Source organism: Thalassospira sp. (genome assembly GCF_030690045.1).
Lineage (GTDB): Bacteria > Pseudomonadota > Alphaproteobacteria > Rhodospirillales > Thalassospiraceae > Thalassospira.
Window position 1 is genome coordinate 1 of sequence record NZ_JAUYHK010000019.1, and the last position, 57,671, is coordinate 57,671.

The following is a 57,671-nucleotide window of genomic DNA, read 5'->3' on the forward strand; positions in this document are numbered from 1 at the left end:
TGAGGACGTAGCTTCTGTCTCCGATACGATCACGATTGATGTTACCGGTGTGGCTGATGCGCCAACCTTGGAAACTTCCAATGTGTCTGGTAACGAAGACTCAGCCATTGTACTCGACATTGATGCGGCCCTGACAGATGCGTCGGAAGTTCTGAGCATTACGATTGGCAATGTGCCGGACGGTGCAAGCTTGTCTGCCGGGACGAACAACGGTGATGGTTCATGGTCGCTGACGCCGGATCAGATTTCGGGCCTGACGATTACGCCACCGGCTGATTATTCAGGCTCGTTCGATCTGAGCGTTACCGCGATCTCGGTTGATGGTGAGGACGTAGCTTCTGTTTCCGATACGATTACGGTAGATGTTGCCGGTGTTGCCGATGCACCAATTCTTGCAGTTGGCAATGCATCGGGGGCCGAAGATTCTGCGATAATGCTTGATATCGATGCATCGCTGAGTGATTCCAGCGAAGTTCTGTCTGTGACGATCTCTGGCGTTCCTGATGGTGCAACTTTGTCTGCCGGGACGAACAATGGCGATGGCTCATGGTCGCTGACGCCGGATCAGATTTCCGGCCTGACGATCACGCCACCGGCTGATTATTCGGGCTCGTTTGATTTGAGTGTCACCGCGACCTCGGTTGACGGTGAAGATGTTGCGTCGGTGTCGGATACGATCACGGTGGATGTTACCGGTGTCGCCGATGCGCCGGTGCTGGATGTCTCCGGTGCCAGCGGCACGGAAGACAGTGCGATAGCACTCGATATCAATGCTGCCCTGACCGATGCATCGGAAGTTCTGAGCATCACGATAGGCAATGTGCCGGAAGGCGCGGTCTTGTCTGCCGGGACGGACAATGGTGACGGTTCATGGTCACTGACGCCGGATCAGTTGTCCGGCCTGACGATTACGCCACCGGCTGATTATTCAGGCTCGTTTGAATTGAGTGTTAGGGCGACCTCGGTTGATGGGGACGACAGTGCTTCGGCAAACGGGACTGTGACCGTGACAGTCGAAGCCGCGGTGATCCCCGGTCAGACGGTGATTGGGGGGAATGGCAAGGATGTGATTGTCACCGGCGATGGTGATGATGTGATCGATGCGCGCCATGGCAACGACACGGTGAGTGCGGGTGCCGGAAACGATACCGTTTGGGGAGGCAGTGGCCGCGATACCCTGGACGGCGGAACCGGGAGCGACACGCTGTATGGCGGGTCGGGGAATGATATCCTGACCGGGTCGGGGGATGATCTTTTATATGGTGAAAACGGTAATGACCGGATCATCTATACCGTTGAAAGCGATCAGGAACAGGGGCTGGTGGATGGCGGGCGCGGGACCGACACGCTGGAAATCCATCTGAGCGCGGAACAGCTTGCCGATCCCGATATTCTGGCCGATTTGCAGACCCTGCGTGCCCATATGGACGGCAAAAACCAGGAATCACAAATATCACTGTCCGCTTTGGGTGTTGATATTGTCAATGTCGAGAATCTGGACATTTTTGTCGATGGCGTTGCCTATGATCCGTTTGCCGAGCAACCGGAACTGACGGCCGCCAATAGTACCGGGACCGAGGATACAGCCATTGCGCTGGAGATCGGTGCCGTGTTGAGCGATGCTACGGAAACCCTGGATATTACGATTTTGGGTGTGCCTGAGGGGGCGGTTCTGTCTGCCGGGGTCGATAATGGCGATGGCACATGGACGCTTGCGCCGGGCGATCTTGAAGGGCTGACCATCACCCCCCCCGACGATTATAGCGGCAGTTTTGATCTGACCGTCCGCGCTACATCGACCAGCGGTGCCGACAGCACAAGTGTCAGCGAAACCTTGCAGGTTGAGGTCACCGGGGTTGCCGATACGCCAACGCTGGATGTCGCCGATGCCAGCGGTGCCGAAGACAGTGCAATTACGCTGGATGTTGATGCCGGTGCGAGCAGCGATCCTTCAGAAACATTGAGCATCACGATTTCGGGCGTACCGGATGGTGCGATCCTGTCCGCCGGGACCGATAATGGTGATGGGTCATGGTCGTTGGCGCTGGAGGATCTGACGGGGCTGAGCATCACCCCCGTCGGAGATTACAGCGGATCAATGGATTTGACCGTGACGGTGACATCGCGCGACGGCGACGACGTCAACAGTGTGTCGGACATCATCACGGTGGTCGTCACCCCCGTTGCCGATACGCCGGACCTGTCGGTCGAAGATGCAGCGGGAACAACCGGCAGCGCCATTGCGCTGGATATTGATGCTGCCCTGACCGATCCCGACGAGGTTCTGAGCATCACGATTTCCGGTGTGCCCGATGGGGCCACCCTGTCGGCAGGGACGCATAATGGCGATGGCAGTTGGGCCCTGACGCCGCAACAGCTGGCAGGCTTAAGCCTGATTCCGGCGGCCAATTATGTCGGGTCGTTTGAACTGATCGTGGCCGCACAATCACGTGACGGCACGGATACGGCGACCACAACAGCGATTCTGGACGTTACGATTGAACAGATACAGATCGACCCCGATCAGACCTATTGGGGTGGTGAAAGAGACGACACCATCGTCACCGGTTCGGGAAATGATACCGTTTCGGGCAGTGGTGGGGATGATACGATTTATACCAATGCCGGAAATGACATCATCTGGGGCGGAAATGGCGAAGATGTGATTTCTGCCGGGGACGGGAATGATTACATCACCGGCGATGGCGGGGATGACACGATCTGGGCCGGGAACGGCAATGACACCGTGCATGGCGGCGAGGGTGAAAACACGATTTATGCCGGTGAAGGCAATGATTACGTCACGGCTGGTAGCAAGGATGACGAAATTTATGCCAGCGGCGGCGATAATTTGATTTATGCCGGTGAAGGCAAAAACACCATCGCCACTGGCAGCGGCAACGATACGATTTATGCCGGAAGCGGTGACGATACCATCAATGCAGGCGACGGCAACAACTTCATCCATGCCGGTGAAGGCAAGAACAGTGTGATGTCGGGCAGCGGCGATGACAGCATCCATACCGGAAGCAAGGATGATTATATCAATGCCGGAGACGGCAATAACCGCGTCGAGGCCGGAGAAGGTAAAAACATCATCATAACCGGCAGTGGTAATGACACCATCATGGCAGGCAGCGAGAGCGATACGGTGGCCGCCGGAGCGGGGAACGATGTTGTCGATGTCGGGAATGGTAACAATAAGGTTTGGAGCGAAGAGGGCGCAGACTCGATTTCGGGCGGTTATGGTGATGACAGTTTCTTTGGCGGTGCAGGCGATGATTATCTGACCGCGCTGGGGGGCGATAATTATCTGGATGGTGGAACCGGCAATGACAGGCTGAGCGCCGGATGGGGGCGTGACACAATGTCCGGCGGTGACGGTGATGACAGCCTGGTCGGCGGGGGCGGTGATGATACCCTGTATGGAGATGGCGGCAATGACACCCTGAACGGGGGGGCTGGCAACGACAAGCTGTTTGGCGGAGCCGGGGACGACACCCTGTTTGGCGGGGATGGCAATGATACGTTGCAGGGCGGCATCGGCAATGACGAGATTTACGGCGGCGGCGGGTCCGATCTGTTCATTTTCGGCATGGGCGATGGATCGGATTATTTCGATGGCGGCAAGGAAGGCTGGTCAACCGATACCATCGAATTGCGCGGGGCCAATGATTCGCAATTAAATGCCGGGGACTGGACCCTGACGCTGGATGACGGCAGCATTACCAAAACAAACCACAATTATCTGGAACTCAGCAGCGATTCGTCGGGAACAATCGTCTTTTCCGACGGAAGCGAGTTGACTTTTAGCAACGTCGAACGTATCGAATGGTGAGTTGAAAACAGATTTTATGCCGCTGGGCGCAAAACCCGGCGGCATTACTGGTTTTATAGGGTTAAATGCCCGTGCAGCGATTGACAGCACTGGCGGGAGGCCCTATACAGCGGACCTTGAATTTTATCGGATTACCTTCAGTCAGAAAACGGAGTAAGTGCAGTGAAGCGCACCTACCAGCCCAGCAAACTCGTCCGGAAACGTCGTCATGGTTTCCGTTCCCGCAGCGCGACCGTCGGTGGCCGCCGCGTGCTGACCGCACGCCGCGCCAAGGGCCGCAAGCGTCTGTCGGCCTAAGATTGTGACCGTTACGGTGGAGCGCCTGAAAAAACGCGCGGAGTTTCTCCGCGTGGCAGGCACCCGCCGTAAATGGGTTACACCCGGTCTGATCCTTCAGGGCGCTCCGCGCCCTGTTGGTGATTCCGGAACAACAGAATGCGCCGGACAGGATCGATTCGCCCGAATCGGTTTTACCGTTACCAAAAAGGTAGGCAAGGCCGTTGTACGCAATCGCGTTCGACGGCGTTTGCGTGCCGTGGCGGATCAGCTTGTCATCGATCTGGCCGTGCCGGGATGGGATTATGTCGTGATTGGACGGCAGCAAACCATCGAACGCCCGTTTGCCGATTTGATCGATGACATGCGCGCGGCCTTGCAGCGACTCCCCGATGCCAAACCTTCTGCACCCTATATGCCACGCCCCCGAAAGGGTCGTGGTGGTAAAGGATCAGGAAAACCGGCAACAGGGAATCCCGTTTCAAGAGTCCCGTCATGAGTCCTCTGGCGCGTTTGATGCAATTGGCCGTTCGCGGTTACCAGCTTGTTTTGTCACCCTATATCGGGTGGGGATGCCGTTATCAGCCGACCTGTTCGGCCTATATGATGGAAGCCCTGGCCCGGCATGGTGCGATAAAAGGCGGCTGGATGGGGTTTAAGCGGATCATGCGTTGCCATCCATGGGGTGGTCATGGTTATGATCCGGTGCCCGGCTGCAAATGCGGGCAAAAAGAAGCGCCGTCGGACCGGGATGCCGGGTCTTCGGCGCTTTCGTCATGTGGATAAGATCCCGGTAAGGCCATCATGGTCACCGGACGAAAGCGGAAAGAGGCGATGAACGAACAACGTAACCTGTGGATCGCGATTGCAACGTCGGTCGTGATTCTGCTGGGGTTCCAATTCTTTTTCGCACCCGAACCCAGTGATGCGGTTCGCGAGGCGCAGATCAGCGAAGAATTGGGAGTCAATGGCACCGTACCGCAACCGTCGGCGACAACCCCGACAGTGCCGGGCATGCCAGCGGTTCCGACCATTAATCGTGACGCCGCCCTTGCCGGTTCGCCGCGCATCAGCATTGATACGCCGCGGGTCAAGGGATCGATTCGTCTGGTCGGCAGCCTGATTGATGATATTCAGCTTCAGGATTATCGCGAAACCGAAGACGATAACAGCCCGCTGATCCATGTGCTTAATCCGGCTGGCGGGAATGACGCCTATTTCGCCGAATTTGGCTGGGTCGCCTCGGACCGCAATATTGTTGTCCCCAATAGTGAAACCCAATGGCAGGCCGACAGCGAAACCCTGACGCCGGAAAATCCGGTGACCCTGTCATGGGATAATGGCGCGGGGCTGGTTTTTGAACGCACGATTTCAATTGATGAAAACTATATGTTTTCGGTCAAACAAAGCGTCCAAAATGACAGCGGCAGCAATGTTGTCCTGCATCCCTATGGCCTGATTTCGCGCAAAGGCCTGCCGACAACAGCCGGGTTTTACATTCTTCATGAAGGCCCGCTGGGCGTGATTGATGGCACCCTGACGGAAATCGACTATGACGACCTGGTCGATTCCAAAGCTGCGAAAGAATATAAAACCACCGGTGGCTGGCTGGGTCTTACCGACAAATACTGGCTGGTGGCCCTTGCCCCGACGCAGGACGAAGCCCTGACGGCGCGGTTCAGCCATCATCTTGAAAACAATACCGACAAATTCCAGACAGATTATCTGGGCAGCGGGCGCGATATTGCCAGCGGCACATCGGCAACATCGGAAACCCGCCTGTTTGCCGGGGCCAAGGAAGTCACCCTTCTGGACCAATATGCCGAAGAATACGGGATCACCAATTTCGATCTGGCGATTGACTTTGGCTGGTTTTATTTCCTGACCAAGCCGTTCTTCCTGTTTCTGCAATGGCTGAACCATCTGGTCGGGAATTTCGGGGTGTCGATCCTGATCTTTACCGTTCTGGTCAAGGCGGTGCTGTATCCGTTGGCGAACAAATCGTACAAATCCATGAGTGCGATGAAAAAATTGCAGCCGCAGATCGTGAAGCTGCGCGAACAGTTCGCTGATGACCGGCAGCGCCAGCAGCAGGAAATGATGGCGATCTACAAGCGTGAAAAGATCAATCCGGCGTCGGGTTGCTTGCCGATTGTCGTTCAGATTCCGGTGTTCTTTGCGCTGTACAAGGTTCTGTTTGTCAGCATCGAAATGCGTCATGCGCCGTTCTTTGGCTGGATTCAGGATTTGTCGGCACCCGATCCGACATCGCTGTTTAATCTGTTTGGCTTGATTCCGTGGGATCCGCCCCAGATGTTGATGATTGGCGTATGGCCGCTGATCATGGGGGTTACCATGTTCCTGCAACAGAAACTCAATCCGGCGCCTGCCGATCCGACCCAGGCCAAGATCATGATGTTCCTGCCGTTGATTTTCACCGTCATGCTGGCCAGTTTCCCGGCCGGTCTGGTGATTTACTGGGCATGGAACAACCTGCTGTCGATCGCGCAACAGCGCTATATCATGTATAAAATGGGGATGTGATCCCCGTCACGGGGGCAAAATGCAGATGATATGCGTTTTGCCCCCGAGGCTTCCCCGGACGGGGGAAGGAAATCGATGACCGAAGAAAAATTGCCGTCGGTGAGCATGATCCCGACACACAGCAACGCACAACTCGAAGCCGGGCGGTTATTATTTACCCGCCCGATTACCTTTATGCTGGGCGTTGCCAATCTTGATCAGCTTCCGGCAGAAGACAAAACCGAAATTTGTTTTGCCGGGCGGTCCAATGTCGGTAAATCCAGCCTGATCAACGCCGTAACCGGCCGTCGCGATCTGGCGCGGACCTCCAACACGCCGGGCCGGACCCAGCAATTGAACTATTTCGATCTGGACGGTGTGATGAACATCGTCGATCTTCCTGGATATGGTTATGCCCAGGCCCCGAAGGGGATCGTGGAAAGCTGGCAGGACATGATCAAGCAATATCTGCGCGGCAGGGTAACGTTGCGGCGCGTTTTTGTTTTGATCGATTCCCGGCATGGCTTTAAATCGGCCGATCTGGAAATGATGAAGTTGCTCGACAGTTCGGCGGTGTCCTATCAGGTTGTCCTGACCAAGGCGGACAAGCTGAAAACGGGGCAAATGGAAAAACGTATTGTCGAAGTGGTCAATGCCCTGAAAAAGCATCCGGCCGCCCTGACGCAAATTTTCGCCACATCAAGCGAGAAGAATACCGGCATTGCCGAATTGCGTGCTGAAATCTCGCAATTCGCGTAAACGCCGTTACCGGCCAAAATAATGTCTGAATATGGGGAAGCATAATGAATCAGGACAATCTGACCGAAGACGATAATGCGGAATCAAGCGCCTACCGGACGCTGGCCCGTGCCAAGGTTCTGTCGGAAGCCCTGCCCTATATGCGACGTTATAACGGCCAGAAAATCGTCATTAAATATGGCGGTCACGCCATGGGAGACCCGGAACTGGCGCGCCTGTTCGCCCAGGATGTGGTGTTGCTCAAACAGGTCGGGATGAATCCGATTGTTGTGCATGGCGGCGGTCCGCAAATCGGTCAGATGCTGAAGGAACTGGGCATCCAGTCGGAATTTGTCGATGGTTTGCGTGTTACCGACCAGCAGACGATTGATGTTGTTGAAATGGTTCTGGCAGGCAAGATCAACAAGGAAATCGTTTCCAATATCAATGCCGCAGGCGGGGTTGGGGTTGGTCTGTGCGGCAAGGATGCCAATCTGATCCGGGCGCGCAAACTGACCCGCACCAAAAAAGACCCTGAAAGTAATATTGAACGGGTTCTGGATCTGGGATTTGTCGGTGAACCGGTTGAGGTCAACCCGCATGTGCTTGATTGTTTTACCAATACAGACATTATTCCGGTAATTGCCCCGATCGGGGTTGGCGATGACGGCCAGACATACAATATAAATGCTGATACGGCAGCCGGTGCGATTGCAAAGGCCGTTGGGGCTCGTCGTCTTTATATGCTGACCGATGTGAAAGGGATTCTGGACAAGGACAAGAAACTGGTCCGGGATGCCGATCTTGACAGCATTAATGCGATGATCGCCGATGGCACCATTCAGGGTGGGATGATTCCCAAAACCGAAACCTGTATGGATGCGGTTTGCAACGGGGTCGAGGCGGCAGTCATCGTAGATGGACGGGCGCCCCATGCGGTTTTGCTGGAACTGTTCACCGAGCGCGGTGCCGGAACCATGATCCGCGGGAACTGACGTCCGATTCGGTTACATATTTGTCATCCGCTCCGGCCTTCTTTTTGTCGCATATTACCTGCATGTCACTGGATATGCGGACAGGGACAAAAAGAAACGCCGTTATTTGCTGTCGTCTGGCAGCAAATGGCGTCACAGGGTCGGAGCGATGAATGTGAGCACCATGGAAACCGAAGGTGATTCCCGCCATTGGGATTATGCGAATGCCACATTGGACATGTTGCGAACGCACGGATTGCGGCCCTGCCCGGAATTTTATCATGTGTGGTTCGTGTATCACGCCGATGAAAACCCGGAAGTTCTGCGCGCAATAGACGCCGCCCGCGCCAGCGGCGAACCGATCAGTGAAGAAACCCTGTTGCGGCTGTATTACCGGTATATTTTTGATCGGCAGGCCGCCAGTTTCCTGCGGCGCGGTATGGATGACTTTAACGACGTTATCTGTAACAGCGAGGAAACCATCGCGTCGGCCCACAGCGAACTGGGGGCTTATGGCGAGGTTCTGGAGGCCGCCCAAAAGACTTTGCGTAACGACAAAAAAACCGGCGAGATCATAGACCGGATCGTTGTGCATACACGGAAAGTGCGGGGTACGGTCGCAACGCTGGGCGAGCAACTGGCGCACTACCAGCAAAAAATCACCCATTTGCAGCAGGAATTGCAACAAACTCGTGAACGATCCTATACCGACGGCCTGACCGGGGTGTCAAACCGCCTGCATCTTGAAGAAATTCTGGCCGAACAATGCCGGACATATGATGAAGACGGAGATTCTACCGAACCGTTTTGCGTGATGATGGTCGATCTTGATCAGTTCAAGCAGATCAATGACCGGCATGGTCACCGGATTGGCGACGAGGTGCTGGTGCTGATTGCCGGGATGTTGAAAGCGCACACCAAGGGGCGCGATATTGTGGCGCGTTATGGCGGTGATGAATTTGTGGTTTTGTTGCCCGATACCCTTCTGGCCGATGCAGAATTGTTGGCCAGTGATATTTGCAGCCGAATTCGCGCCCGCGATATCCGGGCCAAGGCCAGCGGCACATCTTATGGCAATATGACGATTTCCATCGGGATCGCGCAATATGTGCGGGGCGAAGGACCGTTTTCCCTGATTGACCGCGCCGACGGTGCGCTTTATCGCGCCAAGGATGCCGGTCGGGATCGTTATTGTGCCGCAGTATCGGGGTGATTTGCGTATCTGTCATGGCTGATCCTTGCCGGGAATGCATTGGTGATACGGGCGCAGACTTGCATTCAGGGCATCATCGGCGTATGTAACCAGCGCCCGGCACGGTTTTGACGATGCCGGGCATTGCCGTTTGGCGATACTTGCAATCACTGATCAGAACCAAAGAAAGCCGGGCATGACAGAGCCGCGTGTCATTACATTTGGATGTCGTCTGAACACCTATGAATCCGAGGTGATGCGTGACCATGCCAAAAATGCCGGTATTGAGGATGCCATCATCATCAATACCTGTGCTGTCACGACCGAGGCGGAACGTCAGGCGCGGCAAAGCATTCGCCGCCTGCGTCGCGAAAATCCCAATGCCAAAATCTTTGTGACCGGGTGCGCCGTACAGGTCAATCCCGACAAATTTGCCGGGATGACAGAAATCGACCGGATTTTTGGCAATGACGCCAAGATGAAGGCCGAAACCTTTTTTGACGCCGCCCATGAACGGGTGGTGGTCAATGATATCATGTCGGTTCAGGAAACCGCCAGCCATCTGGTCGCCGGATTTGAAGGCCGCGCCCGCGCCTTTGTCCAGGTGCAGAATGGCTGCGATCATCGCTGCACCTTTTGCATCATCCCCTATGGTCGCGGCAATTCGCGCAGCGTACCGATGGGCGAGATTGTCAGTCAGGTGCGCGAACTGGTTGCCAATGGCTATGGCGAAGTGGTTCTGACCGGGGTGGATATCACATCTTATGGCCATGATTTGCCCGGCAAACCGACATTGGGGCAGATGACACGCCGTTTGCTGGCCCAGGTGCCGGAATTGCCGCGTTTGCGCATTTCATCGGTTGATCCGGTCGAGGTCGATGACGATATTTTCCGCATGATTGCCACCGAACCGCGCCTGATGCCGCATATGCATATCAGTTTGCAGGCGGGTGATGATATGGTGCTCAAACGCATGAAGCGCCGCCATTTGCGTCAGGATGTGGTCGATTTTTGCAACAAGGTCCGCGATTTGCGCGCCGATGTGACCTTTGGTGCCGATATCATTGCCGGGTTCCCGACCGAAACCGATGAAATGGCCGAAAATACCCGCCGTCTGGTCGAGGAATGCGGGCTGATTTATCTGCATGTGTTTCCCTATTCCTCGCGGCCCGGCACCCCGGCGGCCAAAATGCCGCAAGTGGCAAAAGATTTGCGCAAACAGCGTGCCGCCGCCCTGCGTGAAACCGGCGACCGGCAATTAAACGCCTTTTTGGCATCAAGGGTCGGCATGGTGGAAAACGTGCTGATCGAAAAGGAAAACACCGGCCATACGGAGCATTTTGCTCCTGTTATGGTCAACCGCGTGATAGAACCGGGCACAATTGCAAAGGCGAAAGTCACCGGCCTTGAAGATGGTAAACTGATAGCGGAGCTTGTCGGATGAATGAAGAGGTCAAAAAAAGCTGGTTTTCCCGTCTGACTGACGGGTTAAAACGGTCCTCTTCCAAACTGACCACCGGAATCGCCGATATCTTTACCAAGCGCCGTCTGGATGATGAGGCGCTGCAAGAATTTGAAGATTTGCTGATTACATCCGATCTGGGCGTTGCCACGGCGGCAAAACTGGGCGCGGAATTGTCGCGCACCCGGTTCGACAAGCAGGTCGAAGCCGGTGAAATTCAGGAATTTATCGCCGACGAAGTCGCCAAAATCCTTGAACCGGTCGCTATCCCCCTGATGATTGATGCCGGACGCAAACCCCATGTTGTGCTGGTGGTGGGGGTTAATGGATCGGGCAAGACAACAACGATTGGCAAACTTGCCAAAACCTATCGGGATCAGGGCCTGAAAGTCATGATGGCGGCAGGCGATACATTCCGGGCGGCTGCGGTTGAACAGCTTAAGGTCTGGGGCGAACGTACCGGGTGCCCGGTGATTTCACGCGGTGACGGAGCCGATGCTGCCGGATTGGCGTTTGATGCCATCGAACAGGCGCGGCGCGAAGGATATGATCTGTTGCTGATCGATACGGCCGGGCGGTTGCAAAACAAGGCGCATCTGATGGACGAATTGAAAAAAATCGTCCGGGTGATTCGCAAATGCGATGAAACGGCCCCGCATGATACGCTTTTGGTACTGGATGCCACCACCGGCCAGAATGCCCATAATCAGGTGGAAGTTTTTTCCGAAGCCACCAATGTCTCGGGCCTGATTGTCACCAAGCTGGATGGTACTGCCAAGGGCGGGGTTGTTGTGGCGCTGGCCGAAAAATTTGGCAAGCCGGTGCATGCGATTGGCGTTGGCGAAGCCGCCGAGGACCTCCGCCCGTTCGAGGCCCGGGCCTTTGCCCGCAGCCTTGCCGGATTGGCGGATTAATCCCCGGTACTTTTGGTCTCGGCAATCCTGCGCAAATCTGGCAGGATTGAGTCAAACAATACCACCATATCCTGCAAGGCGTTGCGAATATCATCGGGCAATCCGGTCAGGTCACAGGATGCCATCTGGTGTTGCAGGGGCGTGATCTGGGCGATCAGGCCGGTCGCCAGACGCGGGTCCATATTCTCGATCACCCATGACAGGGCACGGTCGCGCAATTCTTCAAGGCTGTGCAAATCCGGGTCGGGGGAGGATGTTGGCAAATCATAGGGCCGCAATCCCAATTCCAGACGTCGGTTGATATTGCGCAGGCTGTCGGCGCAATCATGACACAGCGATTTCAGGGCATTGCCTTGTGCCACATCGCGGATTGCGCCCAGACGAACGGCAAGGTCCTCGGCATCCAGTGTAATGTCATTGATGATATCGGCATGCGCCAACCCGTCGCGGTTGTCCGCCGTGCCGGTAAAGGCCATCGGGGCAAAGACCGGCAATATGCCGGTTTTCAGCATAAACCGGGCAGGCAGATGGGTGATGATTTCGCCATCGGCCAAAACCGGATGGGCGGTGTCACAGTCGATTTTTATGTCGGTGCATTCGCGGGTCAGCGCCAGATTGCTGTTGTCGATCGATCCAAACAACAAATCGGCGGCAATATCCATGCCCGACAAGGTATCGACATCGGCACGGATGGCAAACATGTGCAATTTGCCATCATCCAGACGCTTGCTGTCACGCGGGCGCAGGCCACCACCAAAATACTGACCATTGGTGATGGTCAATTGCCGGACCAAAAGTTTTTCAGTTGTTTCGTGGCACGAGATGTCCAGTGCCAACGGGTCCATCTCGTGCCAGCTTTGCCAGTTTGCGACCGCATAACTCAACGCCCCGGCCCAGCGTTTCAAATCCGGGTTGATGCGATTACGGGCATCGGCAGGAACCCCGATACTGGCGGCGTTGACAAAACTTTTGTCATTCACCCGCCCGATATCCAGATGGGCGATCTGACCATTGATGGCGGCCTGGGCAGCCTGAATAGGGTCATCTGGCAGGCACAGGCTGCGGGCAAAATCATTGGCTGTTCCCATTGGCAGGGCAATCAGAACAACCTTGGCCGTGATCACCGCATCAAGAATGGCATTGATCGTGCCATCGCCGCCGCCCAGGGCGACGATATCGCCCGGTCGGGTTGCGGTGGTGATGTGTGTGATCATTTCGCCCGGATCGTCACAAAACCGCATTTCGGTTTGATATCCGGCATCCTCAAATACGCCACGCAATGCTTGCGCACCATCTTCGCGCCAGCGATCCGGTGTTTTGGTCCGGTTTAACAGTAACAACACTTTGCCGGTTAAATCCGAAGCCTTCACGCGATGATCCTCCGTCAGGGATATCAGAATAAACATAAAACCGTCCAAACCCGGCATGATTGTGACACCGGGTTTGGGCAAGGCAGGGTCAGGAAATGATGGCGCGCAACATCCATGCTGCTTCTTCATGTACGCCGACCCGTTCTGTCAGCATGTCGGCGGTTTTGACATCATCCACTTCGTCGGCGGCACCAACACCGTCACGCAGAAGGCAGGCCATTTTTTCATGATCCTCGACCAGTTCCTGCACCATGTCATTGGCGTTGATCAGGGATGTCTGGTCGGTGATGATGGAATCTTCCATCATGGTGGCAAGGCCGGTCGGTGCGGAAAATCCGATGGCGCGGATGCGTTCGGCCATGTCATCAATCGCCGTATTCAAATCTTCGTATTGTTCTTCGGTCATTTTGTGCAGCGAATAAAACGCCGGACCGACAACATTCCAGTGAACACCACGAATTTTGGCATATAGCACATGGGACGATCCGACAATTTTCGTCAACATCTGCGCCAGTTTCTTGCGGTCCTTGCGGTCCACGCCGGATTTGACCGGAAATTCCCTGGCAATGTTCTGCATGCTGCTCTGTGCCATTTTCGGCTCCTGTTCGTTATTTCGGGGTCAATCAGGCGATGTAACCTGATTTCTTAAGGGTAAAACGTGCGGTATGGGTGAAGGTTCCACAAAATAAACCGCCTTAATGGGAACAAATTTTTCGATCATTCGTTGTGTTATGACAGGCAGTGGCAAAGTAAATGCCATGTCTTAATCAAAAATGGAGGTTGTGATGCTTTATAAGACTGTATTGATGGCTGGTACTGTTGTGATGTCTCTTGCTGTTGCTGTTCCGGCTTATGCCGATTCCCACAGCGGGACCATGCAGACCGATGATGCCATCAAGTCGGATGCGAAAAAGGCAGGCAACGCCGCCGAACGTGAATATGAAGAAGCCAAGGAATATGGCTTTGAGCAGAAAGATGATTTTAGTGCATGGGTTGAGGAAAAAACCGCGGCCCTGGGCCGGAAATATGATGAGGTTTCTGCCGCTGCTGCCGAGCAGAGCGATGAAACTGCTGATGACCTTGCCGAAGCATGGGCCGCGACCAAGGCGAGTGTGAGTGAATCGCTTGATGATGTTCAGGATTCCTCTGCCGAAACATGGGAAAATGTCAAGGCTGGCACGGTGAAAGCCTTGCAGGATGCTGAACGTGCCCTGTCGGACGATCCGGCTGCGCAATAACTTCCTTCGGTATGATGAGATTGACGGCCCGCCCGAAAAGGTCGGGCCGTTTGTTTTGATCGGTCCTGAAGGCTGATTTTATGACGAATAGTGCGCCAGGATTTGGGGGGCGCCTGAAACAGAGATGGCATGGTATCCGTTCCCGGATGGAAAAACTGGCCGCAGGCCGCAAGGGGCTGGGCGGGCTTGCCATTGCTTCGTTCCTTGAAACCACCATCATTCCGATCCCGATTGAAATCATTATCGCCCCGCTGATGGCGGTATCGCGCCGTCGGGGCATGGTGATTGCCAGTGTGACCTTGCTGGGCAGTGTTTTGGGGGCAGTGTTTCTCTATGGGCTGGGGCTGGGCCTGTATGACGAGGTTGTGGCCCCGTTAATGACAATGTGGGGCGCAGAACAGCAATTTTCAGAAATTGAACAGCGGTTTGCAGAAGGCGGCTTCTGGCTGGTTTTTGTCATCAGCCTGACACCCGTGCCGATGCAACTGGCCGCCCTTGCCGCAGGGGTGACATCCTATCCGTTCTGGTTGTTCCTGATCGCCATTACCCTGTCGCGGGCGGTGCGGTATTACGGGCTTTTTGCCTTGATCGCCTTATTTGGTGTCGGCATGGCCCGCATTTTCGAGGGTAAAAAGCTCAAAAAGGCGGATGACAACAGTCATCCTGTCTGATTTCGGCGGCATTTTCGCAAAACAGATTTCAAAAAAAACCGCCCGAACATCACAGTCAGACGGTTTTTGGGTGTTTATTCCGGTTCGATGCGGAAATCAGTGGTTGATTTGCCCTCGGTTTCGGGCTCGTCGATGTCTTCGGCAATCAATCCACGACGGATCAATTCGCGAATGGCCGCAGCGCGGGTTGGCATGCGGTGTTGGAACCGCCAGTCATCAATGAACCTCAGTTCCTCGTCATCGAGCATGATCTGAAGTTTTTCGGTTCTTTTCGGGCTTGCCAACGGGGGCTCCTTGTGACGGTCAATCCACCGTTAAAACGGCCTGTAACCTTTGACAGGCCGGGATTTGGAGGATTTTGGAGTAAGTGACGTTATCGCCATTTCTTCCATAAAACAACCAGATAACGGCAGTTCTGTTCCTTGAGTGAAATTGGCATTTTACTCAAAATAAATATTATATGTTTGTTGATTATAGTAAGTATTTTGAGGGTATTTCGTTGGTTGATCATATTGATGATGTTAATAATGTGGCGGATATTCAATATATTACCAAAGTTAAGTACGATATTTTACTTTTAATGCCTTATTTGTTTGTTATGGTTTTTTCATCCAACAAATGGAGGTTGTGATGTCTGACCAAGTTATGAATGAAATTGAAGGTCATATTCCCGCACTGCGTCGCCATGCCTGCCGTTTGACAGGGGCGATGGATCGGGCTGATGATCTGGTTCAGGATACGCTCGTCAAGGCGCTTAGCAACAGGGACAAGTTCGAGGAAGGCACCAGCCTGAAGGCATGGTTGCACCGGATTTTGTTCAACACCTTTATTTCGCTGGTTCGCCGGGAGAAAACCCGTGGCGTTCACATGGACTGGGACGATATGGGTGATGTTTACGGACATGGCGGCAACCAGATAGCACGCCTGCAATTGCGCGATGCTGACCGGGTGCTGCGCGGTTTGCCTGCCCAGGAAAAACAGGCACTGATGCTGACGGCTGTCAATGATATGTCCTATCAGGATGCCGCCCGCGAAATGAATGTCGAAGTCGGTACGGTCAAATCCCGTGTCGGTCGGGCCCGCCGCAAATTGCGCGCATCGGTTGGCATGATTGAAGCGCGCCAGCAGTTTTCGAAGTTTGTTCCGGAGGCCGCGTAATGCCCTGCACACTTGCCATTTACGGCAAGGAGGACATCCTTGATTATATGTGCGGGGATTTGCCCCCCGAAGAACGGCGCGACATTGAAAATCTTGCGCAAAACGATCCGATGGCGGCCTGCACGATTCGCGAAATCAGGGAACGGCTGCTGCTGAATCGCCAGCCGGTTGATCTGATGGCCTATCGCCGGTGGCAGAAACTGCATGAACTGGCTGAAAATGCCGGGCTGTTTCAAAATATGTCAGGTGTAAGATCGATACGTCCGAAAGAGTATTGACTTTAATGACCAATGGTCAGATAAATTATCTGTCGGGGTCGATTGTCTTTTCCCTCAACGTCTAAGACCCTTCCCCGCCAGTAGGCCGGAGCTTTGGTTCAGCTCCGGCCTTTTTTTGTCCCGACTCCGGCCCGATTGCCTCCCTGTCGGTTTTTATGACCCTTACCGGTTCGGCCTGTCTGCCGGAAACTGTCATTTGGAAAATTTGAAAATCCCGCCATGATCACCAGATATAAGGATGATTATAAAAGGTTCTGATGGCTTTGCGGCATTTTTGCAAAAAGACTGATTTTGTGTCGTGCATGCCGGGGGCGCGCAATTGGGGGTTGCCAGAAGCGGGGCGGGCGGTGATAAATCTCCGGCTCACAACAAACAAAAATAAAAAGGAGCACAATTTATGATTTCAGGAACACACGGATCCGTCCGCGATCTTTTTGAATTTACCGATACCGAAAAGGCTCTGGCCCGCATCCGCGACATTTACGATACGGGTGCCGATGCCGTGCGCGAGGCCTTTGTGCGGTTTGGCAAGGGTCAGCAGACATCGCCTGTGCGCGCCTATTATCCTTATCTGGGGATCGAGGTTCCGCCGGAAAAACTCCATGTCGAAAGCACGCTTTCCTACGGTGCGCCACGCGATCCGGGGGTATTTGGCACGACCCTGACCCGGCCCGATATATTTGAACAATATTACCGCGAACAAATCAGCCTTCTGTTGAAAAACCATGATGTGCCGGTGGTGGTTGGCGTCTCGGACCGACCGATTCCGTTGCCATTCGTTGCCGAAACCGCAACCGACAATATCGGTCCGACCGATATTCGCCAGTTGCAGATGGTGTTCGACATGCCCGATCTGGCGCGCACCGATGATGACATCGCCAATGGCGGGCATGATCGCAGTGGTGATATGCCCAAACCGCTGTCGCTGTTTTCCGGCGAACGGGTGGATTATTCGCTGGCGCGGTTGCGCCATTACACCGCGACAGCACCGGAACATTTCCAGAAATTCGTGCTGTTCACCAATTATCAGCGCTATGTCGATGAATTCATCGAATATGCCAAGGCACAGCTGGATGATCCCAAAAGCCCCTATATCGCCTTTATTGAACCGGGGCCGTGCATTCATGTGGCGAAAAATGCCCCGAAATCATGGAAGGCCGGTGGCGAAGCTGTCCGGCAATTGCCGCAGATGCCGTCTTATCATCTGGTGCGCGAAGACGGCCTTGGGCTCACATTGGTCAATATCGGGGTCGGGCCTTCCAATGCCAAAACCGCAACTGATCATATTGCGGTTCTGCGACCTCATTGCTGGTTGATGCTGGGCCATTGCGCCGGTTTGCGCCGAAGCCAGCTTTTGGGCGATTATGTGCTTGCCCATGGTTATGTGCGCGATGACCATGTTCTGGATCAGGATTTGCCTCTATGGGTTCCGGTGCCGCCGATTGCCGAAATCCAGGTCGCGCTGGCGGGGGCGGTGGCAAATGTTACCGGCCTGACCGGCAAGGAAATGAAAGCCCGGATGCGCACAGGCACGGTGGCAACCACCGATAACCGGAACTGGGAATTGCGATATAGTGAATTGTTTGTCCGCCTCAATCAGGCCCGTGCCATTGCGGTCGATATGGAAAGTGCAACCATCGCTGCCAACGGTTTCCGGTTCCGCGTGCCGTATGGCACATTGCTGTGCGTGTCGGACAAGCCGGTGCATGGCGAATTGAAACTGCCGGGAATGGCGAATACCTTCTATCGTCAACGCATCGGCCAGCATCTTGAAATCGGCCTGCATACGGTCGATACCTTGCGCAATGGTATCAATCAGCTCCATTCCCGCAAATTACGGTCGCTGGACGAACCGGCGTTTCGCTAAACCTGTTGGCGTTTCTGTGATCCGCTTGCCGTTATGGCAGGCGGATCATTTCTTTTTGGGGTCAATTCTGTGATGGATCGGCATCTTGCGGGATGTCGGCGGGCAGGTTTTCATTTTCAACCCGATCAGGCACCGCAGCCGCAATTCCGGTGACAAAATCCCTGAGGACAAAAGATTCGCGATTGCGGGTCAGACCAAGACGGACAATCACCAGGTCCTTTGACGGGATCACCGTCAAGGACTGCCCGTCATGGCCCAGCGCGAAATAGGCATCGTCGGGGATCTGTGGTGTGGCGTCAGCACCGGGCAATTGCAACCACCAATGCGCCCCGTAAACGCCATTGGCGGCGGGGGCAGATGTGGTGGCATGGGCAACCCAGCCTTCGGGTAACAGTCGTTGTCCTTCCCAGATGCCATCTTGCAGGAAAAACTGCCCGATTTTGCCCCATTCCCGCGCGGTGGCGAGCATATAGCTCGACCCGACAAAATAGCCTTCGCTATCGGTTTCGATCACCGCCCGGTTCATGCCAAGTGGCCGAAACAGCAATTCATAGGGCAGACGTTGATAGGCGGCGGTGGAGCCTGTCAGATTGCGCATTGCTGCGGACAGGATATTGGTGGTGCCAGAATTATAGGCCCAGATGGTGCCGGGCGCATGTTCCTGCGGACGGGCTACGGCAAAGGCCGCCGCACTGGGCTGGGTAAACAGCATCTGCACGACATCGGATAACGGGTTCCAGTAACTTTCATCAAAGGCCAGACCGCCGGTCATCGACAAAAGATTGTCATAAGTGATGGCATTGCGCGGATCGGCCGGTTGTCCGCGCCATTCATTGATCAGAACCGGGGTGTCAAGCGAGGGCAGTATGCCTTCATGGCGCATGCGCCCCAACAGAATGTTAAACACGCTTTTGGTCATCGACCAGCCAGGCAGCGGGGTATTGACGGTAATCCCGTCGTCATAACGTTCGGCAATCACCTTGCCCTGATGCAGGACGACAATGGCGCGGCTGCGGCGGCTGGGATGGCTGCCGGGTTCATCCATCGCATCGCTCAGGATGTCATTGAGTTTTTTGCCATCAATGTTTTGTGGCAAGGAGGCTGTCTGCAACGGCTCTGTCGCAATCTGGCGGATCACCGGCACATTGTTTTGCAGGGCATCGGCCTGTTCCCTGGTGCTGAGCGTACAGCCCAGATGCGGGCGATAGACGGCAATCCGGGTGCGAAAGCCAAAGGCATGAGCATGTACGCGCTGATGACGCAAATCGACATTGGCGGTAATCAGCGACAAAACCGGATTGTTATCGGCCAGAACATCTTCGCGCAGGGCGCGTTCTGATGACAGGCGGCTGACGAAAATTGCCGAACACATCATCTTGGCGGTATAGGCGGCCCCGACCGGTGCCAGCCAGATAAAAAACGCGGAAATAGCCAGCATGCAAAGCAAGATCAATCCGATGAAGATGCCTTTTATCCAGCCCATTCGATATCCCTTGCCCCGCGAAGCGACAAAGGTCGCCCGCTTTGCCAGACAGGTCAAGAGACCGTATGTATAGTTTCATATGCGCGAAGATATGAAAGCAGGATTCACGTGATACGCCGTTGCCGTATCAGGATCACCGCCATGCCGGTCAGATAAAATCCCGACAGAATAAATGCCGCCCCGCGCCACCCACTGGCATCGGCCATCGCCCCGGTAACGGGCGGCAGCAACACCACAAAAATCTCGGCAAATTGTGCCAGCATCCCTTGCAGGGCGGGCATGGATAAATGACGTCCGGCAATACCCGGCAACAAGGCAAAACAGGTGCCGGCCACCACCCCTTGCGCCAGGTTGAAAAACCCGAGGGTGGCAATAATCCCCATAAGGGAACCGGTCAGAAAAATCGTGGCAATCGATGCCGCCATCACGATCAACCCGACCATGATCATGGGGCGTCCGGAACGCCCGTGCGCCAGCATTATGCCCGCCCCGATACTGCCCGCAATATTCCCCAGAATGGTTGTCACCCCGATGAGGGTGGCGGCAGTTGTCGTGCTGATCGCAAGCCTTTCCACCAGCATGACAGGCATAAAGGTAATGGCGGCCGATGTTGCCCCGGCAAAAACGCCAAAGGTCAGGGCGACCTGAAGGGCGGCACGCGATGTCAGAACGCCCAGAATGCCCGACATCATCGACCGGTCAAACTGCAAGGACGGATTGGGAAACAACAGCAGGCCGGGCAACAGGACAATGACCGGCACACCGGATGCCATCACGGCCACCCGCCAGCCCAGTGTTTCAACAAGACCGGCACTCAGCCACAATCCCAGCGCAATACCGACCGGCACAAAAGTGCCCCAGATGCTCATGGCGAAGGCAACGATGCGGGCATCACCCAGACGGGTCATCCAACTGGGTGCAGCCACCACGATCAATAAATAGCCGATACTGGTGATCAGGCGACCGACATAAAGCTGTGCGGTGATATCGGCATTGGAAAACACGATGCTGCCGATTATCATCATGCTGCCACCCAGCAGGACCGACTGTTTCAGACCTAGCCGCGATGCCCAGATGCCTGCCGGAATCGCAAACAGTGCCCCGGCAGCCGTGATCAGGGATGCCACCAGACCGAATTGCGCCTGGTTAAGATCAAAGCCCGCACGTAACGACAGGGCAATCGGCCCCATCAGCCCGACCTGCATCGAGGCCGTCAGGCCCATGCCATATAATAACAGGATCGCAAAAAAGGGATTCATCACAAAGACGCCCGGCACATCAACTGGACGCCGTTTTTAACCGGAAACCCCGCCTTCGTGCCACGTATGATTTATACGGGCGAGGACACGGGCATAGTGTCATAGCCGGTGGTCAGGCGCACCGCCGTGCCATCGGACAGGAAAAACCGTTCCCACAAAATATAACGATCCATGATTGGCATGGGCGGGCCATCGCGACCCGATGTGGCGAAAACAATATGATCGGCCTGATCATCGTGCCAACCCATATCATGCAGGCTTTTTTCGGCGGCGGCAATTTCAGGGGTGGCAAACCGCCACAGCGATTGCCCCAAAAGATCGTCATCGGGACGTTGCCATTCTTCCTGCCGGGGCAGGGAAGAACATAACAGGCGATGGCTGCGATCCTCGATCAGATGAACCCGCTGGCGCGACTGGCAGACAAGACGTTTGATCGCCTGATCCAGCCGGAAATTTCGATTGCGCGTCATCATGTCCTGCAACAGTTTGTGGTGCAGCGGGGCCGGGTTTTGCTGCCCCTGTTCCCAGCGCGAGACGGTGGCCTGCGTCACGCCCAGAATATCGGCAAGGCGATCCTGTTTGATCTCGGATGCGCGGCGCCATTGCCGCAACTGGCGGCCAAATTCGGCATCGGCATCAAGGGGCGGCAGGCGTTCCATATCCTTTTCCCGGAAAGGTCATCACACTGTATCGTAAAACCGCATCATTTCAATCTGGCACCGGCCATATTTGCGACTGTCGAGAATTTCCAACCCCGGCAGGGTGGGGGCCGTGTCCCGCTGGTCGCGTTCGGCCACAATCAGGGTTTCCGCATTGATCCATCCTGCCGCCTTCAGGGCGGCGATGGTGGGCGACAGCAAATCCTGACCATAGGGGGGGTCCAGAAACACAAGGCTTGCCGGTTGGCTGGCGTGGGGCGGTTTGGTGGCATCGGCCCGACGGGCCTTGGCCTGATCGCCCAGTTTCAGATCGGCAATATTGCGGCTGATGGTGGCAAGGGCGGCTTCGTCGCGTTCAAAAAATACGGCATGGGTGGCACCACGTGACAAAGCCTCGATCCCCAGCGCACCGGATCCGGCAAAGGCATCGAGCACCAGCCCGTCATAGACCGGATTGCGCCCGGTATCGTACCAGCGCCCGGCATGGTTCAGAATGTTGAACAGCGATTCCCTCACCCGGTCAAGGGTCGGACGAATATCCTTCCCGACCGGAGACGTCAGTACCCGTCCGCGATGGACGCCGCCGACAATACGCATGACCGCCTAATCCTTTTTGCCGCGAGAAAATCCACCCCGTCCGGCTGCCGGTTTGGCGGCTCCGCCGGACCGGTTGCCCGCCGGGCGATTGCCTTGCGGTTTGCCGCCTGCGGGTTTGGACGATTCCGGTTTGTTACTTGCGGGTTTATTGCCAGCCGGTTTGCTGCCAAGGGGGCGGTTTCCAGCGGGCTTGCTGCCCAGTGGTTTGTTACCGAGTGGCTTGTTTCCATCGGGTTTACGCCCATCCGATTTTCGTCCGTCCGGTTTGCTGCCGGGTCGGGCGGGTCGGTTTGAGAAATCCGGTCGGCTCCGGTTTTCGTCTCGTGTCGACCGGTCAGGTGCATCGCCGCGCCCCTGACGGATGACGCGGTCATTCCGGTCGCCGCGTTCGGGACGTTCGGCCCGTTCTGCGCCATAGCGGCCCCGGCCTTTGTTGGTCGGGCGCTCGCCGCTGCTTCTGTCCGCATCGCGGTCGTCATTGCCGCGCCACGGTGTGGACCGGACGATGCGTTCACCTGATGATACCGGGGCGGTCGGGCGGGTTTTGCCATCCCGGCGGTCGCGCGGGGTACGGTCGTCGCGGCCACCGCGCATATCCTGACTGTGATACCCTTCGTTGCGGCTGTTGTTGTCGCGATAATCGCGGTTGTCACGATGATTATCGTCTTCCGGGCGATCCCGATCCCGTGCTTCGTCACGGTCGCGTTGATAGTCGCGTTGTTGCCGGGCTTCACGGGCTTCGCGCGCTTCGGGGCCCCCGCGATTATCCTGCTTGTGTTTGCTTTCGTCGTGCCAGTTTGACGAACGCGGCAACATCTTGCGTTTCGGCTTGGCGCGGGCGGTGCCGATTTTGGCCCCGGATTGCTTTTCCGATACCTTGCCGGTATCGCCCTTGAAAAACGATGACAGTTGTTCCTTCATCACCTTGCCGGTAATTTCATCGACATCGCCCGGTGCCAGATTACCCAGATGGAACGGGCCATAAGACAGCCGCATCAGGCGTGTGACCGGCCATCCCAGATGTTCCATCACCTTGCGGATTTCGCGGTTTTTGCCTTCGCGCAGCGTGATCGTCATCCAGGCGTTGGAATCTTTTTGCACATCGATTTCGGCCTGAATCGATCCATAATGAATGCCGTCAACCGTAATGCCCTTGGCCAGTTCGGCCAGTTTTGATTCGTCAATCCGCCCATGCACCCGCACCCGATACCGCCGCGCCCAGCCGGTGGCAGGCAGTTCAAGATACCGCGCCAGTTCGCCGTCATTGGTCAGCAGCAACAAGCCTTCGGAATTCAGGTCAAGCCGTCCGACCGAAATCACACGGGGCATATAGGGCGGCAAATGTTCAAATACCGTTTCACGGCCCTGTTCGTCGCGATGGCTGGTGACCAATCCGCGTTTTTTAAACAGACGCCACAAACGCGGCTGTTCTTTTTTCGGCAGGGGTTTGCCATCAATCAGGATGATATCGGCATCGGTGACGGTGGTGGCCGGGCTGTCAAGCCTGCGGCCATTAAGCCGCACCCGGCCTTCGGAAATCATGCGTTCGGCATCGCGCCGCGAACAGACCCCGGACCGCGCAATGCGTTTGGCAATGCGTTCGGATTCCAGTTCTTCGGCTTCTGCGTCTTCGTCGATGGCCTCGGGCTCTTCTGCGGCGCTATCAGTATCGGTAAACAGCGCCTCATCGGTTTCCGAGTCGAAATCGGAATCCGGGGCCGGATCAAGGGCGTCATCGGGGGTTTTGGGGGTGTCGTTCATTTCGCGGCCTCTGCAATCAGCATATCAAAAATTCTGGAATCCCCGCTGCTGATATGGAATTCCGGGTGCCACTGCACGCCCAGACAATAACGATAACCGGGGTGTTCGATGCCTTCGATCACACCGTCAGATGCGCGTGAATTGATAATCACCCCCGGCCCGACCGTTCCGACCGCCTGATGATGGGCGGAATTGACCGACAAATGCCTGACATCGCCCACAATCCGTGCCAGCAACGTACCCGGTTCGACACTGACATCATGGCCCGGTTCATTGCGCGGATTGGGCTGTTCATGGGGCAGGCAATCTTCCACGCTATCGGGGATATGCTGGATCAAAGACCCGCCCAGAATAACGTTCAACAATTGCTGCCCGCCACAAATACCCAAAACCGGCATGTCGCGTTTCAGCGCGCCTTCGGCCATCGCCCATTCAAACCGGGTGCGGCGGTCTTTGGTGACGACTGTGCTGTGGCGTTCCTGTGCGCCAAACAATGACGGATCAACATCAAACGCCCCGCCGGTCACCACCAGACCGTCAATCAGATCCAGTAAATCAGGCACCAGATCAATTTCGTGGGGCAGGGGCATTGGAATACCGCCTGCGGCGGTAACGGCACCGGCATAATTTTCGCGCAGCGCATACCACGGGAATTTGGAATATCCGCCGGGTTGCTCGGAATCAAGGGTAATGCCGATGACCGGCTTTTTGTGTGTTGTGTTCATGGTGGCTGTTTATCCCGCGGTCGCGCTGCCCGCAACGGCTTAATCTGTGTTATCGTCTGATCGCTTGACCCGACAGGGTCCAGATTGCAATCTTTGTCGGCAAAAGAAAACAGTAACCTTGGGCACGCCCAGCCAGACCGGGATGGAATCAGCAATGAGTGCAGACAGTTTCATGGATATGGCACTGGAAGAGGCGCGTGCGGCGGCCCGGCGTGGCGAGGTGCCGGTGGGGGCTGTTCTGGTCGATTCCGATAGCGGTGAAGTTCTGGCACGGGCTGGAAACCTGACCGAGGAATTGAACGACCCGACGGCGCACGCCGAAATTCTGGTGATCCGGGCGGCGGCCGGGGCCAAAGGTGAACCGCGTCTGCCCAATTGCGATCTGTATGTGACGCTTGAGCCCTGCCCGATGTGTGCAGCCGCGATTTCCTTTGCCCGTTTGCGTCGGGTTTATTTCGGGGCCTATGACCCCAAAAGCGGCGGCATCGACCACGGCCCGCGCATTTTTGAAAGCACAAGCTGCCATCACAGGCCCGATGTTTATGGCGGGATTGGCGAGGTGGAAGCCAGCCGGTTGCTGCGGGAATTTTTCGGGTCTTTACGGTAGGGCTGGATTCTTCCTGTGACGGCAATGTCGATAAAAAATAGAATCGACATGGTCGTTTTATCATCCGTCGGAACGATAGACTTTAGTTTGCCGTTTTTGCGCCAGATCATATAACGGCTTGATCTTGCAAGGTAAGGTTGCCTTGCGATCACCGCCCATCAGGGCTGGTGGCACTTATAAGATCAAGCCAAGACCAGACAGGACGGCACCATGCCCTGTCGGCGTATGATGGTGACCCAAATGACCAATGATGCCCCTCCGCGCGGGACGGATTTGTCTACCGCGCCGAAAAAATCCGGGCCGTTCAAACCGGGCCTGCTAATTGCAATCATTTCCCTTTTTGCCATCATGGCGCTGCCAACTCCGGAAGGTCTTCCGCTGGCCGGGCAGCGCATGTTGGCAATTTTTGTTTTTGCTGTGGTGATATGGATCACCGAGGCGCTTGATTATGCGATCAGCGCGGTGGTAATTGCCGCCCTGATGGCGGTGTTGCTTGGCCTGTCACCTGATGTGGCCGATCCGGCAACGCTGATGGGAACACCCAAGGGACTTTCCGCTGCCATCAACGGGTTTAGCAGCCGTGCCTTGACACTGGTGGCCGCGGCCTTGTTCCTTTCTGCCGCGATGACGCTGACCGGGCTGGACCGGCGCATTGCGTTAAATGTGTTGTCGCGTGTCGGATCGAAAACCAGCCATGTGTTGATTGGTGGTATTGTCGTGGCCACTTTGCTGGCCTTTCTGGTGCCCAGTGCGACGGCCCGTGCGGCGGCGGTGATTCCGATCATGATGGGGATCATTGTTGCCTTTGGGGCGGGTAAGCAAAGCCGTTTTGCCGGTCTGTTGATCATTACGACGGTTCAGGCCGTCAGCATCTGGAATGTGGGTATCAAGACGGCGGCGGCCCAGAATATGGTCGCCATCGGATTTCTACAGCGTGAATTCGGTCTGGATATCACCTGGCTGGACTGGTTCATTGCCGCCGCCCCGTTTTCGCTGGTGATGTCGGTCGGGCTGTATTTCATCATGATGTGGATGATGCCCCCCGAACATGATGAATTGCCAGGTGGCAAGGAATCGATCACCAAATCCCTGTCGGAAATCGGGCCGATGAGTGCCCCGGAAAAACGTCTGCTGGCGATTTCGCTGACATTGGTATTTTGCTGGGCAACCGAAGGCATTTTGCACAGTTTTGACAGTTCCACCATCACGGTGATTGCCGTGGCGTTGCTGTTCCTGCCGGGGATCGGTGTGATGAACTGGAAGGCCGCGAACCCGCAAATTCCGTGGGGCACGATTGTGCTGTTCGGGGTGGGGATCAGTCTTGGCTCCGCCTTGCTGATGACCGGGGCGGCACCGTGGCTCGCACGGTTCGCGGTGGATCTGTTCGGCCTGTCGGCCTTGGGGCCGCTGACGATTCTGGCAGTGCTGGGGGTGTTTCTGATCATCATTCATCTGGGCTTTGCCAGTGCCACTGCCTTGGCATCGGCAATGATTCCAATTGTGATGTCGGTGTTGCAACAGGTGGAAACGGCGGGCATCAATGCCTTTGGCATGACGATCCTGCTGCAATTCGTCGTTAGTTTCGGCTTTATCCTGCCGGTCAATTCACCGCAAGGCATGGTGGCGCATGGCACCGGTACCTTTATGGTGCGCGATTTTATCCGCACCGGTCTGGCTCTGACGGTTCTGGCCTATGTGCTGACCCTGATTTTCGGGGCGACCTACTGGAAATGGTTGGGCCTGATCTGAGGATTGCGACGATCACGACATAAGGAAAAGCCCGCCAGTTCAGTTTTTCTGGCGGGCTTTCTTCTACTGGCCTTTCAGGTACTTTCTTCTATTGGCCTTTCAGGCCCGGCAGATGCTGATACATCCATGTTTCGGTCATCGGTTCGCCTGTGCTTTCACGGCGCAGATACATCCGCATATCGACCGGATCGGCACCATCAACCGTCAGATCAAAAATCGCCCGCCATATCCGCGTGTCGGGGATTGGCTCCGCCTTGATCAGTGACAATTCACCGCGTGATGCCGATACCTCGACAATCGGATATTCGCCATAGGCAAGGCCGCCCAGAATATCGCCTTCAAAATCGACGACAAATTTGGTCACCCCTTCCGGGCGCGGTTTGCCGGCTTCGCCCCCCCGACCCAGACGGGTGGCGATGGTCTGTGCCAGTTCCGTCATCGGAAAAGGATGATCGGCCTGCCAATAGAGCCGGTAATGATAATGGTGGCGCTGCCCGGCTTTGGCCGGTTCGGACGGGACCCAGAAGGCGGCGATATTGTCGTGGATTTCATCATCGGTCGGGATTTCGATCAGTTGTACCGATCCGGAACCCCATTCGCCCAGTGGCTCCACCCACAAATCGGGGCGGCGGTGATACATCACGCCATCAAGATAATGGTCAACATCGCGGTCGCGCTGCATCAGGCCAAAGCCCCGCGGATTGGTATCGCCAAAGGCCGAGGCGCGGGTGACTTCCGGGTTGTTCAACTGCCGCCAGATGCGTTCACCATTACCGGTCCAAAGCGCCAAACCGTCGCTGTCATGCACTTCTGGCCGCCAGTCAAACCGGAACGACCGGTTTTGTTCGGAATACCAGAACATGCTGGTCAGCGGTGCAACGCCCAGCCGTTCAATATCCTTGCGCAGGAACAGGAATTTTTCGACCTCCATCGTCACCCCTTCGCCGCGCGTCAGGTAAAAACGATAGGCCCCCGTGATGCTGGGGCCATCCAGCAGGGCATAAACCGTTACCGGGTTGGTGTCGTTACGGGCCGGTTCGATGTAAAATTCGGTAAAATCGGGGAATTCCTCGCCTGTCGGGGTGGCGGTATTGACGGCAACACCCCGTGCCGACAGTCCATACTGGTTAAGCGACCCGATAGCGCGGAAATAGGATGCACCCAGAAACGCCACCCAGTCCTGGGTTTTCCAATCGTCGCGTTTGCGCGATTCGTGTAAACGGAACCCGGCAAAACCGATATTTTCCGACAATTTCCGGGCGACGGCATCTTCGGGCATATCGAAATAATCGGGTTTGTAAATCACCTCGCGGGCAACGCTTTTATCAAGCAAATGCATATGCACCGGTTTCTGAAAATATCGGCCCAGATGGAAAAACGTCACCGGATAGATGCCCGATCCATCGGCAAAGGGGGAATGATCGCGTTTGTAATGCAGCTTGCCATGCGCATCATAATCGATCTGTTGCAGAATTTCCGGGTCGGGGGCCTTGGGCGCGGCGTAGGGGGCCGCAGCCAGCGTCTCGGCGCGTTTGATCAGGGTTTGGAAATTAAACGGTTTTGCATCGCCCAGTTCCAGACCGCTTTGCGCGGCAAAGGCCTGTTGCCAAAAGGACAGACCCGGCAGCATGGCACCGGCAACACCGGCGGCGGTGTATTTAAGGAAATCTCTGCGTTCCACAGAAGTCGTCATAAAACAGGTTCCGATCAATTTGGAATGTTCGTTATCTTACCCGATAGTGTGGGGGTATTTGGGATAAAACATGGCGAATTCAAGGCTGTAATCTCTGCGTTTTGCAGCTTGACGAAAAGCTGATTAAATACAAGCGCAATTGAAAAATACGGCAAGGTCAGGAAGGGAAACAGGCATGAAGATGTATGATGCCATTGCAGGTCAACCTGATCAGGTCACCATTTTTTCCGAGGCAGAACAAACCGGTTTGCGACTGGCGATCAAGGGGCGGCTAATTGCCTTGGTGCTGATGGGGGGCTGGCTGATTGCGACACGGTCGGGGAATCTGGAACTCACCCTTCAATATAGCGGTGCGGTCGCGTTTTTTGCGATTTTGGGCGTTCTGCATTCCCGAATCATCGGAACCCCACGGGATCGTTACTGGATCAAATATCTGTTTATTGCACTCGATATCGGGATTCTTTCCGTACTGATTGCCACCCGGCCGATTTATGAAAATGTTGATTTGCCCCAGGCAGTGATTTTCAGAACACCGATTTTTCCGTTCTATTTCGTTATTCTTGGTATTGCGGCGTTCAGTTTTTCACCCGGGCTTGTGTTGTGGGCAGGCATTTGTGGTGTTGTCGGCTGGCTTGGTGCATTTGGCTATGCCATTCGCGACATGACCCGGACCTTTGACTGGGGTGATATTGGCAGCAATCCGGATACCGAAACGTTCAAGACTTATTTCTTTAGCCCGGATTTTATAGGAGCCTGGAGCAGGATACAGGAAAGCGTTATCTTTCTGATTGTTGCCATCCTGATCGCACTGGTAATGTGGCGGGCACGTGTCACGGTCCACCGCCAGATCGCAGCAGAACAGGACCGCCGAACCATATCCGACATTTTCGGCCAATATGTACCGCCGGCAGTGGCGGAAGTTCTGATTTCGGAACGCGGGGCACTTGCTCCGGTTGAACGTGAGGCGACCGTTTTGTTCGCCGATCTGGCAGATTTCACCAAACTGACCGAAAAGATCGGTCCAAAAGGCATTGTCGAGGTTCTCAACACCTATTTCGATGCCGTGTCACAGATCATCACCCGCCATAATGGCGTGATTACCCAGTTTCAGGGCGATGCTGTTCTGGCGACATTCAATGTCCCGGTCGAAGATTCCGATCATGCCGGTTGCGCTTTGCGTGCGGGGCGCGATATCTGCGATCTGGTCGCACAACGTGATTTTGCCGGAATACAAATCCGGACGAGGGTTGGCATTTGTACCGGCATGGTGATCGCGGGCAGTGTCGGGGGCGGTGGTCGCCAGAATTATACCGTGCATGGTGATACCGTGAACCTTGCTGCCCGGCTTGAAGGAATGAACAAGGAACTGGGGACCGATATTCTGGTTGCCGCGACCACGGCAGACCGCATTGCCCATCACGGGCTGAAACAAATCGGACAGGTTGATGTGCGCGGGCTTTCAGCGCCGATTGATCTGTTCACCTTTGCCCGCACACCGGATGCACAGCCATAACACAAGAACGATAAGGCTGTGCGGATCTTAGGACCGTTCCCGCGCCACTGCGCGCCAGCCAATATCACGGCGGCAAAACCCGTCGGGCCAGTCGATGGCATCCACCCCCTGATAGGCGCGCTGTTGCGCCTCGGTCACGGTTTTCCCTCGTGCCGTCACGCCCAGAACCCGTCCGCCAATTGCGGTCAGGTCGTCGCCTTGCATTTTGGTTCCGGCATGCAGGACGCGCACGCCGTCAATCGCATTGGCGACCGCAACGTGTTTGATCACGGTGCCCTTTTGATAGGCTCCCGGATAACCGCGTGCCGCCATTACCACCACCATCGCGGTGTCGTCATGCCATTCCGGCGTCACCTGATCAAGGGTACCGGTAGCGGCCCCATCCAGAATATCCAGCACATCGGATTTCAGGCGCATCATCAGAACCTGACATTCCGGGTCGCCAAATCGGATGTTGTATTCAATCAGTTTCGGGTTGCCATCGGCATCAATCATCAGACCGGCAAACAGCACCCCCTTGAACGGGCAACCTTCGGCGGCCATTCCGGCAACCGTGGGGGCGATGATGTCGCGCATGACTTTGGCTTCGACGTCTTTGGTAAAAACCGGGGCGGGGGAATAGGCCCCCATGCCACCGGTATTGGGGCCGGTATCACCGTCGCCCACCGCCTTGTGATCCTGTGCCGCGACCAGCGGGATGAAATTCTTGCCATCGCACACGGCAAAAAACGATGCTTCTTCGCCGGTCAGAAATTCTTCGATCACCAGTTCTGCCCCGGCGGCACCAAATTTGCCATCCAGCATCGCATCATCAATGGCGGCAAAGGCTTCATCCATCGTCTGGCAAATGGTGACACCCTTGCCCGCGGCCAGACCATCGGTCTTGACGACAATCGGCGCACCGTGGGTTTGCACAAAATCACGGGCGGCATCGCGGTTGGTAAATCGGCCATAGGCAGCAGTGGGTACGCCAAATTTGGCGACCATATCTTTCATGAATCCCTTGGAACCCTCAAGACGGGCCGCATCGGCGCGACAGCCAAAGGATTTGATCCCGGCATCATCCAGCGCATCGACCAGTCCCGCCACCAGCGGTGCTTCGGGGCCGACTACCACCAGATCGATTTTGTGATCGCGGGCAAAGGCAACCAGCCCGTCAGTATCGGTATCGGATATGGCAACGCATTCTGCGCTGTCGCCAATGCCTGCATTGCCCGGCGCACACCACAATTTTGTCAGTCGCGGGCTTTTGGCAATCGCCCAGCACAGCGCATGTTCCCGTCCGCCGCCGCCAACAACCAAAACCTTCATGATGTCTCCTTCGATAACAAACAGTCTGCCTGATAACCTTGATGGTCCAGATGCGATGAACTAGGCTTGGAAAAGATGATTTCCCCGGCCCGGTTTTTTAGTCCGGATTTTCTGGCGGGCTTGTAACATAAAGTGGACTTGATGGCGCAAGATTTGTTCGACCCCTTTGCCCCCATGCCGCCAAAATCCGGCAACACACCGGAATTTTCAGTATCCGGTCTTTCGGATGCGCTCAAACGCACCGTCGAGGATGCCTTTTCCTTTGTCCGGGTGCGGGGTGAAATATCGGGTTTCAAACGTGCCAGCAGCGGGCATTTGTATCTGGCCCTGAAAGACGACAAGGCGGTTCTGGACGGGGTCTGCTGGCGCGGGGCGGCGGCAAATCTGGGCATTTCACCCGAAGACGGCATGGAAGTCATCGTGACGGGCCGTTTGACGACTTTTCCGGGTCGCTCGAAATATCAGATCGTGATCGAGACGATGGAAGTGGCGGGCGAAGGCGCGTTGTTGAAATTGCTTGAAGACCGCAAAAAGAAACTTGCCGCCGAAGGATTGTTCGAGGCGGACCGCAAAAAGCCGATCCCGTTCCTGCCCGATGTGATCGGGATTGTCACCTCGCCAACCGGGGCGGTGATTCGCGATATCATGCACCGCCTGCGTGAACGGTTTCCGCGCCGGGTATTGTTATGGCCGGTTCTGGTGCAGGGGCAGGGTGCTGCGGAACAGGTCGCAACGGCGGTGCGCGGATTTAATGATTTGCTGCCCTATGGGGCCATTCCGCGTCCCGATGTGTTGATTGTGGCACGCGGTGGCGGGTCGCTGGAAGATTTGTGGGCCTTCAACGAGGAAATCGTCGCCCGTGCCGTTGCCGAATCGGTCATTCCGGTGATTTCGGCAGTTGGCCATGAAACCGATACCACCCTGATTGATTTTGTGTCCGATTTGCGTGCCCCGACACCGACCGGGGCGGCGGAAAAAGTCGTGCCGGTACGGCTGGATCTGGTCACGCAGATCGATGAAAACGGCATGCGCCTGACCCGTGCGGTGCGCAGGCTGGGTGGGGAAAAACGTCTGGCGCTGGATGGTTTGATCCGGGGCCTTGGCGATCCGCGCCGTCTGCTGGAAGATCGCGCCCAGATGTTGGACAATTGGGCCGAACGCCTGCCGCGCGCCAGCGAAGGCCGCCTGCAACAGGCCCGCGCCCGTTTGAACGAAGCCGCCGCCCGCCTGACCAGCCCGCGTCAGCAACTTGCCGAAAAACGCGCCCGCCTGGAACAGGCAGGGTTGCGTCTGAATGGCGCGATCCGCACGGTTTTGCAGAAACAGCAATCCCGTTTTGATCGTGCCTCTGCCGGATTGCGCCCGGCGGATGCCACGCGCAATCTGACCCGTGACAAACGCCAGATCGATGATTTTGGTCTGCGGATGCAGGCGGCGGTGCAAAATGTGTTGCAGCGGGAGCAGCAAAATTTGCAACGTTATGACCGGCTGTTGGAAAGTTATTCCTATCGCAATGTCCTGAAACGCGGTTTTGCCGTGGTGCGCGATGCCGATGGCGGCCTGATTGCCCAGACCAGTGACCTGATTGATCAGCAGACCTATATTCTGGAAATGCAGGATGGTCGGGCGGATATCATTGCCGGGGCAGGGCGCAGGGGTGATATGCCACCGTCCGGCGATACCGGCGCAAAAAAGACGCCGGACCCCGTGAATATTCCGCGCAAGAAAAAAGCCAGACCGCAGGATGATCAAAGGCAGGGGAGTTTGTTGTGAGACGCCAAAATTTCGGATCAATCTGCGCCTGTCTTGTCCTGCTGTTGCTGCCGAATATATCGCAGGCGGCAGAGCCGGTGTTTGAAGGCCAGTTCATTCAGGGCGGCATTGTCTTCGGGCAAGCCGAACCGGGTTCGTCCATTTTGCTGGATGGGACGGCGATCAACACCGCCCTTGCCGATGGCAGTTTTATTTTGGGGTTTGCCCGCGATTATAATGGCCCGGCGCAGATCACCGTGCGGGCGGCAAATGGCGGGCAGGAACAGTTCAGCTATGACATTGCTACCCGCGAATTTGATATTCAGCGCATTGACGGTCTGCCGCCCAAAATGGTCACGCCGGGCCCGGCGGTGCAGGCCCGCATTGCCGACGATGCCCGGCAGGCCCGCGAGGCGCGTGTGGCAAGGTTCGATCAGAAATATTTCAAATCGGGGTTTGTCTGGCCAGCTTTGGGCCGCATCAGTGGCGTTTACGGGTCGCAACGGATTTTAAATGGCGAACCGCGTGCCCCGCATTGGGGCATTGATATTGCGGTGCCGACCGGAACGCCGGTTTTGGCCCCTGCCGACGGGGTGGTCACACTGGCCCATCCCGATATGTATTTTTCCGGGGCGACCTTGTTTGTCGATCATGGTTTGGGCATGGTGTCGGCCTTTTTGCATCTGGATCGCATCGATGTTACGGTGGGCGATGTTGTGCGGCAGGGCGATGTGATTGCGCATAGCGGGTCTAGTGGCCGTTCGACCGGGCCGCATCTGGACTGGCGGGTCAATGTCGGGGATGTCCGGGTCGATGCCGGGTTGTTGGTGCCACCCATGCCGGAACCTGCGCCAGATCAAACAGGGGCAACACAATGACAGCCAAGGGGGCGATTGCCGCCGGACATCCGGTTACCGCACAGGCCGCCGCCGATATTCTGGCGGCGGGCGGCAATGCCTTTGACGCGGTGATTGCCGCCTTGTGGGCGGCGACAGTGGCCGAACCGGTTCTGGCATCCCTGGGTGGGGGCGGGTTTTTGATGGCGCGTCCGGCCGGGCAGCCGCCACGTCTTTATGATTTTTTTGCCGAAACGCCGCTGGCCAAAAAACCGGCAGAGGTTCTGGAATTTTCCAGTTGCATGGCAACATTTTCGGGCGGGGTAACACAGGAATTTCACGGTGGTTATGGTGCGGTGGCAACACCGGGCATGGTGGCGGGGATGTTTGCCATTCATCGCGATCTGGGCCGGATGCCAATGTTCGATCTGGCACAACCGGCCATTCTGGCGGCACGGCACGGTGTTACGATTGATGCCTTCCAGGCCTATGTAATGACAATCATTCAGCCGCTTTTGGCCTTGTCGGACGAAAGCCGGGCGGCATTCGGTGCGCCGGGTAAACAGGACAAAGACAGTTTTTCAACCCTTGCCGAAGGGGTGCTGCATCAACAGCCGCAACTGGCCGAAACGATCACTGTTTTGGCGCAATCGGGTGCGGACGGGTTTTATCATGGTGATATCGGCAAGGAACTGGTCCATGCCTGCCGCGAACAGGGCGGCTATCTGACGGCCGATGATCTGGCGGCCTATCGGGTTTTGGTCCGCGATCCGGTTCTGGTGGCAGGACGGAGCGGGCGGTTTGTGTTGAATGCGCCGCCTGCGGCGGGCGGCGTTCTGGTAGGGTTCGGCCTGAAACTGGCGCGTGAAATGGATATTGGCGATTTTGGCAGTCTGCGCCATATCGACCGTCTGTCGCAAATCCTTGATGCCACCGGTATTGTCCGGCAGCAATATGGGGCCAGCCCGACAATCCTGTCCGATGATGTGTGCGAATCCTGGCGCAGCCTGATTGGCGAACGCCCGCTCAGTCAGGATGGCACCACCCATATTTCGGTGGTCGATCATGACGGCAATCTGGCTGCGGCAACGGTTTCCAACGGGTCCACATCGGGCCGCATGATTCCCGGTACGGGGATTATGCTCAATAACATGTTGGGCGAACAAGATTTGTCGCCGCAAGGCTTCCATAACTGGCCTTGTGGTGTGCGCATGAGTTCGATGATGTCACCGTCGCTGTATCTGGCATCCGATGGCCGGGCGGTGGCGCTGGGATCGGGCGGGTCGAACCGCATTCGATCCACCATGTTGCAGGTTTTGCTTAATCTGGATGTGTTTGGCATGTCCCTTGAAGATGCGATTGCCGCCCCACGTATTCATGCCGAAGGCGGGATATTGTCGATTGAACCGGGGTTTGATCAGGCAATTCTGGATCGGGTGACAATGGAAAACCAGCAGCGCTGGCAGGAAACCGACATGTTCTTTGGTGGGGTGCATGCGGCGATGGTGTCTGATGGCCGCAAATCGTTCGGTGCGGCGGGGGATTCCCGGCGTAATGGCTGTCACATGATTGTCGGTTAAAAATTCCGGTTTATTCGACGTTACGGTCAATCGCACCAATATCAAGCAATGGGGCCGCGTCAATTTTTTCGGCATCCATCATCGCGGCCACCCGTTGTAGCGATGACAGGATTTGTGTTTTTTCCCAATTCGGCAGGCCGTCAAACTGGCGGATGAATTCTTCGTGCAACAAGGTGGGCGCACTTGCCAGAATCGTCCGCCCGGCATCGGTCAGAACCGTATTGACCACCCGTTTGTCGCTTGTACTGCGGCGGCGTTCGGCAAGGCCGCGTTCCTCAAGGCGATTAAGGATGATGGTCACCGTCGCCTGACTAAGCGACACATGATCGGAAATGCGCCGCACCGTAACATTCGACAATCCGTCAATGGCGCGTAACACCATGACTTGCGGAATGGTCAGGCCGCAGGCCTTCATCATGCGTTTGGAATGCAGGTCGGTGGCGCGAATGATCTGGCGCAAGGTTACCAATACGTCCTGCCAGTAAGGCTGTTGTTCCATATCCGTCCGGTTCCCGATTATCGGCGCAATGCCCGTGTGGCGATGAAAATCATGGCAAAAATAACCAGCAATGCCAGTGCGATCCCGCCAATCATAATGGCCTGCTGGGTCCGCAGGTCCCGCTGCGGCTGTTGCCCGACATACACCACGGTCATGCGGCGCAGGCGATCCATGTCGGCGGTGATATCGTCTTCTTCGGGCATGAAAAGCGACGCTCCGGCCTTTGATAACAAATCGTTGGTCCGGTTCATGCGCGTCACATACAGAACATAGCGTTCCTCGGTCGCGGCCAGATCGTTTAACGGATTTTGCGTGTTGTCGGGGCGGGAGATGCTGATTTCAACGTCCAGCAAACCAGGTTCTTCAGCATTGACGCAATCGGCAAGGGATTTTAGATCGCCATTGCACTCAATTTCGCGCCCCCTGGTTCGGGTCATTGCCTTGCGCAAATGGGCACGCAATTCGGCATCCAGTTCGGCAATCTTCAGTCGCAATTCACCGGCATCGTCCCGGATTGTTTCATAATCTGCGGCCAATCCCGTTGCCGGGACGATGGCCATCAGCACGAGCCCGGCAAGCATGATGAAACGGCAGATGGCAAGGGAACGACACAAAGACAGATATCCTTTTTCGCCAGAAAGGCCCACCGTTCAGTAAACGCCAACAGCGTTTCTTTTCGATTAATTCGGCCAGCGTTTATGCAGCCACAGCCATTGTGCCGGGCGTTCGCGAATCCAGTTTTCCAGCCTCTGATTGACCATCGTCATGATGGTCAGGATGTCATCATGACGGTTTTCGGTCTGTGGCAGGACAAGCGGCGGTTCAATGGTCATGCGAAATTGCGTGCCCTTGATACGTTCGACGCGCACCGGCACCACCGGACAGTCATATTTGATGGCAAATTGCGCCAATGCCGGGGCGGTCATGGCATCGCGGCCAAAAAACGGCACGGCAATGCCGTTGGACATTTTCTGATCAACCAGCATGGCGATATGGCCGCCTTTACGCAAAAATGCCGTCATTTTGCGCGCCCCCGGCGCGCCCTTGGGTACCATTTCCCCCTTGAATGCCTTGCGTGCCTTGACGAAAAGCTGATCGACCCACGGATTGTCGGGGGCGCGATAAACCGCCATCATCGGCAGATCAAGGATGCGGGCGATCAGCATGCTGATTTCCCAATTGGCAAGGTGACCGGTAAAGAAAATTCCGGCCTTGCCATCCTCTTTCAAAGCCATGCCATGTTCCAGCCCGACAATCTCAAGATGCGGCCCCGGACAGGCAATATTGCGGACATGCGGAATTTCGGCGGCACTGCGGCCCAGATTTTCCCACATATCGCGCATGATCATCTCGATCTCGGCGGCGGATTTTTCCGGAAAGGCCCGGATCAGGTTGTTCCGCGCCTTTTTACTTTGACCCAGACGGGGGCCAATCATGCGGGCCATTGCCCCGCCCAGACCCGATGCCGCATCAAGTGGCAAGATGCGAAACAGCCCATAGGCGCAATAAGCCGCCAGCCCCTGCAAGGGATGGGAAACATATTTTTGCAGTTTTATGCGAAAGATACTGCGTTCAGCCATGCGTGATTACCGTTTCCATCAAATGCAAAACCGCGGCGCGATCCTGAAATTCAAGACGGACGCGCAACGGGCTTATGCCGTGCCGGTCCGCAACAGGCAAGCGCATGAAATCTTTTTCCGTCGTCACCAGTATCGCCCTTTGGCTATCTGCATCATGGCGCAATTGCGTCAGTTCGGATGAACTGAAAACATGATGGTCTGCAAAATCACGCGTGGCAATCATATCGGCCCCGCACGCCCGCAGACTGTCATAAAATTTTGCCGGGCGGCCAATTCCGGCAAAGGCGACAACACGCTTGCGGGTAAATTCATCGCCATTTTGCGGGGTGATCCTGGCTTTGAAAACCGGCATTTCGGTCGGAAGTTTCGGGCAAAAACCGGTCTGGTCATCCCCGATCAGAATAACCGCCCGGACTTTGGCAATACCCTGCTTCAGGGGTTCGCGCATCGGTCCGGCAGGAATCACCTTGCCATTGCCAATGCCATAGGCCCCGTCAATCACCGCAAGACTGCAATCCTTGATCAGGGTCGGATTTTGCAAACCATCATCCAGCAAAATCACCCCGGCCCCGGCATCCCGCGCTGCTTGCGCTCCGTCTGCGCGATTGCGCGCCACCCATGCCGGACCATATTGCGACAGCAATAACGGCTCATCCCCGACATCGGTCGCCGTATCGTGCTTTGGATCAATCCGGTGCGGGCCGGTTTGGGTCCCGCCATATCCCCGGCTGAGGAAATGGGGATGAATGCCCAGATCGCGCAAAATGTCATAAAGCGCCAGAACGGTCGGTGTTTTTCCCGCCCCGCCAATGGTGAAATTGCCAACACAAATCACCTTGCCACCGGGATGCCGGGCGGTACTGGTGGCCGTGCGCCAACATGCCCCGGCCCGCCACAAGAATGACAGGGGCGATAAAAATGTCGCCAACCCGCCATTGGTTTTCCAGAAATCAGGTGCTTGCATGACGATGCCCTGCCTGCAAGATCGGGGTGATGGCGGACATGGTTCGGTCCAGAACCTCGGCCTTGCTGTTGGCATAGGCCAAGGCCGCATCGGCCAGTTTCTGGCGGGTGGCGGTGTCGGTCAGCAACCGGTCCAGTTGCCGGGCAAGGTCATCGGCATCGCTGACCGGGCGGCAGGCATGGGCGGCAAACAATTCGCGGCTGATATCGTTGAAATTGCTCATATCCGGGCCATGCAAAATCGCACAGCCCAGCCGGGCCGGTTCCAGCGGATTTTGCCCGCCTCCGACGGTCAGGGTTTTGCCGATAAAGCAAATCGGGGCCAGCCGGTAAAACAGCCCCATTTCGCCCATCGTATCGGCCAGATAAATATCGGTCTTATCTGTCACCATTTGATCCAGGCTGCGCCGGGTCACCCGCAATCCTGTGGTGGCCAGTCCGGCATGGATGTCGGCCCCGCGCCGGGAATGGCGTGGCACGATGATTGTCAAAAGGCCGGGATGTTTGGCGCGTAATTGCTGATGGACGGTTGCGGCAATGCGTTCCTCGCCGTCAAAGGTGCTGGACGCCAGCCAGCAGGGTCGGGCACCAATCTGATTGCGCAAGGCCTTCAGGGCGGACGCATCAACCGGCAGCGGCAAGGCCGCAAATTTCAGATTGCCGACATTTTCGGCATGGGGCGCACCCAGTTGCGCGAACCGGTCAGTTTCTTCGGCACTTTGCGCCAGAATAATGTCAAAACAGGCCAGAACCGGGCGGATAAAGGATGAAAACCGCAAATAACTTTTGAAGCTTCCGGCCGAAATCCGGCCATTCAGCAAGATAATGCGGGTTCCTGCCTTATGCGCACGGGTCAGGATATTGGGCCAGAAATCGCTTTCCAGCCACAGGGCAACATCCGGGTGCCAGTGGTGCAAAAACCGCGCAACACACACCTGCCGGTCAATCGGGATGAATTGGTGAATGACGCCATCGGGCAGGCGGTCCTGCATCAATTGCGCCGATGTCACCGTTCCGGTCGTGACCAGAATGGCATAATCGGGGAAATCGCGCCGGATGCGGTCAATCAGTGGCAGGGCGGCAAGGGATTCACCAACACTGGCCCCGTGAATCCACACAAGCCGTCCCTGCGGGCGCAAGGCACTGGCATGGCCGAAACGCTCGCCAATCCGGCCGGGGTCTTCCTTGCCGCGATTTTTGCGGCGATGCAGGTAAAGATTGACCAGCGGCCCCAGCAGCCGTGTCGCCATGCGATAGGCATAAAACAGGCTCATATCCCGCCATCCGTGCCTGTTGCGCCGGCTGTTTGGGCGGAACGTTTCTGTTTGGGTTTTTCATCGGGGCTGGCCGGATCAATGATGGGCATACCCAGTTCCCGGTCGCCCTTCTGCCCCAATTGAGTCAGGGCATTTTCAATTTCCTGCCGCTTGGCTTCCAGCCCGGCATCGTCAAGGCCGCGATCGACATAAATCGGATCGCCCCACAAAAAGACGCCGCGTGAAAATGGAAACGGCAAAATAAACCGGTCCCAGCTTTTAAACACCTTGCGCCGGGATACGGCATAGCTCAGCGGTATAACGGGCGCCCCCGACATCCGGGCGGCCTGCACCACCCCGTCGGATGCCCGCATGCGCGGCCCGCGCGGGCCATCGGGGGTAAAGCCGATCACATCGCCGGATTTCAGGGCCTTCAGCATACTGCGCAGGGCCGCCGACCCGCCTTTGCCGGTCGAACCGGCAATGCTGTCGATGTCGAAATGTTTGACGGTACGCGAAATGATTTCGCCGTCGCGATGGGCGGAAATCAGCATGTAAAATTTGCGACCCTTGCGGATATCCATCCACGGAAAGGGCATCATCAATAATCGTTGATGCCAGAAGGCCAGAATGAATGGGCGACCGCTTGCCAGAATGTCAGACGGGATATGCGCGCCGCGTGTTTCCCAGCGCCCGGTGATGCGCACAAAACGCATATATCCCGACGCCAGCCAGCACAGGCCGTTGCGCAGTTCACTGCTTTTGAGAAACCGTTTGTACCACCGCAAATCTGTCAGCCCCGGATATCGGTTGCATCCGTAATGTATGAATTTTGTTCCGAGAATTGCAAATTATAGAGATTGGCATAAGCCCCTCCAAGGGCGAGCAATTCATCGTGGCGACCTTCCTCGATCACCCGGCCATTGTGAATGACACAAATCTTGTCGGCATCAATAATCGTCGAAAGGCGATGCGCAATCACCAATGTCGTGCGGTTTTTCATCAATTCGGCAAGGGCGGTCTGGATATGGCGTTCAGATTCGGTATCAAGCGCCGATGTTGCTTCATCCAGCAACAGGATCGGGGCGTTTTTCAAAATCGCCCTTGCAATGGCAATGCGTTGACGCTGCCCACCTGACAATTTGACACCATGTTCACCCACTACCGTGTCATAACCATGTTCCAGCAGGCCGATAAAATCATGGGCGGCGGCATTGCGGGCCGCTTCCTCGATCTCGGCATCGGTCGCTCCGGCGCGGCCATAGGCGATATTGGCCCGCACCGTATCGTCAAACAGGCTGATTTCCTGGCTGACAAGGGCGGTGGCGTGACGAAGGCTTTCCTGCGTGACATCGGCAATATTCTGGCCGTCAATTTCAATGCGTCCGGCATCAATATCATAAAAACGCGGAATCAAATTCAGGATCGTCGATTTCCCGGCCCCAGATGGCCCGACAAGGGCAACCGTCTGCCCGGCCTTGATATCAATTGTGATATCGTGCAGGGCGGTAATTTCGGGATTATAGGAAAAACCGACATGATCAAAGCGGATGGCGCCACCCTGAATTTTCAAAGGCTTGGCATCGGGCTTGTCGGTAATTTCCGGTTCAATATCCAGAATGGTAAAGACGCGCTGCGATGCGGCCAGACCGGCCTGTAAATTCATATTGATATTGGCAAGACGCTTGACCGGCTCGTAGGCCAGCAAAAGGGCCGTAATAAAGGAAAAGAAACTGCCCGGATCACTCGCACCATCAATCACCCGGCTTCCGCCATAGATGATGATTGTCGTGATGGCCAAACCGCCCAGCGTTTCCATGATGGGGGATGAACGCGCACTGACGGTTTGTGCCTTGAAGCTGAGACTGAAAACAGTCTCAACGAGTTTTTCCATACGGGAACATTCGTATGGCTCCATGCCATAGGCTTTTACGTGTCGCACCCCCTGAAATGTCTGTTCCAGCAGGGTGGCAAATTCACCAATCTGTTCCTGTGTATTGGCCGACACCTTGCGCATGCGTTTGCCCAAACGGGCAATCGGCAAAATGGCCGCCGGAAAGACCGTGAATGCGATGATGGCCAGTTGCCATTCCTGATAAAACATGACGCCGATCAGAACGAGGGCGGTCAGAAGATCCTTGCCAAAACCGGTCAGGGCCACAGAAACAGCCGCCCGCATCGAAGTAATGTCGCTGGTAAATCGCGTGATCAGCTTTCCGGTGTTTGTGCCGTGAAAGAAACCAATATCAAGACGGATGACATGGGCATAAAGTTTGTTCTGAATGTCGGCAAGAATACGATCGCCCACATAACTCATCAAAACCGATTGCCCGTAATTGGCAAAGCCTTTCAAGGCAAAGGCGGCAAGAACGGCAATCCCGACGGGGATCAGCATTTCCCGGTTTTGTTTGACAAAGACCTCGTTAATGACGGGGTCCATCAGATAGGCATATCCCCCCGTTGCCGCCGCTGTCAGAGCCATGCAAATCAGGGCGAGAACAATCTTGCCGAAATAGGGCACCACTGCATCTTGCACAATGCGTTTGACCATGGGCCATGTGGCCCAGTGTTCGGATGTATGGTCGATATTCTGTCTGGACAAGGAACGGCTTCCGATATGGTTGCGATCAGGCAGGGCAGATATGCCAGATTGTCTGGCAGTTTGCTAGCATGGTCGCCCTGATACAGCAAGTCAGACGCGCCAGAGACGTTGACATCATTGTCGCCAAATCTCTACAAGCAACCGGTAAAGGGACCGGGGAAATTTCATCCATGACCGCAGAATTGCGCCAGCTTGTCGAAGATACGATTGCCAGGGGGGTCGGCGCACGGGTATTTCCGTTGCGCTGGCAGGGGCAGCGTGTCTGGGTCAAACAGGCGGTACCCAACAAGGTCAAAGGATGGCACCGGCTGCAACGCCTGATCGCGACCCTGACCGGCCTTCCGATGTTGCGCCCCACCGTGTCACCCGGCGGTGCCGCCGGATTGCAGTCCGAAGGGCGTGTCTTGGGCAGTCTTGCTTTGGCCGGGGTGCCGGTGCCGGATGTTATCCTGCAAACCGATGTTTGGCTGGTGATGGGCGATAATGGTGCGATCTTGCAAAATGTGATCGAGGATGCGGTGCGCGATGGCGACGAGGCGCTTGTCACCGGCCTGATCGAACGGGCAGCGCAGGCATTGGCCGGGTTGCATGCAAGGGCGGCGGCACATGGCGCACCTTTGCTTCGCAACATCACGCTACGCGATGCTGGCGATATCGGCTTTATCGATTTTGAAGAAGACCCCAATGCGCGTATGCCGTTGCCCGATGCACAGGCACGGGATGTCTTGCTGTTTTTGTTTTCGATCCAGCGCGGGTTTAAACGCCGTGCCGATCTGGTGCGTGCCGGATGGCAGGCCTATCTGACCGCCGCAGGACGCGATGCGCCACAACTCAAACCGGTTGGCAAAGTGGTCCGGTTTCTGGGCCCGGTTTATTGGCTGTTGCGGCCTTTTCGGCGCTGGCTGGGGACGGATGCCCTGAATGGCATGCTGGCCTATCGCATCCTGCATCATGGCATCCGTCGCCAATCCTGATTATTCAGCGATGCCGACTGCGGTTTCCAGCGGAACACGTGTGGCCTGTTCGCCCTGATATCCGCCGGAAAACGGGGCCAGATTATGTAGAAACTGGTTGGCGGAATGACGCCAGCTATAGGTCTCTGCCAGTGCCCGTGCATCCTTGCGATCCAGTTTCAGGGCCTCAAGGGCGGCCTGCCGCAAATCGGCATTGATCGCACCGGCCTTGCTGCCACGCACGATATCGGCCGGGCCCTGCACCGGAAACACCGCAACCGGTGTGCCCGATGCCATGGCTTCAAGAATCACAAGGCCAAAGGTGTCGGTCTTGCTGGGAAACACGAAAACATCCGCACTGGCAAAGGCGACTGCCAGATCCTCGCCGGTTTTTTTGCCCAGAAACTGCGCCTTTGGATATTTTTGTTTCAACTCGTTCAGTTGCGGGCCATCACCGACCACAAATTTGGTGCCGGGCAAATCAAGATCCAGAAAATGGCCGATATTCTTTTCCACGGCCACCCGGCCAACAAACAGCCAGTGCGGTTTGGGGAAATCGCCAAAACTGGCATCGGGGCGCGGGCGAAACAGGTCCAGATCGACCCCGCGTGACCAGATGTGCAAATTGCCAAATCCGCGGGCGGCCAGTTCGTCACGCAGGCTTTCGGTTGCGACCATCACCGATTGCGATTGCGCATGAAATTTGCGCATCCCGCGATAGGATATTGCCAAGGGCAACCGGGTCCGGGCATGCAGATATTCCGGGAAACGGGTGTGATAGGCAGTGGAAAACGGCAAATTGTTTTTCAGGCAATAGGCCCGTGCCGCCCGGCCCAGCGGCCCTTCGGTTGAAATATGAATGGCGACGGGCTGCATGGCATCAATCATCCGTGCGAGTTTGCGTTTGGCAAACAGCGCAAGACGAATTTCCGGATAGGTCGGGCAGGGGATGGTGGTGAACTGATCGGGTGAAATTACCCGGACATCATGGCCCTGTTCGGAAAGTTCGGTAAGAATGGTTTCAAGGGTCCGGACCACGCCATTGACTTGCGGCAACCAGGCATCGGTAACGATCAGAATTCTCATGCGGTTTTTCCAAGCGGGGGCTGACGGCTTTTTCCGGAATTTTGCCGGATGTCCGGGGTTCGGACAGAACTGCGAAACAGGGACGCCAGACGGCTGATACCCGGAAATGGCAAGGACGGCGGTGTGATGCTGTCGCGGTCACGGCTTTCACTGCTGTGCGACATTGCCATTTGGCGGATTTCGGCCCAATACAGCAATTCCAGCTTGCCGCTGGCATCTTCGACCAGGGCGGTGCAACTTTCGACCCAGTCGCCGTCATTGCAGTATAAAACATCGCCAATCATGCGTTTTTCGGCATGATGGATATGTCCGCATACCACGCCATCCACCTTGCGTTTGGCGGCTTCGTGGGCGACGGCAGTTTCAAAATCGCAGATAAACTGAACGGCGTTTTTGACCCGGTTTTTCAGATAGGCCGACAAAGACCAATACCCATAGCCAAGACGACGGCGCAGGGCGTTGAAATAGCGGTTCAGCATGATCGCCAGATTATAGGCGGTATCGCCCAGATAGGCGAGCCATCGGGCATATTTGACCACCCCGTCAAATTCATCCCCGTGGATCACCAGCAACCGTTTGCCATCCGCAGTGACATGGATGTCGTTCATTTTGACCTCGACATCGCCAAAGGTCATATCGACAAATTCGCGGGCAAATTCATCGTGATTGCCCGGCACAAAAATAACTTTGGCCCCGTTCCGGGCCTTGTCCATGATGGTGGTAATAACGGCGTGATGGCTTTCGGGCCAGTACCAGCTTTTTTTCAATCGCCAGCCATCAATGATATCGCCGACCAGATAATAGGTGTCGGCCTGCGTTTCGTTTAAAAAATCGATTAAAAGATCGGCCTGACATCCACGGGTGCCAAGATGCACATCCGAGATCCACACCGTCCGGTAACGCGGTTTCAGCATCATCGCTGTCATGGCCGCTTCTCCGTCTCCTGTCACAGGGATGGTTCGGAGACCTGATATTTACCCCCGACCAGTATCTTGATAAAACAAAACGCGCGAATATATAAGTCGTTCACATAAATTTATTGGTTGTGAAATGATTTTGTTACATATTTACTTTTGTATTGATCCAGTTAACCAAAGAATTATTTCATTTTTATGACAGTTAACGGCGGGTAATGTGGATAGTAATATTACGATTATTTTCAATCCTCGGGCGGGGGGTAACAAACAACGCCTGTTATCCGCCATATTGCAGCGTGCCGGACTGCATGTTGATTTGTTGCAAACCACCCATCCCGGCCATGCCCGCGAACTGGCGCGCCAGGTTCGTGCCCGGCAAAAACTGTTTGTGGCAGGCGGGGACGGGTCGCTGAACGAGGCCCTGAACGGTCTTCTTGATGCGAAACTGGACGGGCATGACATACCGCCGCTGGGCATCATTCCGCTGGGCACGGCCAATGTTCTGGCGGTCGAGGTCGGGCTGGGCACCGGGGCGGCGGCGGTTGCTGCCTATCTGAATGATCCGGTGCCGGTCTGGGTACGGCCGGGCATGGTCAATGGCCGGGCATTTTTTCTGATGGTCGGGGTGGGCACCGATGCCGATACGGTCGCCGGGGTGTCCCTGAAACTCAAACGCATGATCGGCAAGGGGGCCTATGTCTGGGAAGGGTTGCGCAATATCATTTTCCCCCATCACCGCGATTTCGAGGTCAATATTGGCCGCGATCAGTACCGGGTATCGGGCATGGTGGCGACCCGGGCGGCGCATTATGGCGGCAAATTCATCATCGCGCCGGATGCCAGCCTGACCGAAAACAGCCTGCATATTGTCCTGATGCCGGGCAACAGCATTGGTGCTTTGGCACGCTACGGGCTGGCGCTTACCCTTAACCGGCTGCATGAACAATCCGACGTGACCGTCACCACGACCCAGCATCTGACCATCACCAGCCATTGTGGCCCGGCCCCGATGCAGATTGACGGCGAAAGTGCGGGGATGCTGCCCTGTGAAATCAGCCTGTCCCCGTGGCCGGTGCAATTGATGGTGCCGCGCGCCTATGCAAAGGCCGCCGGAATGGTCGATACCATTCCGGCGGGGACAATGTTGCAGATTGCAGCAGATTAGATACCGATACCGTCAGATGCAGGCACCATCAGGCGGCGCGGACACGGGCGATGAAACTGTCAACCTCGTTACGCAGGGTGGTCGAGGATTTCGACAACTCCCGTGCGCTTGACAGAACCTGTGTGGCCGCCGACCCGCCATCGGTTGCCGCTTCGCTGACCTGAACAATGGCGCTGCTGACTTCGGCGGTGCCTGCCGATGCCTGCGAGACATTGCGGGCAATTTCCTGGGTCGCAGCGTCTTGCTGTTCTACTGCGGATGAAATCGAAGCCGCTGTTTCACGGCTTTCGGAAATAACCGCCGCAATATCGCGGATCGCACTGGCTGTATTGTGGGTAACGTTCTGGACTTCGTTGATTTGCTCGGTAATGCCTTCGGTTGCCTTGGCGGTCTGATTGGCAAGGTTTTTGACCTCGGATGCGACAACGGCAAAACCCTTGCCCGCTTCACCGGCACGCGCGGCCTCAATGGTGGCATTCAGTGCCAGCAAATTGGTCTGCGCGGCGATATCCTGAATCAGATTGACCACTTCGCCGATTTTTTGAACGGACAGGACCAGACCTTCGGCTGTTTTTTGTGTTTGTTCGGCATTCTGAACAGCCCGGCTTGAGATATCGGAAGAATGATGGACCTGCTCGCCGATCTCACGCACGGAGGCAGCCAGTTCTTCGCAGGCGGTGGCGACGGTTTCAACGTTGGTGCTGGCCTGTGTCGCGGCAGCGGCCACCGTGCTGGCCTGTGCGTTGGTTTCTTCAAGGGTGACGTTCAGCGTTTGGGCGGCGGCTTCCAGTTCGGTGGCTGCCGACGATACGATGGTGACAATCGAACCGATATTTTCCTCAAACTGGTCGGCCAGCATGTTCATGTTGCGCTTTTTTTCTTCTTCGGCCCGGCGTTCGGCTTCTTCTGCTTCGGCTTCCATCTGTTTGGTGCGGATCATGTTGTCTTTGAAGACCTGCATGGTCTGGGCGATGGTGCCGATTTCATCCTTGCGTTCCAGTCCGAAAACCTCGGCGGCAAGATTGCCGGTGGCAAGTTCCCGCAGGGCGGCAACAATGCGCCGGATCGGATCGACAATGCCAAAACGCGCAATCATCACACCCAGAAAAGCACCCAATGACAATCCGATGATCGACACAATGATCATCAGGGTGCTGATGCTGTCATACAGGTCGCTGGCATCCGACAGCAGATTGGTTTGGCGCTGTTCGGCATAAGAGACATAATCGCGGATCGTGTCATTCAGCGAACGGGCTTCTTCGCGATTTTCCCTTACGGCGGTGACAATTTGTTGCTGGGCGCTGTTCAGGGTGACATCCGCGCCCATCCGGTCCGCCATATCAAGGGCACCCTGCAAGCCATCAAGATAGCTGTCATAAACCGTTTCGATACGGGTAATCATGGCCAGGCGTTGTGCGCCGGCTGTTGATTTCGTCCCGGCCAGCAGGGTTTCAAATTCAGCGCGTTCATGGCTGACGGTGGTTTTCAGATCTGTGATATTTTCCGGGCTGGGATCGGCGGCAATCCGGAATTCCGCACGGTTAAGGGCCGTCACAAGCTGGGTCAGGCGGATGCCGTCCATTGCCTCGGTCGCGGCAGTGTTCTGTTCTGCCGCGATATCATGGATTGTTTTTAAGGCATAGATTCCGGTTCCGGCGACGGTGATGATGACAAGGCCCAATACGGTGATAATGCTGAAGACTTTTGTTGAAATTCCAAATCGGCCAAGATTCATAATATTAATTTCCTGTGTTTTGCTATGGACCGCAATCATGGACGGCACGGGTTGAGGAAGGGTCGGGCGTACAGAAAGACGGTATCAATCACAAAAAACCGGAGGCCGATGTTGCGTGACTCAAGACCGCAAGCTTTCGCTGCGGGTTGAAATTTGGACACCGGGTAGGGAAAAATGATATGATTCATTGTGTTGGGGCATGTCTTGCCCGGATATGAACATGCCGTGAACGGCAACAGCTGGTTTTCGGTTTTTGTGGGTTTGTAAAGAACATCCCGGTCAGGGATGCTTTTTGCGTTGTCTGAAAGTCAGTCTTTGACGGGGCCTGCATAAGGTTCTGTTCCGGAGATGTTTAAGCATTTCGCACCAGTTTGCAGAACGTGACCATTTTTACGGTCTTTTGTATGAGCACTGCCAGAATTGTGACCTAATTATTATCCAGATTCAAGGTGAAAATACGAACAAAAGCACATTCAGGGATAATTTTTAGGGCATAGGGACGGTTATAGACGGTTGGGATACAAAATTGAAAAGGCTGTGTGTTTTTGTGGAATTGCTCACTTTGTGTGGGGGCACCTGTCATGAATGATCTTGCTGGCAGATTGAAATCTGTTCGGGTGCATCTCCATTTGTCATCCGCGGAAATGGCTAAAAAAGTGGGCTTGCAAAACAGAAAATCGTGGGAGGGATATGAAAAGGGAAGCAATTCACCAAAGGCAGAAGTGCTGTGCAACCTTGCCCGTTCGGGTATCGATGCCGAATGGTTGCTGACAGGCGAAGGGGAAATGTTGCGATTATTGGCGCAACAACCCGATGATCGGGATGCTGTCTGTCAGGTCGATGAGGGAATTTTGCGTCTGGTGATTACCGAGGCCGAGAAATTTTATCGGATGCACCATTTGCGCATCCCCCCCGATCAATTCGCCAAGGTGATCAGTCTTGGTTATGCAATGATGGCGGGCGAAAAAATCAAGGGTAATGATATCAGCACGGATGCCCTGCATTTTATCATGCGGGCGGGTCTTCCGGGGCACTGACCGGGGCTGGTTTCATATTGTGAACCGGACGGACGGACGGCACACGCCGTCCGTCCGGTTTTCCGGTCATGGTGTTTTACCGAATCCTGTTACTGACCGGCCACCGTCATGCCATCAATACGCAGGGTCGGGGCATTGGTGCCGTATTTGAAGGTCAGATCATTGGCGACTGTGATCGCCCTGAACATGTCTTTCAGGTTCCCGGCCACGGTGATTTCGGAAACCGGATAGGCGAGTTCGCCATTTTCAATCCAGTATCCCGACGCCCCGCGTGAATAATCCCCGGTGACGCCATTCACACTGCTGCCCATCATTTCGGTGATGTAAAGTCCCTGTTTGATATCACCAATCAGGTCTTTGGGGGCAATCGTGCCCGGTTCCATATACAGATTGGTGGTCGATGGCCCAGGCAGGCTGCCGGCACCCCGCGCCGCATGGCCGGTTGATTTCAGGCCCAACTGCCGGGCGGATCGCAAATCCATGATCCAGCTTTGCAAAACACCGTTTTCCACCAGATTGCGTTTGCCATTGGCAACACCTTCGGCGTCAAACGGTTTGGACCGCATGCCCCGGCGGCGATGCGGATCGTCAACAATGGTAATTTCCGGGGCAAAAATTTCGGTCCCCATCGCCTTTAACAGGAAACTGGTGCCGCGTGCGATGGCGGCACCATTGATGGCCGATGACAAATGCCCGGCGATGGAGCCGGAAACGCGCGGATCAAAAATCAGGGGCAATTGCGCACTTTTGACCTTGCGCGGATTGAGGCGGCGCAGGGTTTTGGCGGCGGCCGAACGGCCAATTTCGGCCGGATCGCGCAAATCGGTGGAAAAGACCGCGCTGTCATAATCATAATCGCGTTCCATTCCCGTGCCGGTCCCGGCCAGAACCGCCACCGAAATATGACAGCCGCTGCTTTGATAGGTGCTGACAAAACCGTTGGTTGCGGCCAGCGTGATCTGATGACGGCCCCATCCGGCGTCCGATCCTTCGGAATTGGTGATACCCTCAACAGACCGCGCTGCATCTTCGCAGGCGCTGGCCCAGGCAATCATCTGATCCTGGGTGACTTCGCCCGGTTCGCATAATTCAAGGGCATCAATGTCAAACCCGGTGGCAAGTTCCGACGAATCGGCAATGCCGCAAAACGGGTCTTCCGGCGCATTTTGCGCCATGGCAACGGCCCGTTCGACCAGTTCATTCAGGGCATCGTCGCTGGTGTCCGATGACGAAACAACCGCCTGCTGCTTGCCGATCAGAACCCGTAACCCCAGATCGGCCCCTTCGGACCGTTCGAGCTTTTCCAGCTTGCCCAGTCGCTGCGATATTGAAAGCGACGTTCCTTCGACATAAACGGCATCGGCGTCATCGGCCCCAGCCTTTTTGGCGCGGGCCAGCAAATCAAGAATACGGTCAGGCGACATGTCGGTTTTGGGCATGAAAATTCCTTTTGTGCAAAAATGCCTTTCCCCGTTATAGGCAGACCGGACCGGTTTCGCAAAGGGCAAGCAGATAAAACCCCAACATTGAACCCGTTGAGCGACTATAATCTGTTTGGAACCACTATCAGGAGACGCAAGAGATGCGAGGCATAACAGGGGTGGCGATTATTGCAGGCGGCATGGCGCTTGCCGGTCCGGTTATTGCCAGTGATGCCCTTGAACCAGAGATTCAGGAATCGGTTGCGCCGGAATCAGCCCAACCGGCAACATCGGGCGATCTGTATCGTGAAATGCGGATTCAGGGCGGGCAAAACGCGGCGCGCAACCGTCATCAGGTGCTGGTGGGGGATTTTACCTGTGATGGCGTCAATGATCAGGTTGCAGGCTGGGTGGATCGCGACAATCCCGAAGGCCCCTTTTTCGCCCTGCTGTTTGTGACCGGCCATAAGGGGAAGATGCAATCGGAAATGAAACTGATCCCGTTTGCGCAATCCGAACAATATGCCCTGTGCGTCGATGATGAAACGGCCCCGCCGGTGCTGAGCTGGCAAATCGTGCCGACCGAATATGTGGCCGATGTGCTGGGCGATCCGGGGTTATGCAACATTGCCGTCCGGGTTGATGATTTCATGTGCGATGCGCCACAATTTTTCTGGTCAAACGATGCAACGCAAGATGGCGAGCATTGGGCTTTCTACCGGAATTAAAACAGAGCCTGTCTGATGCTATTCTGCGCATAAATTTTGCGTATTTTTTATGGAGGTTATTGTGGGCATTGTGCATGCTGTATCATCCCGAAAGGCAACAAATGTCAGTCTGGACAGCGACCTTCTGAAAGAGGCACGTGCACTTGGCATCAATATCTCACGCAGTGCCGAAACCGGTTTGCGCGAAGCCGTTGCAAGGCGACGTGCCGAAATCTGGAAAGAACAAAATCGAGCGGGAATAGAGGCGAGCAATGCCTATCTGGAAAAACATGGCATTCCGCTGTCGTCGCATCGGAAATTCGATGATGGGTTCGCTGGATGAATGTGCGCGATATGGGTATTCAGAGCGTCTGGACGGCATCCTGAGCAGTCAGGATGCCTCCTATCGTTCTCCCAATCATTCCCGCCAAATCTTCTTGCCGCTGCCCGGCAGGCCATAGCGATCCCATTTCTGATCGACGCGATCCACAATCCCCTCATCCATGCGGATTTTCTCGCCCCATTCGCGGTGGGTTTCGGGCGGCAGCTTGTTGGTGGCATCAAGGCCCAGTTTGCCGCCAAGTCCGCTTTCGGGCGATGCGAAATCCAGATAGTCAATCGGGGTATCGGTGACGGTGGTAATGTCGCGCACCGGGTCCATGCGGGTTGAAATCGCCCACATTACGTCTTTCCAGTCGCGCACATCAATATCGTCATCCACCACAATGACAAATTTGGTATACATGAATTGCCGCAAAAACGACCAGACCCCCATCATCACGCGCTTGGCATGGCCCGGATAGGCTTTCTTCATCGATACCACGGCAATGCGATAGGAACATCCTTCGGGTGGTAGCCAGAAATCGGTGATTTCGGGGAATTGTTGCTGCAAAAGTGGCACAAATACATCATTCAACGCCTCGCCCAGAACCGAAGGTTCATCTGGCGGTCGGCCGGTAAAGGTCGAAAGATAGATCGGGTTTTTGCGCATGGTGATGGCGGTGATGGTAAAAATCGGGAATTCCTCGACCGAATTGTAATAACCGGTATGGTCGCCATAAGGGCCTTCGGGGCCATATTCATCCAGCGAAACATAGCCTTCCAGCACGATCTCCGCCGTGGCAGGCACCTTGAGCGGCACGGTCTTGCAATCCACCAGTTCGACCTTTTCCCCGCGCAGCAATCCGGCAAACTGATATTCCGACAGCGTATCGGGAACCGGGGTGACGGCGGCCAGAATGGTGCCGGGATCGGCCCCCAGAACCACTGCGGCCGGAAGCGGTTCGCGCTTTTTGTCTTTCCAGCGCGCATGATGTTGCGCCCCGCCGCGATGTTTGAGCCAGCGCATCAGGGTGGTGTTTTTGCCCGTCACCTGCATGCGGTAAATGCCAAGGTTAAAAACATCGCGCTTGTCGCCGTCTTTTTCCCCGGCGCTGGGGCCTTGTGTCACCACCAGCGGCCAGGTGATCAGCGGGGCCGGTTCGCCGGGCCAGCAGGTCTGGATCGGCAATTTGCCAAGGTCGATGTCATCGCCCTGAAGGACGATTTCCTGACAGGGGGCCTTTGTCACCGTTTTGGGTTTCATCGCCATCACGGTTTTCGCCAGCGGCAGCATCGAAAAGGCTTCGCGCAAGGACCCAGGCGGTTCGGGCTGTTTGAGAAACGCCAAAGTTTCGCCGACTTCGCGCAATTCTTCGGGTTTGCGGTTCATCCCGGCGGCCACCCGGTCCACCGTGCCAAACAGATTGACCAGAACCGGCATGTCGTATTTGCGGCCATCCTCGCCAATGACATTTTCAAAAATCACCGCCGGGCCGCCTTCGGCCAGCAGGCGCGTCTGGATTTCGGTCATTTCCAGAACCGGCGATACCGGTTCGGTAACGCGGACCAGCCGCCCGGTTTTTTCCAGTTCATCAATGAAATCGCGCAAGGATTGGTAAGACATGGCACCTGACGGGTCTGGGACAATTGAAATACATTTGTTGTCTTTCATACGCCGACGGCCTGCAATCGACAACCGGGCAGGATGCTGCAATGCATAATTTATCGGTTTTGGTTGGCCGCGCATTTCTGTATACAGGGGGCATCATGAGTCACACAGGCCCACAATGTCTGGCTCGCAGAATTCACATCAGGAACGAAGGACGCACAGATGGCCAAATACTGGGTTATCGGGGGCACCTATCAGGATACCGGGTTTGACAAACCGGTTGGCGACGAAGCCCGCATCGGCCCGTTTGACAGCTTTGAAGATGCGGAAAAGCATTGGTCGAAAATGGCATGGCAGTCGGTGGACGATGCCAATTCCCGTTACCGGATCGAACGCGACGAGGAATACTGGGTGGTTGGCGGTGAATATGAAAACACCGATTTCGACAAGCCGGTCGGCGGTGCCGAAGAACGCCACGGCCCCTTCGCCAGTTTCGCCGAGGCCGAAAAGGAATGGTCGCGACTGGCATGGCAGAATGTTGATAACTGCAATTGCCGCTATCGCGTTACCGAAGGCTGAGCAGGTCAGATAATCTGAAAATATGAATGGCGGCATCACATGGTGCCGCCATTTTGCATGATATTGGATGGTGTTGCTGTTACTGGCCGTTTACCGGAGTCGGAATCATCATCTCACCTCCCTGATATGGGTCAACCCGATAAGGGTGACAGGCAGTGGTGGGCTTGTAAAGCCTTGCGGATCAGGCATCCCGATCGGGCAAAAGCTGCCAGACGCGGGTAAATTTGGTATCGACATCCTCAACCGCAATATCAACCGGCACGTCATAGGTTTCCAACTCGTCAATATTGCGGGTCGGGGCATAGGTCCGGCCCGGATCGGCAAGGATGACGGTGGTGCCAAGGCGAGCTTCGTCCATTAACCAGGTCAGAATCGCATTCGCCATGGTTTGCTGGTAACAGACATCCCCGGCAAAAATCACGTCCCAGCGCCGGGTGGTGCCGGTGGTGCCGACCAGATCATCGGTCAGGGTGTCAAAGGCCACCTTGTTGCGCGTCGCATTCAGGCGCGTTGCCGCAATCGCCACCGGATCAATGTCATTGGCGGTGACATGGCCCGCCCCGGCCATCACGCACGCAATCGCCTGCATGCCGCCGCCGCACGCGAAATCCAGCACATTCTTGCCGCGCACCAGTTCGGGATGATCCAGAATATAGCGCGCAATCGCCTGCCCACCGGGCCAGGCAAAGGCCCAATAGGGCGGCGGGATATCCATCACGCCCAGCATATCCTCGGTCGCCTGCCACAGCGGGGTGATATGGGTCGCCAGATACATGTCGATTTCCGGGGTCAACGGCACCCGTGCGGGAATGGTGAAAACATCAATCAGATCGGTAAAGCGCGGATCATCAATTGCGGGCGCGAACGCATCGGCAAAGACATTGTCATTCATTCACAGCCACCCATCACCTTTTCGGCATTGCGTCAGCATCTCCTGACTGCCGGGGCTTACGGCCTTTAGGGGCGGCTGGCAAGCGGGATTGCTGCGTTTACCTCGCCAGACCGGCAATCACAATCGCGGCCAGCACCAGCAACCCGAAATCCCGGTTCGATTTGAATCGTTTCAGGCAATTGGCAGCATTGTCAATTTGCACGGTGCGGACCTGCCAGACCAGATGCAGGCAGGCCACCGCCAGCAACGGGAAATAAACCCAATGCATCCCCGCCAACCCGCCCGAAATTGCCAAAAGCGCGGTGGTGACGCAATAAAATCCCATCACCCATTGCGGGGTGGCATCGCCAAGGCGCAGGGCCAGCGATTTAAGACCGATCTTGCGGTCATCTTCCTTGTCCTGATGGGCATAAATCGTGTCATAGCCCAGCGTCCAGAAAAAGCCCGCGACATACATCACAATCGCGGCCGGGGCGACGTCACCGGTCACGGCGGCCCAACCGACCAGCGCCCCCCAGTTAAAGGTCAGGCCCAACACAGCTTGCGGCCAGTATGTGATACGCTTCATAAACGGATAGGTGATGACCAGTGGCAATGAACAAATGCCGACAATGATCGCCTCGATCCGGAATTGCACCAGTACCAGCAACCCGATCAGCAGCAATACCCCCAGAAAGACCATCGCCTGCCAGACATTGACCTGACCGGATGGTAACGGGCGGGTGGCGGTGCGTTCAACCCGGCCATCGAAATTGCGATCCGCCAGATCATTGACCACGCATCCGGCCCCGCGCATGATGATTGCGCCAATCGCAAACCACACCATCATCAGAATGTCGGGCGCACCATTCGCGGCCATGGCGGTCGCCCACCAGCAGGGCAGCAACAAAAGCCATGTGCCAATCGGCCGGTCCAGCCGGGCGAGTTTCAAATAAGGGCGCACCGATGCGGGCGCAAAGCGGTCGATCCAGCCATCTTGCGGCATGTCGTTTTTCGGAGTGTGTAAAGGCTGGTTGACCTGTGCCATAATGACCTTATGTAACGCCTTGCAAATATCTGCTTTTTTCCCAGGGACCGTCATGACCGAAGAATTACCCCGCGCCCGGCAGCGACTGTTTGTTCATCACGCCATTTTGCCCGGCGGCGAGATTGCGCTCAGCCCTGAACAATCTCATTACCTTGAACATGTCATGCGGCTCAAGCCCGGAACGGCAATTAAAATATTTAACGGGCTGGACGGCGAATGGCGGGCGACCATTACCGAACTGCGCAAAAAGACCGGCATCGTCACCGCCGAAACCCGGTTGCGAGAACAGGTGTTTGAAAACGGGCCGATTTTGGCCTTTGCACCGATCAAAAAACAACGTCTGGATTTTCTGATTGAAAAGGCGGTTGAAATGGGGGCCAGCAGTTTGCAGCCGATCCTGACCGCCCATACGATCACGGGCAAGGTGCGGCTGGATCGGCTGCATGCGCAGGTGATCGAGGCCGCCGAACAGTGCGAACGCCTGACCATTCCCGAAATTCATCATCCGGTGAAATTGTCTGACTGGTTGGCAAACTGGCCGGAAAACAGCCATTTATTGTTCTGCGATGAAACCGGCGGCGGCTCACCAATTGGTGATGTGCTGTCTCGGCTCTTGGCAAAGGACGCTGGCTCGGCTATCGACAATGTTAATGTTGTCAACCATGCACTCGTGATTGGACCCGAAGGCGGATTCGCCCCTGATGAGATCGACCGGATAAAACGCCAGCCCTTTGCCACGCCGATCAGCCTTGGCCCCCGTATCTTGCGGGCGGAAACCGCGGCGATTGCGGCTTTGGCGGTGTATCAGGATCGCATCGGCGACTGGACCGCACGCCCCGTCACGAGAGATTAGGGAATATCTGTATGTCAGTTAGTGCCGCCACGGGCGATGCGCCGATCATTGAAGGCCGCCGCCAGCTTGTCGAATGGTTCGAATCCGGTAACAAACCCAAACGCGATTGGGCGATTGGCACCGAACACGAAAAATTCGCTTTTACCAAAGAAGATCTGCGCCCGATCCCTTATGAAGGGCCGCGTGGCGTCAAGGCACTGCTGACCGGATTGCAGGCCCGGTTTGACTGGGAACCGATCATTGAAAACGGCAATGTCATTGCGCTTGCCAAGGATAAATGTTCGGTGTCGCTGGAACCGGGCGGGCAGATTGAATTGTCCGGTGCGCCGCTGAAAAATATTCACCAGACCTGCGGCGAAGTGCATCAACATCTGTTTGAAATCCGCGAAATCTGCGCCGATCTTGACATCGACATGATCGGCATCGGCCATCAACCGAAATGGTC

The 57,671-nt window shown here is 55.9% G+C and carries 53 protein-coding genes and 1 pseudogene (1 of these 54 running past the window's edge); 29 read left to right on the plus strand and 25 right to left on the minus strand.

Going from position 1 to position 57,671, the window contains the following annotated elements; genetic code table 11:
* From Q8O73_RS15915 to ftsY, 10 genes and pseudogenes are all read left to right on the plus strand, one after another.
* Positions 1-3,838 (plus strand): annotated as a pseudogene (locus Q8O73_RS15915) (hypothetical protein); the annotation flags it as partial.
* Positions 3,839-4,000: 162 nt separating this feature from the next.
* Positions 4,001-4,135 carry a 50S ribosomal protein L34 gene (gene rpmH / locus Q8O73_RS15920; RefSeq protein WP_007091264.1) on the plus strand — a complete coding sequence of 45 codons (135 nt, stop codon included), beginning with the start codon at positions 4,001-4,003 and terminating at the stop codon, positions 4,133-4,135.
* A 16-nt stretch (positions 4,136-4,151) separates the two neighbouring features.
* Complete coding sequence (gene rnpA / locus Q8O73_RS15925; protein ID WP_371135098.1) at positions 4,152-4,613, plus strand: ribonuclease P protein component; 462 nt, start codon at positions 4,152-4,154, stop codon at positions 4,611-4,613.
* The gene (gene yidD / locus Q8O73_RS15930; RefSeq protein ID WP_305559181.1) at positions 4,610-4,900 is read left to right on the plus strand and encodes a membrane protein insertion efficiency factor YidD; all 291 of its coding nucleotides are present in this window, start codon (positions 4,610-4,612) and stop codon (positions 4,898-4,900) included. Before rnpA ends, yidD begins: the two co-directional genes overlap by 4 nt.
* 48 nt (positions 4,901-4,948) lie before the next feature.
* Positions 4,949-6,658 carry a membrane protein insertase YidC gene (gene yidC / locus Q8O73_RS15935; RefSeq protein ID WP_305559182.1) on the plus strand — a complete coding sequence of 570 codons (1,710 nt, stop codon included), beginning with the start codon at positions 4,949-4,951 and terminating at the stop codon, positions 6,656-6,658.
* A 75-nt stretch (positions 6,659-6,733) separates the two neighbouring features.
* Positions 6,734-7,396 (plus strand): ribosome biogenesis GTP-binding protein YihA/YsxC, encoded by a 663-nt coding sequence (gene yihA / locus Q8O73_RS15940; RefSeq protein WP_305559183.1) that lies wholly within the window; start codon positions 6,734-6,736, stop codon positions 7,394-7,396.
* Positions 7,397-7,440: 44 nt separating this feature from the next.
* Positions 7,441-8,370 (plus strand): acetylglutamate kinase, encoded by a 930-nt coding sequence (gene argB / locus Q8O73_RS15945; protein WP_305559184.1) that lies wholly within the window; start codon positions 7,441-7,443, stop codon positions 8,368-8,370.
* Positions 8,371-8,518: 148 nt separating this feature from the next.
* Positions 8,519-9,562: a GGDEF domain-containing protein gene (locus tag Q8O73_RS15950; protein ID WP_305559185.1), complete on the plus strand. Its 1,044-nt coding sequence runs from the start codon at positions 8,519-8,521 to the stop codon at positions 9,560-9,562.
* A gap of 175 nt (positions 9,563-9,737) precedes the next feature.
* Entirely contained in the window at positions 9,738-10,985 is a 1,248-nt protein-coding gene (mtaB, locus tag Q8O73_RS15955) for a tRNA (N(6)-L-threonylcarbamoyladenosine(37)-C(2))-methylthiotransferase MtaB (protein WP_305559186.1), read from the plus strand.
* A complete protein-coding gene (ftsY, locus tag Q8O73_RS15960; protein WP_305559187.1) occupies positions 10,982-11,917 on the plus strand; it encodes a signal recognition particle-docking protein FtsY in 936 nt (311 codons plus the stop codon). The genes mtaB and ftsY overlap by 4 nt, the downstream gene beginning before the upstream one ends.
* Here the strand turns inward: ftsY and Q8O73_RS15965 are convergent.
* Together Q8O73_RS15965 and Q8O73_RS15970 are read right to left on the minus strand one after the other, a co-directional pair.
* Complete coding sequence (locus Q8O73_RS15965; RefSeq protein ID WP_305559188.1) at positions 11,914-13,287, minus strand: diacylglycerol kinase family protein; 1,374 nt, start codon at positions 13,285-13,287, stop codon at positions 11,914-11,916. The genes ftsY and Q8O73_RS15965 overlap by 4 nt on opposite strands.
* An 88-nt stretch (positions 13,288-13,375) precedes the next feature.
* Positions 13,376-13,879: a Dps family protein gene (locus Q8O73_RS15970; protein ID WP_305559189.1), complete on the minus strand. Its 504-nt coding sequence runs from the start codon at positions 13,877-13,879 to the stop codon at positions 13,376-13,378.
* 214 nt (positions 13,880-14,093) lie between these two features.
* On the opposite strand from Q8O73_RS15970, the gene Q8O73_RS15975 reads away from it, so the two are divergent.
* A complete protein-coding gene (locus Q8O73_RS15975) occupies positions 14,094-14,525 on the plus strand; it encodes a hypothetical protein (protein WP_305559190.1) in 432 nt (143 codons plus the stop codon).
* Positions 14,526-14,671: 146 nt separating this feature from the next.
* Positions 14,672-15,196 carry a YqaA family protein gene (locus Q8O73_RS15980; protein WP_305559191.1) on the plus strand — a complete coding sequence of 175 codons (525 nt, stop codon included), beginning with the start codon at positions 14,672-14,674 and terminating at the stop codon, positions 15,194-15,196.
* 74 nt (positions 15,197-15,270) lie between these two features.
* On the opposite strand, the gene Q8O73_RS15985 is transcribed toward Q8O73_RS15980, so the two are convergent.
* Positions 15,271-15,480, minus strand: coding sequence for a hypothetical protein (locus Q8O73_RS15985; protein WP_305559192.1), 210 nt, complete (start codon positions 15,478-15,480; stop codon positions 15,271-15,273).
* A 346-nt stretch (positions 15,481-15,826) separates the two neighbouring features.
* Between Q8O73_RS15985 and Q8O73_RS15990 the strand changes: the two genes are divergently transcribed.
* From Q8O73_RS15990 to Q8O73_RS16000, 3 genes are all read left to right on the plus strand, one after another.
* Positions 15,827-16,354, plus strand: coding sequence for a sigma-70 family RNA polymerase sigma factor (locus tag Q8O73_RS15990; protein WP_305559193.1), 528 nt, complete (start codon positions 15,827-15,829; stop codon positions 16,352-16,354).
* The gene (locus Q8O73_RS15995; protein ID WP_305559194.1) at positions 16,354-16,632 is read left to right on the plus strand and encodes a hypothetical protein; all 279 of its coding nucleotides are present in this window, start codon (positions 16,354-16,356) and stop codon (positions 16,630-16,632) included. The genes Q8O73_RS15990 and Q8O73_RS15995 overlap by 1 nt, the downstream gene beginning before the upstream one ends.
* A gap of 397 nt (positions 16,633-17,029) precedes the next feature.
* The gene (locus tag Q8O73_RS16000) at positions 17,030-18,499 is read left to right on the plus strand and encodes an AMP nucleosidase (protein ID WP_305559195.1); all 1,470 of its coding nucleotides are present in this window, start codon (positions 17,030-17,032) and stop codon (positions 18,497-18,499) included.
* A gap of 61 nt (positions 18,500-18,560) precedes the next feature.
* On the opposite strand, the gene Q8O73_RS16005 is transcribed toward Q8O73_RS16000, so the two are convergent.
* From Q8O73_RS16005 to Q8O73_RS16030, 6 genes are all read right to left on the minus strand, one after another.
* Positions 18,561-19,937 (minus strand): serine hydrolase, encoded by a 1,377-nt coding sequence (locus Q8O73_RS16005; protein WP_305559196.1) that lies wholly within the window; start codon positions 19,935-19,937, stop codon positions 18,561-18,563.
* A gap of 149 nt (positions 19,938-20,086) precedes the next feature.
* A complete protein-coding gene (locus tag Q8O73_RS16010; RefSeq protein WP_305559197.1) occupies positions 20,087-21,241 on the minus strand; it encodes a CynX/NimT family MFS transporter in 1,155 nt (384 codons plus the stop codon).
* Positions 21,242-21,312: 71 nt separating this feature from the next.
* Positions 21,313-21,900 (minus strand): helix-turn-helix domain-containing protein, encoded by a 588-nt coding sequence (locus Q8O73_RS16015; protein WP_305559198.1) that lies wholly within the window; start codon positions 21,898-21,900, stop codon positions 21,313-21,315.
* Between the two features lie 21 nt (positions 21,901-21,921).
* Positions 21,922-22,497, minus strand: a complete 576-nt coding sequence (gene rsmD, locus Q8O73_RS16020; RefSeq protein WP_305559199.1) for a 16S rRNA (guanine(966)-N(2))-methyltransferase RsmD — start codon at positions 22,495-22,497, stop codon at positions 21,922-21,924.
* 6 nt (positions 22,498-22,503) lie between these two features.
* A complete protein-coding gene (locus tag Q8O73_RS16025) occupies positions 22,504-24,258 on the minus strand; it encodes a pseudouridine synthase (protein WP_305559200.1) in 1,755 nt (584 codons plus the stop codon).
* On the minus strand, positions 24,255-24,983 hold the full coding sequence (locus tag Q8O73_RS16030) for a gamma-glutamyl-gamma-aminobutyrate hydrolase family protein (RefSeq protein ID WP_305559201.1): 729 nt from the start codon (positions 24,981-24,983) through the stop codon (positions 24,255-24,257). The genes Q8O73_RS16025 and Q8O73_RS16030 overlap by 4 nt, the downstream gene beginning before the upstream one ends.
* 154 nt (positions 24,984-25,137) lie before the next feature.
* On the opposite strand from Q8O73_RS16030, the gene Q8O73_RS16035 reads away from it, so the two are divergent.
* Positions 25,138-25,590, plus strand: a complete 453-nt coding sequence (locus tag Q8O73_RS16035) for a nucleoside deaminase (RefSeq protein WP_305559202.1) — start codon at positions 25,138-25,140, stop codon at positions 25,588-25,590.
* Between the two features lie 210 nt (positions 25,591-25,800).
* Positions 25,801-27,339, plus strand: coding sequence for a DASS family sodium-coupled anion symporter (locus Q8O73_RS16040; RefSeq protein ID WP_305559203.1), 1,539 nt, complete (start codon positions 25,801-25,803; stop codon positions 27,337-27,339).
* 88 nt (positions 27,340-27,427) lie between these two features.
* Here the strand turns inward: Q8O73_RS16040 and Q8O73_RS16045 are convergent, their stop codons facing one another.
* Complete coding sequence (locus tag Q8O73_RS16045; RefSeq protein ID WP_305559204.1) at positions 27,428-29,032, minus strand: glucan biosynthesis protein; 1,605 nt, start codon at positions 29,030-29,032, stop codon at positions 27,428-27,430.
* A 175-nt stretch (positions 29,033-29,207) separates the two neighbouring features.
* Here Q8O73_RS16045 and Q8O73_RS16050 point away from each other — a divergent pair, with 175 nt between their 5' ends.
* Positions 29,208-30,545 (plus strand): adenylate/guanylate cyclase domain-containing protein, encoded by a 1,338-nt coding sequence (locus tag Q8O73_RS16050; RefSeq protein WP_305559205.1) that lies wholly within the window; start codon positions 29,208-29,210, stop codon positions 30,543-30,545.
* A 27-nt stretch (positions 30,546-30,572) separates the two neighbouring features.
* Here Q8O73_RS16050 and purD read toward each other — a convergent pair whose 3' ends face one another.
* Positions 30,573-31,856, minus strand: a complete 1,284-nt coding sequence (gene purD, locus Q8O73_RS16055; RefSeq protein ID WP_305559206.1) for a phosphoribosylamine--glycine ligase — start codon at positions 31,854-31,856, stop codon at positions 30,573-30,575.
* 141 nt (positions 31,857-31,997) lie between these two features.
* Here purD and xseA point away from each other — a divergent pair, with 141 nt between their 5' ends.
* The 3 genes from xseA to Q8O73_RS16070 are packed head-to-tail and all read left to right on the plus strand — an operon-like array spanning position 31,998 to position 36,024.
* A complete protein-coding gene (gene xseA / locus Q8O73_RS16060; RefSeq protein ID WP_305559207.1) occupies positions 31,998-33,629 on the plus strand; it encodes an exodeoxyribonuclease VII large subunit in 1,632 nt (543 codons plus the stop codon).
* Positions 33,626-34,486, plus strand: coding sequence for a M23 family metallopeptidase (locus tag Q8O73_RS16065; RefSeq protein WP_305559208.1), 861 nt, complete (start codon positions 33,626-33,628; stop codon positions 34,484-34,486). The genes xseA and Q8O73_RS16065 overlap by 4 nt, the downstream gene beginning before the upstream one ends.
* Positions 34,483-36,024 (plus strand): gamma-glutamyltransferase family protein, encoded by a 1,542-nt coding sequence (locus Q8O73_RS16070; RefSeq protein WP_305559209.1) that lies wholly within the window; start codon positions 34,483-34,485, stop codon positions 36,022-36,024. Before Q8O73_RS16065 ends, Q8O73_RS16070 begins: the two co-directional genes overlap by 4 nt.
* Positions 36,025-36,034: 10 nt before the next feature.
* Here the strand turns inward: Q8O73_RS16070 and Q8O73_RS16075 are convergent, their stop codons facing one another.
* The 7 genes from Q8O73_RS16075 to Q8O73_RS16105 form a co-directional block, all read right to left on the minus strand.
* Positions 36,035-36,523 (minus strand): MarR family winged helix-turn-helix transcriptional regulator, encoded by a 489-nt coding sequence (locus Q8O73_RS16075; protein WP_305559210.1) that lies wholly within the window; start codon positions 36,521-36,523, stop codon positions 36,035-36,037.
* A gap of 17 nt (positions 36,524-36,540) precedes the next feature.
* Positions 36,541-37,137, minus strand: a complete 597-nt coding sequence (locus Q8O73_RS16080) for a hypothetical protein (protein WP_305559211.1) — start codon at positions 37,135-37,137, stop codon at positions 36,541-36,543.
* Positions 37,138-37,203: 66 nt separating this feature from the next.
* A complete protein-coding gene (locus Q8O73_RS16085) occupies positions 37,204-38,103 on the minus strand; it encodes a lauroyl acyltransferase (protein WP_305559212.1) in 900 nt (299 codons plus the stop codon).
* Positions 38,096-39,067: a tetraacyldisaccharide 4'-kinase gene (gene lpxK / locus Q8O73_RS16090; protein ID WP_305559213.1), complete on the minus strand. Its 972-nt coding sequence runs from the start codon at positions 39,065-39,067 to the stop codon at positions 38,096-38,098. Before lpxK ends, Q8O73_RS16085 begins: the two co-directional genes overlap by 8 nt.
* The gene (locus tag Q8O73_RS16095) at positions 39,054-40,340 is read right to left on the minus strand and encodes a 3-deoxy-D-manno-octulosonic acid transferase (protein ID WP_305559214.1); all 1,287 of its coding nucleotides are present in this window, start codon (positions 40,338-40,340) and stop codon (positions 39,054-39,056) included. The genes lpxK and Q8O73_RS16095 overlap by 14 nt, the downstream gene beginning before the upstream one ends.
* A complete protein-coding gene (locus tag Q8O73_RS16100; protein ID WP_305559215.1) occupies positions 40,337-41,110 on the minus strand; it encodes a lysophospholipid acyltransferase family protein in 774 nt (257 codons plus the stop codon). The genes Q8O73_RS16095 and Q8O73_RS16100 overlap by 4 nt, the downstream gene beginning before the upstream one ends.
* Positions 41,111-41,115: 5 nt before the next feature.
* On the minus strand, positions 41,116-42,924 hold the full coding sequence (locus Q8O73_RS16105; RefSeq protein ID WP_371135097.1) for an ABC transporter ATP-binding protein: 1,809 nt from the start codon (positions 42,922-42,924) through the stop codon (positions 41,116-41,118).
* A gap of 170 nt (positions 42,925-43,094) precedes the next feature.
* Between Q8O73_RS16105 and Q8O73_RS16110 the strand changes: the two genes are divergently transcribed.
* Positions 43,095-43,898, plus strand: a complete 804-nt coding sequence (locus Q8O73_RS16110; RefSeq protein ID WP_305559216.1) for a hypothetical protein — start codon at positions 43,095-43,097, stop codon at positions 43,896-43,898.
* On the opposite strand, the gene Q8O73_RS16115 is transcribed toward Q8O73_RS16110, so the two are convergent.
* The gene (locus Q8O73_RS16115) at positions 43,899-44,963 is read right to left on the minus strand and encodes a glycosyltransferase family 1 protein (protein ID WP_305559217.1); all 1,065 of its coding nucleotides are present in this window, start codon (positions 44,961-44,963) and stop codon (positions 43,899-43,901) included.
* Complete coding sequence (locus Q8O73_RS16120; RefSeq protein WP_305559218.1) at positions 44,960-45,889, minus strand: UDP-2,3-diacylglucosamine diphosphatase; 930 nt, start codon at positions 45,887-45,889, stop codon at positions 44,960-44,962. Before Q8O73_RS16120 ends, Q8O73_RS16115 begins: the two co-directional genes overlap by 4 nt.
* 208 nt (positions 45,890-46,097) lie before the next feature.
* On the opposite strand from Q8O73_RS16120, the gene Q8O73_RS16125 reads away from it, so the two are divergent.
* Positions 46,098-47,045: a diacylglycerol kinase family protein gene (locus tag Q8O73_RS16125; protein WP_305559219.1), complete on the plus strand. Its 948-nt coding sequence runs from the start codon at positions 46,098-46,100 to the stop codon at positions 47,043-47,045.
* Positions 47,046-47,073: 28 nt separating this feature from the next.
* Here the strand turns inward: Q8O73_RS16125 and Q8O73_RS16130 are convergent, their stop codons facing one another.
* The gene (locus tag Q8O73_RS16130; protein WP_305559220.1) at positions 47,074-48,780 is read right to left on the minus strand and encodes a methyl-accepting chemotaxis protein; all 1,707 of its coding nucleotides are present in this window, start codon (positions 48,778-48,780) and stop codon (positions 47,074-47,076) included.
* 581 nt (positions 48,781-49,361) lie between these two features.
* Here Q8O73_RS16130 and Q8O73_RS16135 point away from each other — a divergent pair.
* The gene (locus Q8O73_RS16135; protein WP_305559221.1) at positions 49,362-49,817 is read left to right on the plus strand and encodes a helix-turn-helix transcriptional regulator; all 456 of its coding nucleotides are present in this window, start codon (positions 49,362-49,364) and stop codon (positions 49,815-49,817) included.
* Between the two features lie 89 nt (positions 49,818-49,906).
* Here Q8O73_RS16135 and Q8O73_RS16140 read toward each other — a convergent pair whose 3' ends face one another.
* Positions 49,907-51,256, minus strand: coding sequence for a TldD/PmbA family protein (locus Q8O73_RS16140; RefSeq protein ID WP_305559222.1), 1,350 nt, complete (start codon positions 51,254-51,256; stop codon positions 49,907-49,909).
* A gap of 143 nt (positions 51,257-51,399) precedes the next feature.
* Here Q8O73_RS16140 and Q8O73_RS16145 point away from each other — a divergent pair, with 143 nt between their 5' ends.
* Together Q8O73_RS16145 and Q8O73_RS16150 are read left to right on the plus strand one after the other, a co-directional pair.
* The gene (locus Q8O73_RS16145) at positions 51,400-51,966 is read left to right on the plus strand and encodes a hypothetical protein (RefSeq protein ID WP_305559223.1); all 567 of its coding nucleotides are present in this window, start codon (positions 51,400-51,402) and stop codon (positions 51,964-51,966) included.
* A 61-nt stretch (positions 51,967-52,027) separates the two neighbouring features.
* Complete coding sequence (locus Q8O73_RS16150; protein ID WP_305559224.1) at positions 52,028-52,288, plus strand: type II toxin-antitoxin system CcdA family antitoxin; 261 nt, start codon at positions 52,028-52,030, stop codon at positions 52,286-52,288.
* Between the two features lie 75 nt (positions 52,289-52,363).
* Here the strand turns inward: Q8O73_RS16150 and Q8O73_RS16155 are convergent, their stop codons facing one another.
* Positions 52,364-53,890 (minus strand): UbiD family decarboxylase, encoded by a 1,527-nt coding sequence (locus Q8O73_RS16155; protein WP_305559225.1) that lies wholly within the window; start codon positions 53,888-53,890, stop codon positions 52,364-52,366.
* Positions 53,891-54,097: 207 nt separating this feature from the next.
* On the opposite strand from Q8O73_RS16155, the gene Q8O73_RS16160 reads away from it, so the two are divergent.
* Positions 54,098-54,454, plus strand: coding sequence for a hypothetical protein (locus Q8O73_RS16160; RefSeq protein WP_305559226.1), 357 nt, complete (start codon positions 54,098-54,100; stop codon positions 54,452-54,454).
* 181 nt (positions 54,455-54,635) lie between these two features.
* Here the strand turns inward: Q8O73_RS16160 and Q8O73_RS16165 are convergent, their stop codons facing one another.
* Together Q8O73_RS16165 and ubiA are read right to left on the minus strand one after the other, a co-directional pair.
* On the minus strand, positions 54,636-55,346 hold the full coding sequence (locus tag Q8O73_RS16165) for a methyltransferase (protein ID WP_305559227.1): 711 nt from the start codon (positions 55,344-55,346) through the stop codon (positions 54,636-54,638).
* A gap of 97 nt (positions 55,347-55,443) precedes the next feature.
* Positions 55,444-56,373 (minus strand): 4-hydroxybenzoate octaprenyltransferase, encoded by a 930-nt coding sequence (gene ubiA, locus Q8O73_RS16170; RefSeq protein ID WP_305559228.1) that lies wholly within the window; start codon positions 56,371-56,373, stop codon positions 55,444-55,446.
* A 52-nt stretch (positions 56,374-56,425) separates the two neighbouring features.
* On the opposite strand from ubiA, the gene Q8O73_RS16175 reads away from it, so the two are divergent.
* Entirely contained in the window at positions 56,426-57,226 is an 801-nt protein-coding gene (locus tag Q8O73_RS16175; protein ID WP_305559229.1) for a 16S rRNA (uracil(1498)-N(3))-methyltransferase, read from the plus strand.
* Between the two features lie 11 nt (positions 57,227-57,237).
* A protein-coding gene (locus Q8O73_RS16180; RefSeq protein WP_305559230.1) for a glutamate--cysteine ligase crosses the window boundary here: on the plus strand, positions 57,238-57,671 show its 5' end (the start). 937 nt of this gene lie beyond the right edge of the window; the window shows 434 of its 1,371 coding nt (coding positions 1-434); the start codon lies at positions 57,238-57,240; its stop codon lies off the right edge, out of view.

Bases quoted from the DNA above. Each gene is read 5' to 3' on its own strand.
- Q8O73_RS16175 (WP_305559229.1), top strand. From the start codon at position 56,426: ATGACCGAAGAATTACCCCGCGCCCGGCAGCGACTGTTTGTTCATCAC.
- Q8O73_RS16130 (WP_305559220.1), bottom strand. From the start codon at position 48,780: ATGAATCTTGGCCGATTTGGAATTTCAACAAAAGTCTTCAGCATTATC.
- Q8O73_RS16165 (WP_305559227.1), bottom strand. From the start codon at position 55,346: ATGAATGACAATGTCTTTGCCGATGCGTTCGCGCCCGCAATTGATGAT.
- Q8O73_RS16050 (WP_305559205.1), top strand. From the start codon at position 29,208: ATGAAGATGTATGATGCCATTGCAGGTCAACCTGATCAGGTCACCATT.
- Q8O73_RS15970 (WP_305559189.1), bottom strand. From the start codon at position 13,879: ATGGCACAGAGCAGCATGCAGAACATTGCCAGGGAATTTCCGGTCAAA.
- xseA (WP_305559207.1), top strand. From the start codon at position 31,998: ATGGCGCAAGATTTGTTCGACCCCTTTGCCCCCATGCCGCCAAAATCC.
- Q8O73_RS16115 (WP_305559217.1), bottom strand. From the start codon at position 44,963: ATGAGAATTCTGATCGTTACCGATGCCTGGTTGCCGCAAGTCAATGGC.
- Q8O73_RS15975 (WP_305559190.1), top strand. From the start codon at position 14,094: ATGGCTGGTACTGTTGTGATGTCTCTTGCTGTTGCTGTTCCGGCTTAT.
- Q8O73_RS16155 (WP_305559225.1), bottom strand. From the start codon at position 53,890: ATGTCTTACCAATCCTTGCGCGATTTCATTGATGAACTGGAAAAAACC.
- Q8O73_RS15995 (WP_305559194.1), top strand. From the start codon at position 16,354: ATGCCCTGCACACTTGCCATTTACGGCAAGGAGGACATCCTTGATTAT.
- ubiA (WP_305559228.1), bottom strand. From the start codon at position 56,373: ATGGCACAGGTCAACCAGCCTTTACACACTCCGAAAAACGACATGCCG.
- Q8O73_RS15950 (WP_305559185.1), top strand. From the start codon at position 8,519: ATGAATGTGAGCACCATGGAAACCGAAGGTGATTCCCGCCATTGGGAT.
- Q8O73_RS16145 (WP_305559223.1), top strand. From the start codon at position 51,400: ATGCGAGGCATAACAGGGGTGGCGATTATTGCAGGCGGCATGGCGCTT.
- lpxK (WP_305559213.1), bottom strand. From the start codon at position 39,067: ATGCAAGCACCTGATTTCTGGAAAACCAATGGCGGGTTGGCGACATTT.
- Q8O73_RS16120 (WP_305559218.1), bottom strand. From the start codon at position 45,889: ATGACAGCGATGATGCTGAAACCGCGTTACCGGACGGTGTGGATCTCG.
- Q8O73_RS16070 (WP_305559209.1), top strand. From the start codon at position 34,483: ATGACAGCCAAGGGGGCGATTGCCGCCGGACATCCGGTTACCGCACAG.
- Q8O73_RS16040 (WP_305559203.1), top strand. From the start codon at position 25,801: ATGCCCTGTCGGCGTATGATGGTGACCCAAATGACCAATGATGCCCCT.
- Q8O73_RS16030 (WP_305559201.1), bottom strand. From the start codon at position 24,983: ATGAACACAACACACAAAAAGCCGGTCATCGGCATTACCCTTGATTCC.
- Q8O73_RS15980 (WP_305559191.1), top strand. From the start codon at position 14,672: ATGGAAAAACTGGCCGCAGGCCGCAAGGGGCTGGGCGGGCTTGCCATT.
- Q8O73_RS16015 (WP_305559198.1), bottom strand. From the start codon at position 21,900: ATGGAACGCCTGCCGCCCCTTGATGCCGATGCCGAATTTGGCCGCCAG.
- Q8O73_RS16160 (WP_305559226.1), top strand. From the start codon at position 54,098: ATGGCCAAATACTGGGTTATCGGGGGCACCTATCAGGATACCGGGTTT.
- Q8O73_RS16010 (WP_305559197.1), bottom strand. From the start codon at position 21,241: ATGAATCCCTTTTTTGCGATCCTGTTATTATATGGCATGGGCCTGACG.
- argB (WP_305559184.1), top strand. From the start codon at position 7,441: ATGAATCAGGACAATCTGACCGAAGACGATAATGCGGAATCAAGCGCC.
- Q8O73_RS16085 (WP_305559212.1), bottom strand. From the start codon at position 38,103: ATGGCTGAACGCAGTATCTTTCGCATAAAACTGCAAAAATATGTTTCC.
- Q8O73_RS16140 (WP_305559222.1), bottom strand. From the start codon at position 51,256: ATGCCCAAAACCGACATGTCGCCTGACCGTATTCTTGATTTGCTGGCC.
- Q8O73_RS15990 (WP_305559193.1), top strand. From the start codon at position 15,827: ATGTCTGACCAAGTTATGAATGAAATTGAAGGTCATATTCCCGCACTG.
- Q8O73_RS16000 (WP_305559195.1), top strand. From the start codon at position 17,030: ATGATTTCAGGAACACACGGATCCGTCCGCGATCTTTTTGAATTTACC.
- Q8O73_RS16110 (WP_305559216.1), top strand. From the start codon at position 43,095: ATGACCGCAGAATTGCGCCAGCTTGTCGAAGATACGATTGCCAGGGGG.
- mtaB (WP_305559186.1), top strand. From the start codon at position 9,738: ATGACAGAGCCGCGTGTCATTACATTTGGATGTCGTCTGAACACCTAT.
- Q8O73_RS16095 (WP_305559214.1), bottom strand. From the start codon at position 40,340: ATGAGCCTGTTTTATGCCTATCGCATGGCGACACGGCTGCTGGGGCCG.
- ftsY (WP_305559187.1), top strand. From the start codon at position 10,982: ATGAATGAAGAGGTCAAAAAAAGCTGGTTTTCCCGTCTGACTGACGGG.
- yidD (WP_305559181.1), top strand. From the start codon at position 4,610: ATGAGTCCTCTGGCGCGTTTGATGCAATTGGCCGTTCGCGGTTACCAG.
- Q8O73_RS16075 (WP_305559210.1), bottom strand. From the start codon at position 36,523: ATGGAACAACAGCCTTACTGGCAGGACGTATTGGTAACCTTGCGCCAG.
- Q8O73_RS16005 (WP_305559196.1), bottom strand. From the start codon at position 19,937: ATGCTGGCTATTTCCGCGTTTTTTATCTGGCTGGCACCGGTCGGGGCC.
- Q8O73_RS16135 (WP_305559221.1), top strand. From the start codon at position 49,362: ATGAATGATCTTGCTGGCAGATTGAAATCTGTTCGGGTGCATCTCCAT.
- Q8O73_RS16025 (WP_305559200.1), bottom strand. From the start codon at position 24,258: ATGAACGACACCCCCAAAACCCCCGATGACGCCCTTGATCCGGCCCCG.
- purD (WP_305559206.1), bottom strand. From the start codon at position 31,856: ATGAAGGTTTTGGTTGTTGGCGGCGGCGGACGGGAACATGCGCTGTGC.
- Q8O73_RS16035 (WP_305559202.1), top strand. From the start codon at position 25,138: ATGAGTGCAGACAGTTTCATGGATATGGCACTGGAAGAGGCGCGTGCG.
- rsmD (WP_305559199.1), bottom strand. From the start codon at position 22,497: ATGCGTATTGTCGGCGGCGTCCATCGCGGACGGGTACTGACGTCTCCG.
- Q8O73_RS16045 (WP_305559204.1), bottom strand. From the start codon at position 29,032: ATGACGACTTCTGTGGAACGCAGAGATTTCCTTAAATACACCGCCGCC.
- yidC (WP_305559182.1), top strand. From the start codon at position 4,949: ATGAACGAACAACGTAACCTGTGGATCGCGATTGCAACGTCGGTCGTG.
- yihA (WP_305559183.1), top strand. From the start codon at position 6,734: ATGACCGAAGAAAAATTGCCGTCGGTGAGCATGATCCCGACACACAGC.